Genomic DNA, 57,671 nt, shown 5'->3' with positions numbered 1-57,671 from the left:
CTATTTGAGGAACCTTAAACGCTTTAAAAATATAAGCATTGATTTTATTATTAAAACATGTTTTCAATTCGTCAATAGGTTGTGCTTCGCACTCAGGAAATATTGGTGATTTCTCAAAACTTGAAGCTTCTTGCGCCGTTATAAAACCAAAAACAAATAAAAACACAAGTAAGAAACGATTCTTCATAAAGTAAATACAACATTAGTTGCCGAAAGATACTATTTTTTTCAAAATAGAGATTAAATAAAAACGGTCTTAAACTATGAATAGTCCTTGACCGCTTTCTGTTTTTACTTCGGAAATGTAACGATTTAATTCACTCTAAATACAATTGGTAAATTATACAGAACCGAAACTGGCTTTTCTCTTTGAAGACCAGGTTTCATTTGAGGGATTTTATTAGTCACACGTTCTGCTTCTTTTTCTAAGCCTGGATGCGGAGCTCTGGTTAAAATATCTGTAACATTACCATTTTGATCAATTTTAAATTGCACATTAATACGTTGCGTTCCAGACAATCCAAGTTCACCAGCCAAATCAGTATCAAATTTACGTTGCACCAATTTTGTAATCTTTTCATTCATGCATTTGACTCGTTCATCGTTCGTTATCATTTGTTCACATCCTGGATATACTGGCACGATTTCAACGCCATTCATATTAAAAATGTCTGGGTTAATATCCTCTGGCTTCTCATTCTTTACTAAAGAATTAGGATCTATAGGCTTTGAGAGAACAACAGGTGTGGTCACAATATCTACCAACGGAGCATTCACATTATTCTTAACAATTTTAATTTTGTTAGTGATAATTTGTTGCTTCTTCCTTTTAACAGGTTTTTGTACTGGAGCATTTGGCTCTACAACATAAGCAGGCATAATAAATGTAGAGTTGTCGAGGCTAAGAGGTTCTAGAGTAGCTTGGTCACTATTTCTAGTCTCAAACTTCATCTCAAACATCCCATAAGTCCCTAAAAGACAAAGAATGAGTCCGATTTGAAAATACAACGATGAATTCTTTTGTAAATTCGCATCGTGCTTTTGTGATTTTTGCACTTTTCCATTGCTCTGACCAGCAATAACGTGCATTTTTTTAAAATCTTTCATAATATTTAATTTATAATGTTAATATTATGATGAAATCTCAATAAGCATACCAAAGTAAAAATCCCATCTAACTAATTAGATGGGATTTTGAAATTTTATGATATGTTTGATTATATCTAGTCTTGTACTTGGAATAAAATTGGTAACGAGTAAGGAACATTTACCGGCTTCCCTCTTTGCCTACCTGGCTTCATTTTTGGTAATAACCTAATAACTCTCTTAGCCTCTTTCTCAAGACCTGGATGTGGAGCTCTTGCTTGAACACCTACAATATTACCAGCTTTATCAATTTTAAAGATGACGTTGATTCGTTGTCTTCCAGATAAACCCAAATCAGCAGCTAAATCTGTATTAAATTTTCTATTTACAAATTTTGCAATCTTATCAGACATACATTGCTTTTTAGCATTATTTCCTTTTTCGTTTTCACAGCCTGGAAAAACGGGTACGTTTTCAATAACGTTAAAAGGGACGTCTATATCTTCCTCTACCTCTTCAACCTCTATATCCTCAACCTCAACAATTTCTTCTTGTTGATCTGTTTCAGTAGATTCGATTACTGTTTCTTCAATTTCCTTTTCATCTTCCACAATTTCGATTTCCTCTGGCACGACTGGTGGTGGTGGTGGTGGTGGTGGTGGAACTATTTTTTGATCTGTAATTGGAATATCCTCTTCTTCAAGAGCATCTAAATCTAACTGTCCAATATCAATAGCCTCTTTCTCAAAAGTCTTATAATTGATAGTTATATAGGTTAGCGCCATCATAAGGGTCATACCCACCGCAAAATACAGCGAACTGTTTCTACTTACATCTGATTTAATATTCTTTTTGGGTTCCATGTGCTTAAAAGGTTTTCTGATTGCTAAATTAACCAAATATTTGTTAAAAAAGCAAGCTATTAATTCATTTTAACTTTAGTTTATTTTTAAGTCCTATGATTAGGGCTGCAAAGGCAACTCCTAAAGCATTTGCCATAACATCGTATATATCCAAAGTTCGATACGATGTCAATACCTGTTGCAATACTTCAATAACAATGCCATAAAGGATAACACATATTGCTGAAATAAGTATTGCATAGACTACTGTTCTTCTTTTACAAGAATTATAAACTAAAACAGTAAAAAAAAAATAAGCTATTACGTGGTAAATTTTATCATCAAAGGAAGACCCTAAACTTGGAATATCGCCTATCTGAGCTAAACTACCAATGGTTAATGCAAGCGCATACAAAACTAAAATCGGCAGAGCCCATTTTTTAAGCGCCAATAAGAGCTTTGTAATCATCGGCAGATAATAGATTATCAATTTCTGAAGCATCAGAGAATTTAATTTTAATCATCCAACCGTCACCATAAGGATCTGTATTTACTTTTTCTGGATCGTCTTCTAAACTCTCATTGAACTCAGAAATCTCACCAGACAATGGTAAAAATAAATCTGATACTGTTTTAACCGCCTCAACAGTACCAAAAACTTCTTCAACCTTTAAAGTTTCATCCAGAGTTTCTACTTCTACATATACGATATCACCAAGTTCTCCTTGAGCAAAATCTGTTATACCTACTGTAGCTGTATCACCTTCAATTTTGATCCATTCATGGTCTTTGGTGTATTTTAAATCTGATGGTATATTCATGTTATTTTGTGCTATTTTATATTATTACAAATGTAATTTTTTTTAATATTATTTACTACTTAATTTCCAAAATTGTAACGTAAAGTAAATCCTGATCTAATCGTCGTTTGCGGAAATGCAGTAGATATTTCGTATTCAGAGAATGTGTAATCAAAGTAGAAAATCGCAGTCAAGTTTTTAGAGAACGCATAATCTGCAGTATATTTTACACCATATACTGTTTGTCCTTGGGTAATTTGGTTATTCAAGATATCCAAGTATCTAATAATCGTTTTATTATTTCTTACCGAAACATCAGCTCTCATATTCAAATCACTCTTAATAATCTGTTTGGGTCCAGCTAATTTAGAACGAATACGAAGATCTTTGATACGATAGCCTAAACCTAAGATGTATTCTTTACCTTGTATTTCTGTAAGTAAGTTATTATCAAATGACATCGATAAAATTCTATCTTTTCTCATCTCTGCCAAAATCTTAACTGAATTTTTCATCTCAAAATCAAGTCTAAATAGCGGACTAAATTGCTCTTCTAAATTGACATTACTAAAAATGGTTTGATTTTTAAAATTCCCAGATTGATCCACAACATCACTTAAATTAGCCTGATCTTCATAGGCCACTCCTGGTTGTAAATCGCCGGGTTTTAAATCTAAGTTTGTTCTAAATTGATTAATCGTGTAACTAGAACGATAACCATGGGTAATAGAGAAACGCTTAAAGTTCTTTTTAAACCATTTCATTTTCATGAAACCCGTATATTTTAATTGCCAATTTGGAATTGGAATATCTCTAAAAGCAGATAAGCTAATTTTATCTGGATTTGTCCCTTTGTATGCTGCTAAAAATGAAGGCAGTAATACCGCTTGACTATTTTTACCAAAACCTAAAGGATAGCCTTCACTATCCAAAGCAAAGTTATCATTACCATAAAACTCTCTTGCCAAACGTCTAGCGACTACCAATCTATTTGTTCTAAAATCATCAAATGCTGCAGATTGATTTTCATCGCTCTTATCGAAGGATGTTTTAATTAAAGCGGTTGATATATTAAAGTTTCCGAAGGAATTAGTGATTAGCGGATTATAATCTAATACACCATCTGAACCTGGATTACCATTGGCATCTATAAAATCTTCAACTCTAAAGTTTTGCGTCATACTTTCTGAGTATGTACGGCCACCTGTTAAATCTATATTTAAATCTTTAATCAATTCTATATCTGCAGAGATATCTAAAATACGATTTGTAGTCTCGCTATATTGCTGATTAAAATCTGGGAATACGGTTAACCAACCATTTCTAGCAGCTAAATCCCTAATATCACTTTGACTACCAAACGTGTAACCCAAAGTAGGTTTAAAAGTACCAATGATACCGGGAGTTCTTAAATACCCTGGTAAGAATGAACCATTATTCTCAGTGTAATTGATTTGAATCCGTTTTACAGCCGTTACTGCATCTATAAATCCATCTAATATTTTTGAGCCTACACCTTTTTTACTAGGACCATTTTGTGCAACTGGTGTTTCAACCTTATTACCGTCTTTATCTAAAGCACCAGGAGTGGCACGTTGACCTGTTCTAGAGCCTCTCTTTTTCTTTTTGGTAAGGCCTATATGCTTATATAAAGTCTCCATGTTAAACGTCGAATTGATATTATGTGTGTTCGCGTTTTGAATAGAGTTACCTAAATTGTAGGTCGTAAATGAGTCATCTTCATTTTGAATAGGTAGATTATTATTTAAATCTGATCCTTTCTGCCATTGAAAATCTCCCGTATAAGAATATGTTGCACGCATAAAACTCAGCGTAGGAATCTTATATAAAGGAATCTCGTAATTAATCTGTAATTGCTGATTTTGAATATTTGGATCACCTAAATCGAAGAAGCCATCCCACACATCTAAGTTTGGGTTTTGTCTCCCGTTTATAACGTCGTCAACAAAATAATTTCTAACAATATTTGTATTTGCTGCCGTAAAGTTTAGACTCAATGCTTTTGTCAAGTTATAGTTGATCGCATATTGCGTATTGAAATTGTAATTTCTTCGGAATAATTCTTCTAAACCAATATTTTCTCCTGCTAAATCAACCTCCCTAAATTTTTGCTTATTAAACTGGCGAATAATATCAGTATTTACTGAGAAATTTGTTGGTATTGGATTAAAATTAAAGTCTTTTAAGATTTTCCAGTATTTATTTCTAAACAAAGAATCGTTTTTCTTGAAGGGTTCAATAGGTTTGGAATCAAAACTATAAGTATAGTTAGCTCCAGCCCTTATTTGTTGACTTAAAGAACTTTCAATTTCAAAATCACGACGCTCTTCTTTATTATAGGAGTAATTAAGCGTTAAGTTTTCTACATCGTAAAAACGTGGTTTAGCATCTCCCGTTCTATTTTTTCTAACCCCTATAAAGTTAATGCTTTTACGTTTTGTGTAGTTCTCATTAACCTTTAAGATTGAATCACGATTCGTGGTATTATCTAATTGAGCCTGTAATTTTATATCTCTATAAAACTCGTCATACTCTGGTGTGATAATTTGCTCACCTACAGCATAATTAAAGGGTAATTGGATCCCCCATTTTTTAGGTAATAACTGTCCTAAATTTAAATTAGTTACAACATCATATTGCTCAACATCTTCTCTACTTCGTTCATTTGGTCTTTGCTCTACAGAGCCAAAACCAATTGTACTTATACGTCCTGTTGCACTTACATTTGCAAAGTCTGCGAAATTAGCATCCAATCCAGCTACTGCAGCCCATCCACCTTCATTATCTAAATCGGACAAGCGCAGTTCATTAAACCAAATCTCACCGCAGGTATCCATCCCACTTTGACCAGAGTTTTTAACACCTACCATTAAGACTCTTACATCTCCAAAATTAGGATTTCCTATAATAGCGACTCTTTGCTGACCAATAATAGGAGGATCAAACTCTAATGTTTCTGTGACTTCACCTCCAATAACGTTATAAAAGTTTGGTTCTAAATCTGCTAGAGAACCATTTGCAATACCTATAGATTTTATTTGTTCTAATATATCTAAATCAATATTAATCTCATTTACCTCGGGCCAAATAGATTCTTGTGAGGACATGCCTGACGAAATTTGTAGAGGCACTTCAATTTGATAGTAATTTTGAGTAAAGTCATTACCCATACGAATAAAACCAACCAAATCACCATCACTGACCATGGTGGTTGATTCTCCTGCATCGGCATGAATAAACATACGTAATTTGTTATACTGTCGCATGTCTACATTAATATTTTTAAACACACCACGAGAATCTTGTGGCTCTAAATCACAAACCTCCAATTGCAAGGACTGCTCATTTTGTCTAATAATATTGTTGTTGTTATTTAATTGTTCTAAGACTACTCCTGGTGGCAAATCATAATTACCTTCATTTTGCTGAAGACCAACAACACCTACGGTAAAATCTGTATCGTCATTGTCATTATTAGGTTCTTCATCTAATGTCAAATTGTATCGTCTCCAATCACTACGCACTAAATCAAGAGTCGCAAAGCGTAATACCGTTGTTTCATCAAAATCTGTTAAAAATAAACGTGCAAAACGTACCGATCTAATATCTGAAATACCTCCAACAGCCGTTCTACTGGGACCGTCTCCTATTGGAACTCTAAATTGATACCATGTAACATTTTCAGTTGAACCATTTGGTAAAGTTACTGTACGAGGCTTAATATCATTAATTAAAGGATTACCCTCGTTTAATAAACCAGGACTAATCTCTATCTCATATTGAAAATAGCTATCAATCGTATTCATGGTATTATCTCTATTGATATCTTCAACATCTGGTTGTGGCGTAGACCCTCTATTAGTGTCTGTGAACACATCTGGAGAATTCCCTTGTTGACCATTATAATTTTTATAACGATCAAAAATATTTCCTTCAGTATTTAAATAATAAGAATAATTATCTTTTGAAGGATCGTCACCAAATGCACCACCAAATTGTGCTAGTTCTTCGGCATCATCATAACCATCATAGCCTACATCCTGATTATTACGCTCCTCTCCACCTGTAGAAAACGTGTAAATTAATGATTGATTTCGAGGCACAACCGTTTGAAAAGAGGTTGCCGGTAATATTGGAGTGATATCACCATCTTCTGGCAATCCATTTTCATATTGTTTCTTTCCATCTTTTAATACATCTTCAGAAATATTACCTAAATTGATAAACAACTTTCCAGATTGACCAGCATTTGGATTATTTAAGAATGGATCTTGAACCCAAAATTCAATATATTCTACATTGGCTTGCTCAAAATCTGTAGAGGTAATTTGTCTCGTGATTCCTGCCCAACTATCATCTGTATTTAAATTATCTCCAACGGCGTCTTGGTCAAAGTTGTAAGGTCCTCTTTCCGAAGGATAATACACTAAATCTAAAGTATTGATTACTGTACTTTGTCCTTGAGCAATATCTAATTGTGGAAAGACTTCATCAATAAATACACGTCTTGTGTATAGATCTGAAACGTCATCATCACTAATTTCATCTGGACGTTGGTTGCTGTAAAAAATAGGATCAATAGTGTACCAATTTAATAGTGCTCTATCAAAACCATTTTGAATACCATTTTCATCTTCACCGCCAAAACCTACATACACTTTACCCAGACCTCTTGGTCTACTTGCCAAGAACCAAGACTGAGGTGATAACAAATCTATGGCTCCTTGAGTGCCTTCAAAATCATCTATGTAAGCAGTCGCTTCATTATTAAAGTCTGTTCCCTTTGGAGCTCCTGGTGCGAGATAAGCAAACTCACCTCTAACGGATAGATTTGAAGGTGCATCTGTATCTATATTTGGTAATTTATTAACCAATCTTGTAAAGAAAGGTACTTCAGTTGAGAAATTACCATTAAAACCAAATATTGTATTATTAATTGGCTCTGTATTAAAGTTAGCTTTTTGTGTAATTGGACGTTCATTTAAATTTAAAAGCGTCGCTCCCAATACAAAGTTTTCATTAAACTGATGTTCTACATTAACCCCTGTAAAACGTCTTGTCTGTTGTCCAAATACGGCATTGTTTTCTACAGCAACATTGATAGGAATGTTAGAGGACTTTAAAGCTTCATCAATAATATAAACACGACCAATTTGATAATTCACGGTATAGTCTTGGCCCTCAACTAAGGTTCGTCCTCCAGCAGTAACAATCACTGATCCTCTAGGAACATTAAATGCTCCTAACGGAATCCCATCTCCTCCCGAAGATTTGTAACGTCCTTTTATTTGAAATTTATTTTTCTCTGCTTCATCTAAAGCAGCCGTTTTGGTTTGCTTATAGAGAATATCATAAACATACTTTTCTTGATTAGGATTATATGGATTACCCATTATTGGACCATCATAATTATAATCTGCTTCATTATCAATCCCATTACCATCATCATCAAGAATATCAAAGAGGTAACGACCAAAAGGTTCTGTTTTTGTGAATATAATTTTTCCGTTTTGAGTCAAAACAGTCGTGCCTTGAACAAAATCAAAGAACCCGTCACCACCAGCCTGCGGGTCATTGTTAAAATTTAATCTATCTAAATGAAATAGTCTAATTAATGGTGTATCTATAATTTCTCCATCATCTGATGTATCAAAAGGAGTATTATTTCCAAACACAGGAAATGGAGTACCATCAACAGGTGAAATATAGTTTAAAGGCGACGCTTCCGTATAAAAAATATTAAGCCTAAAATCTTCTCTATCTAGCTGAAAAGCGCCTGTATCATAAATGTTTTTCATCATTAAATCCCAAATAGGTTGATTCACATCTGTGATTGGACTTTTAAGCATTTTAACTATTAAACTTTGTGTGGAACCTTCTTGAACAGTTATAAAATTATCATTAACACCATCAAAATTAATATCAGGACCATTGTCTATTGTTCCGTCGCCGTTAATATCAGCATCACCAGTATCGTTTATTCCGTCATTATCAGTATCAGGTCCATTATCTACTGTACCATCGCCATTGACATCGGCATCAATAGAATCTGGAATATTATCACTATCCGTATCATTTCCTGAGGCTGTAGAATTCACACCGTCATTAGCAAATTCACCCACTTGAAACACTTCCCCACCAATAGTGTATTGAAATGCAACGGCTAGAATCTCGTCATTGAGTAATCTTTGATTTAAGGAAATATAACCTAATTGCTGACTTAACGCGTAATCTCTCCCTTGTTCTAATTTTCTTGCATTCTCTAGTTTACCAAAGTCAAAACCTTCATTCGCAGGAACTAATATGCCTTGCTCTGCAGTTGTAATATCTCTCACTGCTGTTGATAATAATGAACCGGCTCCCCCTATATTTGTTGGGTCGAAATCATTATTCCCATTATCTGGAAACGACCCTGTTGGAGCATTGATAAATCCAGCTGGTGGATTATCTAAACCAATATTATCATTTGCGGTGTCAGCAGGGTTGTAATCTGATTCCCCTAAATCTTGCAGTGCGACGACGTTTCTTACGTTGTCGGTCTGATTACTCCTATTGGTAACCCACACCTCTACTCTAGTAATCTGAACATTATTAGCAATAAAGGGATATCGCAACATCGATTCGTCATAAGTATCTCTAAAATAGTGTGCTAAAAAATAGTGTCTGTTTTCATCATAGTCTCTTGCAAAAAACTCAAATTCTTCTACAGTTCCTCCTCCTTGTGCAACTACAGACTGCGACTGTGATTGTTGTTCTGAAAAAATAGCTGTGACTCTCGTCTTTCCAAATTGTAACTCGGTTTTAACACCAAATAAACTCTGTGCACCAGTTATTAAAGAACTGTTAAGAGGCATGTTCACATTACCTACTTCAATCTTTCTAATGATATCATCTTCTGTTGGTGTGTATTCTAATTTAGTCAATTGCTGAAAATCAAATGTAGACTCCGTATCGTAATTAACAGTGACTTGCAAACGTGTCCCTACCTTACCCAATAAACTTAAACTGATACGCTGATCAAAATCAAAGGTGAAATTACTTCGGTTTCTAGGCGAGAATGTTGGATTATCTTGTTTAGTAAATAAGATCCCTAAATCTACTTCTGCAGAACCTTGAGGAATCACTTCAATCGTATTTCCTCCGAAAATAGTTTCAAAAAACCCTGAGTTGATATAAAATTCTGGCAATAAGTTTTTTTGCTCTTCCTCCGAACCTTCTTTTTGTCCAGCAGCAGCATCAATTTTTTGCTTATAATATTTTTGTTGTTGCTCGAGTAATACGAGTCTTTGAAATTCTGCTGGTGTTAAAATTATGGGATAATTAATGTTAAACTTCCCTACGGTTTCTGTGTAAATATATCTGTCTGTAATAGGATCGTAAGTATATTTTGAAACTATACTTTGCGGGTTTGGGATACTTAATCGTCCTAATGAAAAACCTGTTCTTGTAGAATCTTGATCTATAGGATTAGTTTGAGCATAAGCTAAACCACTAAACAATACTAAAGCAATAATAAATAGTAGTCGATATAATTTCGAAAAAGTAAAGTTAGTTGTACTCAAATTTCTATAAATTTTTTAAAGCGTCTTTAATTATATTTTCTACAGTTGCGTCTGGGTGTTGCGATACAATTTTGTCTACAACGCGCTCAGATTGCTTTTTAGTAAATCCTAAAACTTCTAAAGCAGATAACGCTTCATCTTTATTGGTATTGCTCATATTAACAGAAACTTCGTCAATATCATAAACTTTAAGCACTTTATCCTTTAAATCTAATATCACACGTGCTGCAGTCTTTGCTCCAATACCTTTAATAGACTGAATTAACGCAACATCACCAAGTGCAATACCCTCTTTAACCTGTTGTGGCGTTAATGACGACAGCATCATACGAGCAGTATTAGCTCCAATACCACTTACCGATAATAGAAGCTTAAAAATTTCACGTTCAGAAACAGATGAAAAACCAAACAGTGTATGAGAATCCTCACGTACAATTAAATGTGTATATAACTTAAGAGCCTCTTGGTCTGGAATTTGAGAAAATGTATGTAATGAAATATTCAAAAGATAACCAACACCATTACAATCGATAACGACATCTGTTGGGTTTTTTTCTACCAATTTACCTTGTATGTGTGTAATCATTTTTCACTTGGGTTACCTCCAAATTAAAAAATAGAAAATCTATTACATTTTAAAAACTACTTCCAACAACTATAGTACACCTAGATATTTAAGCATAAAAATCATGTGCTTAAACTTAAAATAAGTTATAATCCTTCGCCGGTTTAACCTTCATAATGAAGTTCTATTTCTTAATTCGGATTTAAAAATCAAATGTAATAAAATTATTTACATTTCAAAGTGGATTAGTTGGGTAAAGCACTCTGTAGTCGTGCTGCTTGTTTTTCCTTTTGTTGCGCATCGATCACAGCAATAGCAGTCATGTTTACTATTTCGTCAACACTTGCATCTAACTGCAGAATATGAACAGGCTTTCTCATTCCCATCATTATTGGACCAATCGAATCTGCTTTATTCAATTCTTTAAGTAATTTATACGTGATATTTGCAGATTCTAAATTTGGAAAAATCAGCGTGTTTACTTTTTTACCCGCTAACTTAGAAAATGGAAATGTATCCTGAAGCATCTCTTTGTTTAATGCAAAATCGGTTTGTAACTCACCATCTACAACTAAATCTGGGTGTCTTTTATGCAAATACTCAACAGCTTCTCTAACTTTTACAGCCGTTTGATTTTTTGAAGACCCAAAATTAGAATAAGATATCATCGCCATAACAGGTTCCATCCCAAACATTTTGACAACTCCGGCTGTCATTTGAGCAATTCTTGTTAAATCATTTGCTGACGGATTAATATTTATTGAGGTATCGCTCAAAAACATCGGTCCGCGTTGTGTCATCATGACATTAGTGGTCGCTATCCTTGTAGAACCTGGAGCTAAACCAATTAATTCTAACATAGGTTTAACAACCACTGGGTAACTTCTAGAATACCCAGAAATTAAAGCATCTGTATCGCCTTCATTCACCATCATAGCAGCAAAATAATTACGCTCTCGCATTAATTTTTCTGCGGAAAACAACGTCACACCTTTACGTTTGCGCTGTTCCCAATAGACTTTAGCATACTTGTTTTTCCGTTCTTCTTCTTCGTCAGATTTTGGATCAATAATTTCTATATCAGCGTCAAACTCAATCTCCTCCATGAGTTTTAAAATGGTCTCTTTTCTTCCCAAAAGTATTGGTGTTGCAATCCCTTCATCATAAACAATTTGTGCAGCTTTTAAAACATCTAAATGATCTGCCTCTGCAAAAACAACACGTTTTGGATTGAGTTTAGCTCTATTTATTAATAATCTAACCACTTTATTATCAGAGCCTAATCGTTCTAATAACTCATCTTTATACTTTTCCCAATCTTCAATTGGCTCTGTAGCAACACCACTTTCCATGGCGGCCCTAGCAACCGCTGGAGGAACTTCTGCAATAAGTCTAGGATCAAACGGTTTAGGGATTATATAATCTCTACCAAATGTTAAACGCGTTTCACCGTAGGCTATATTTACTTGCTCTGGCACTGGCTCTTTCGCTAATTTTGCCAACGCAAAAACTGCAGCCATTTTCATAGCTTCATTAATTTTTGTCGCTCGCACGTCTAAAGCGCCTCTAAATATAAAAGGAAAACCCAGTACGTTATTTACTTGATTTGGATTATCACTTCGTCCTGTCGCCATGATAATATCATCACGAGCATCTATCGCCAATTGGTATTTTATTTCTGGATTTGGATTTGCCATAGCAAACACAATTGGATTGCTCGCCATTGTTTTTAACATTGCTTGATCTACAATATCTGCCATTGATAACCCAATAAAAACATCTGCATCTTGCATGGCTTCCCTTAGTGTGTCAATTTTACGATGGGTTGCAAATTCTGCCTTTTCTTTAGATAAGGTATCGCGATCATCTCTAATCACACCTTTACTATCACACATTACCATGTTTTCACGCTTGGCTCCACATGCTTGATATAATCGAGAACAAGAAATAGCTGCTGCACCTGCTCCACTAATGACAATTTGCACGTCTTCAATTTTCTTTTCTGCAATTTCTAAAGCATTTAATAATGCAGCCGCAGAAATAATAGCAGTACCGTGTTGGTCATCATGCATCACAGGAATATCTAACTCCTCTTTTAAACGACGCTCAATTTCAAAAGCTTCAGGAGCTTTAATATCCTCTAGATTAATACCTCCAAAAGTTGGAGCAATCATCTTTACTGTTTGAATGAATTCCTCAACATTTTCTGTATCAACTTCAATATCAAACACGTCGATATCTGCGAATATTTTAAATAGTAAGCCCTTCCCTTCCATTACAGGTTTAGACGCTTCCGGGCCAATATTCCCTAAACCTAAAACAGCTGTACCATTAGAGATAACCGCCACTAAATTACCTTTAGCAGTATATTTATATACGTTTTTTTTATCTTTTTCAATTTCTAAACAAGGCTCTGCCACTCCTGGTGAATATGCAAGGGACAAATCTCTTTGTGTTGCATATTTTTTTGTAGGAACTACTTGGATTTTTCCTGGTCTTGGTTTTGCGTGATACACTAAAGCTTCTCTGCGTTTACTTTCCTTGCTCATAAATGTGTGGATTAATCAATTTGTAATTATAGTTGATGACAAACCGAATTACAAATGTACATGTTTTACGAGGAACTTAAATGAGGAAGTGTTTGGTTTTCTTCGGAAATTTACTCTTTCAAAAACTTAATATTCCGTTCTAACCCGTCAAACTTAGTGCGCTTAACCGCACTCTTTTTAAAGACTTTATTAAAGGTGTCTTTTGTAATCTCTTCCCAGTCTTTTTTCGTCATATCTAATAACTCAGGATGTGGATTAAACAGCGGCTCACTATGTGCTTTTGAAAATTTATTCCAAGGGCACACATCTTGACATATATCACAACCAAACATCCAATCGTCAAATTGGCCTTTAAAGTCTAAAGGAATATTCTCTTTGAGTTCTATCGTAAAATAAGAAATACATTTACTGCCATCTACAACGTAAGGCTCTGTGATGGCCTCTGTTGGACAGGCCTCGATACATGCTGTGCATGTTCCACAATGATCGGTAGTAGCGTAGTCGTATTCTAAGTCTAAATCGATAATAAGCTCTGCAATGAAATAAAAGGAGCCTATTTGTTGGGTCAATAAATTACTGTGTTTACCAATCCATCCCAAACCAGATTTTGCAGCCCAAGCTTTATCTAATACAGGTGCAGAATCGACAAACGCTCGTCCATGGACATCTCCAATTTCATCTTGGATGGATTGTAATAGTTCTTTCAGTTTATCTTTAATGACAAAGTGATAATCGGTCCCATAAGCGTATTTAGAAAGTTGATAGCTTTCCGGGTTTTGAATTTCCGAAGGATAATAATTTAAGAGTAGTGATACCACACTTTTAGAACCTTCAACCAATTTTGTAGGATCGAGGCGTTTATCAAAATGATTTTCCATGTAACGCATTTCGCCATGCGCATTGTTCTTCAACCATTTTTCTAGTCTAGGCGCTTCTTCTTCTAAAAATCCAGCTTTACTGATTCCACAAGACAAAAAGCCAAGACGTTTGGCTTCTGTTTTAATAAATTGAGAGTGTTTCGTTTTATTCACCTCCAAATTTAAACATCTAAAGTAGATTTAAGTGTTTTATGATCCTCTAAAATGTAATAAATTAATCACAACCCATATCCTGAGCAGACATTGGATCTGCATTAGGGAAACAATTACCCGTTGGTAATTCTTCTGGCACATAGCGCTGTAAGTTACTATCATAAAGTGCGTTTTCTAGAAAAGCAGTAATCGCCTCAATATCCTCATCTGTTAGATTAAGGGGTGTAAATAGAGGTGAAATTTGACCTGATGGCACTTCTTGGTTTTCTGAAACAGCATTATTTTTATAACGAATAATGGCTTCTATAGATTGAAAACTGCCTCCATGACCAAAGAATGTGACATCTTTTAAATTGTATAGCTGAGGTGTTTTAAATTTATAATCATCTTCTGGATTATTAGTAAAACCGCCTCTACCTCTCTTTGTTCCAGCGTCTATTAACGTTAATACATCATCTCCTGCTAAATCTTTCATGCCTAAACCATAAAAATCCATTCCATTTAAAGCTGGTCCAGAGTGACATGAGTAGCATTTAGCATCATCAAAAAACAAAAGTGCTCCATCTATTTCTTGCTCATTTAAGGCATTCTCGTTTCCGTTTAACCATTGTTGAAAAGGCGCTTGATTAGGCAATAATATACGCTCGTAAGCGGCAACAGCTAACGCTGCATTTAATTTGGAATAACGCTGTGGTACAGCAATATTTGGAAATGCTTCGTCAAACATATCCTTGTACGCCGAGTTCTGTATAAAATCTTGATCTATAGTCATTCTGTGAACATCTAAACCTGCAATAGCTTGAGTTTCTACACCTTCAAAACCAAGATTATTATGTTCTTTAGGTGTGCCAACCGTCCAATTAGCCTCAGTGCCTTGATTTGTTCCCGTACCACCAAATTGACCATTCCATAGCATTACATCTTGATAAGCAACATTTAATGTCGTAGGTGTTCTAATGGGTTGAACATCTAGGTCTGATTCTGCGTATAAAGGGTTTTTAAATCGACCTTCACCGTTGATCCCAAAACCGTTTCCACCTTCTCCAATACCTTGTAAAATACCACTTTGAAAACCTGCTTTAGCATGATGACAACTTGCGCAAGAGTACATTTGCATACTTTCATCAATATTTGGATTCATAGCGATTCCTGTTTCGTGAAAAAGCATTTGACCTAACGCCACTTTTGCCTCAGTAATTGGATTATTAGGGTCGTTAGGGATTAAGTTAAAATCTGTAGATAATGGTTGAATTAAAGCCTCCTTAGAGCCATAAAGTTCAATTATTCTGCTCTCTAAGATTCCTTGAGAAGGAATTGGTTCATAGTTATCATTATCTGATGCACATGACATTAATACTGTCATAACTCCCGTAATGACGAAAACTCGGTTTCGTAATCTTTTCATTTTAATTGATTTAATAGCGAGGGAAAAGTAAATCAATTTAAAATCGCAGATAAATAAAATAGATAAAAGCCGTATTTATTAGGTCATATCATTTAATCTAAGCTAAAGTACTACCTTTATTAGAGGAAATAAACCTTAAAAACTATACTCTCTCTTCAAATCTTAAAAAAGCATTTTTTGGTTTCAATGTAATTAAAGGAGTAATATCAATCTCGTCAAACTCTGCATGTATCTTAAATTTTGAAATTAACTCAGTCACAGCAATAATCATTTCAAACATCGCAAAATTATTACCAATACACTTCCTTGGTCCTGCACCAAAAGGAAAATATTGAGACGAAAATGGTCGAGAGCCTTCAGCGAAGCGCTCAGGCATAAAAACACTTGGTTGCTCCCATAATTTTGGATGCCTATGTATTTCATAAACCGAAAACAACAAATTACAACCCGGCTCAAAATCCATACCATTAAATTGATCTGCCTCTATATTGACACGGTCAATAAAGTAAGCTGGTGGATACAGTCGCATAGACTCTTCCAATACTTGTTGACAAACTTTAGATGTTGAAACTCGAGTCATTAAATCTGTATCGTCTCCACCTAATTTTAACCATTCTTCGCGAATTTTATCTTGCCATTCAGGATGTTTAGCCAATAATTGAAACGTAAAAGTTAATGCATTAGATGTTGTTTCGTGTCCAGCAGTAAAAATAATTAAGATTTCATCGATAAGCTGTTCTTCGCTCATTCCCTTACCATCGTCATACTTCGTCTCTAAAAGCATATCCAATAAATCATCGTAACGTTTACCTGAGGCTTTTCTTTGTTCAACGATGCCTTTTAGAATAGTTCTTGCTTCTTTTGATAGCTCAACATATTGGTCTAGCGTTCCTCTCATTTTGAACCACCACGCTAAATAAGGCTGGCGCAGTTCTTTGACTAACATTCTTTGATTGGCCTCGGTTATAAACTGAAGCCTTTCCATATCTTTTGCTATTGCTGCTTTAGTAAATAAAGACTTCACGACCGTTTGGAATGCCAAGTCGTTAAGGATAGGAAACACATCGATAACCTTATTTGTATCAATATTTTTAAATTCTGAAACTATAGTATCTTGCATTCCACTTAACAAGTTCTCGAGTTGCTTTTTATGAAAAGCAGGTTGCATCATTTTACGTTGCTTCTTCCATTTTTCTCCTTCGGAAGTCAATAAACCTTCACCTACATATTTGACTAAGTCTACGGTTTGAATTTTAGATTTCTTATAGTTCTTTTGATTCTTCTGAAGCACATATACGGCAAAAGCAGCATCTCTGCAAAAAACGACACTATTATTGAACCCAATTTTCAATCTAAAAACATCGCCTTGTTCTTTGAAATTAGTATTGTGAAATGGTAATGGGTTTTTAAGAATTTCTAAAGAATGCCTAATAAATTTTAAAAGGGGAACTTCTGGGATTCGTTTATTTATGCTCACAATTAAGATTTGTCTTTTAATAAACTACGACTATGCTCAAATAACAAGCTAAGCGTGATCTTTTGATTAGTTACTAAAATAGTCCGCCTTGGGCTGGACCTTTGATTTTACCTAAATGTTTATAGGCCTGCTCAGTCACTTCACGACCACGAGGAGTGCGCATTAAAAAGCCTTGTTGAATTAAAAATGGCTCATAAACTTCTTCGATAGTTTCGGCACTTTCACTTACAGCAGTCGCAATTGTTGTAATTCCAACAGGTCCGCCTTTAAATTTATCAATTATAGTTGACAAAATTTTATTATCCATTTCATCCAAACCGTGTGCGTCAACATTAAGGGCCTCTAACGCAAACTTTGCAATTTTAATATCAATACTACCGTTACCTTTAATTTGAGCAAAATCTCGAACACGCCTTAACAACGCATTTGCAATTCTTGGAGTACCACGACTTCTCCCTGCAATTTCTACAGCCGCTTCCATTGAAGTTGGCACGCCCAAAATAGAGGAACTACGCTGAACGATTGTGGTTAATAATTCTGTATTGTAATACTGAAGTCTACTTTGAATCCCAAAACGTGCTCGCATTGGAGACGTTAATAATCCTGAACGCGTAGTTGCTCCAATTAACGTGAACGGATTTAAATTGATTTGAACAGTTCTTGCATTAGGCCCTGACTCAATCATGATATCAATTTTATAGTCTTCCATTGCCGAATATAAATACTCTTCTACAATAGGGCTCAATCGATGAATTTCATCAATAAACAACACATCACGTTCATCAAGGTTAGTAAGCAGCCCTGCTAAGTCCCCTGGCTTATCCAATACAGGACCAGAAGTCACTTTAATACTCACATTAAGTTCACTAGCTAAAATATGTGCCAAGGTCGTTTTACCTAATCCTGGAGGTCCATGAAATAAGGTGTGATCTAAAGCTTCCTCTCTGCCATTAGCAGCCTGAACAAAAATTTTAAGATTTTCTAAGACTTGATCCTGGCCCGTAAAATCATCAAAAGATAAGGGTCTTAACTTTTTTTCAACATCCAATTCTTCGGGTGTAAAATTCTCGTCTGTTGGGTCTAGGTTTTCGTTCATAGCGTTTCCCACGAAAGCGGGAATCTTTAGTAATTATATAATTCAAAGTTAACGATTAGAAATTACATTATTGATATTTTTTAAATGGAAACATCTTCGTAAACTCCAAAAGAGACTCCTTTTAAATCCACCTTAGGCATTTAATTCCCTAAGCTCCGCTTCTTTATCTTTTAATGAATACCCAAAATATTCAGAAATCACTACTGGTCTCAATTACAATAAGAACATCTATTCATGAATTCATTTATAGGCAACTAGAATACTACTCTTAACAAACAATAGAATGAATAACGAAGGCAAATTCCGAATTATAAATTTATACAAATTGATTACTCAAATCATACATCAATCTATTTAGGTGTTTCCAATCAACCTCCAAATATAAAATTAAAATTTTTGAATGCGTATATGTCATCATAGACCTAATTAAGCTCTATTCGTCATATAGTTTTATAGTACTACAGAAGAACAGAATAACTAACAAGATTTTAGATTTCAGTCTAAATAAAAAAACCTTTAGAATGATTGCTCAATCTAAAGGTCTTTGATAATTTATAATAAGATTCCTTTTAAAAGGAATTTACCTAATGTTGTAGTTCTTCTTCACCATCATATAATGGCACATTTTGAGGCACAAAATCCTCCTCATGACCGGGTTTACTATAGTCATAAGACCAACGGTGTACGTGAGGTAATTCTCCTGGCCAATTACCATGAATATGCTCAACTGGGGTAGTCCATTCCAGTGTGTTTGATCTCCATGGATTCTGCTCTGCCTTCTTTCCGAAGAAAATAGAAGCAAAGAAATTGTACAAGAAGACGAATTGGAAAATAGCTCCTACGATTGCGAACATCGTAATAATAACATTTGTGTTTGCTAAATCATCAAACAAAGGAAAATTAGTATTTGTATAATATCGTCTAGGAAGACCTGCCATTCCTATAAAGTGCATTGGGAAAAACACCCCATAAGCACAGATTGCAGTCACCCAGAAATGTAAATAACCTAAGTTTTTGTTCATCATGCGACCAAACATTTTTGGGAACCAATGGTAGACCCCTGCAAAAAAGCCATACAATGCTGAAATACCCATTACTAAATGGAAATGAGCTACAACAAAATAGGTATCATGCACGTTAATATCTAGTGCACTATCGCCCAAAATTATTCCAGTTAAACCACCAGTAATAAAAGTAGACACTAAACCAATTGAGAACAGCATTGCCGGGTTCATTTGGAGGTTACCTTTCCATAATGTGGTTATATAATTGAATGCTTTTACCGCTGAAGGAATAGCAATTAATAAAGTCGTAAACGTAAATACCGACCCTAAGAATGGGTTCATTCCTGAAACAAACATATGGTGACCCCAAACAATGGTTGATAGAAAAGCAATTGCCAAAATTGACATAACCATTGCTCGATAGCCGAAAATAGGTTTACGTGAATTGGTTGCAATAACTTCTGAAGATATACCCAATGCCGGCAAAAGCACGATATAAACCTCTGGATGTCCAAGAAACCAAAATAAATGCTCAAATAACACAGGAGAACCACCTTGATAGTGTAACACCTCACCTTGTATAAATATATCTGAAAGGAAAAATGAAGTTCCAAAACTTCTATCCATTATTAATAATAATGCCGCAGCTAATAGTACTGGAAAAGATACCACACCAATAATAGCTGTTACGAAAAACGCCCAAATTGTTAAAGGCAATCTTGTCATAGACATCCCTTTTGTACGCAAGTTCAATACGGTTACTACATAATTTAAAGAGCCCAACAATGAAGAAGCAATAAATATTGCCATAGACACCAACCATAAAGTCATACCCATACCAGAGCCACCTTGGGCCATTGGTAAAGCACTTAGAGGAGGATAAATTGTCCAACCTGCTGCCGCTGGTCCAAACTCAACAAAGAATGATGAAATCATAATCACACTTGACGTGAAAAACAACCAATATGAAACCATGTTTAAGAAACCTGATGCCATATCACGTGCACCAATTTGCAACGGAATTAAAAGATTACTAAACGTACCACTTAAACCAGCGGTTAACACAAAGAATACCATAATGGTACCATGTATGGTTACCAATGCTAAATAAATATCCGCATCCATAACACCATCTGGCGCCCACTTACCTAGTAATGCCTCAAAAAGTGCATTAGGTTGCTCTGGCCATGCAATTTGCATACGCATCAATATAGACATTAAAACCCCGACAACTCCCATAAGAATACCTGTTATTAGGTATTGCTTGGCAATCATCTTATGGTCTTGACTAAATATATATTTAGTTACAAATGTCTCCTTGTGATGATGCCCGTGATCGTCGTGTGAGTGAGTATCTGCGTTTGCTGACATAATATAATTTCTTTTTTTCTTAGTTGTTTATTAAAGAATTCTTGAATATTTTTTGCTCTTTCATCCAAGCATCATATTCCTCTTGAGTTTCCACTATAATCTTCATTTGCATGTTGTAATGTGATTTTCCACAAATCTTATTACATAATAATAAATAGTCAAACTCGTAAAGTAATTCTTGCCCTTTAGCTTCTATTTCAACACTTTTCGAGAGCCTTATATTGTTAATATTCTCTACTTTTTCCTGAATGTCTGGGTTTTGACGCATATCTGCCGTAGTCACAGAAGGTGTAAATCCAAACTGAGTAATCATACCAGGGACGCAATTCATTTGCGCTCTAAAGTGTGGCATATATGCTGAGTGCAATACGTCTTGCGAACGCATTTTAAATAGTACAGGCCTGCCAACAGGTAAGTGAAGCTCTTGAGTGATAACATCGTCTTGTGCGTATGGGTCAGATTCATCTACACCTAAAATATTAGCACGATTAATATCAATCAATCTTACATTTGCTAGTCCTAGAGTATTATCTTCACCTCCATAGCGAGCTTTCCAGTTAAATTGCTGCGCATATAACTCCACAATTAAAGGATCATCCGTTTCATCCACGTTCATGATACTTGTCCAAGTAAATAAACCATAGATAATTAAACCTGCCAAAACAATCACAGGTATAAACGTCCAAATAGCTTCCAATGTATTATTGTCCGCATAGAATAAAGCCTTACGGCCTTTTTCCCCTTTATACTTAAAGGCAAAATAATGTAATAAAAATTGTGTGATAGTCTGAACAATAAAGATAACAACCATTGATATAATCATCAACTTATCTATTTCTGTTCCGTGTTCGGAAGCTGCATTAGATGTTAAAGGCAAATCTCCTAAATACCAAAAACTAAGTATGGTAATGGCATAAATGAAGACCAAAAATCCCATCATCATGTAACCATTAATTTTATTGTCTTTATCTGTAGCTACTTGGCTATCCGAGGAACCCACTTGAGCAAGATCAAAAATTTTGACCATTTGCCAAATTGCAACTAGTATAAAAAGTACTATTATAAGTGTTAAAAAAGCAGTCATTGTCGTTTCTGTTCTTTAGGTAATTTATTAATAATGAAAATGTTCACTTTCTTTGATGAAAGGGTTACGTTTTGGCTCTAAAGGATGTTTTGTTAATGCATTAAAGACGATATAAATAAACAATCCGGTAAAGAATAACATTGACGATATTTCTGGAATTCCTATATACCATTGATCACCAACTGTTGCCGGCATAATCATTACATAAACATCAATGTAGTGACCACATAAAATTACAACACCTGCCATAACAACAAACCAAGGAATACGTTTATAGTCACTATTCATTAAGACCAATAGTGGAAATACAAAATTCATTGCAACCATTCCTAAAAACGGAACTAAATAGTCTTGAAAGCGTGTTACGAAATATGTTACTTCCTCAGGGATGTTTGAATACCAGATTAACATAAATTGTGAGAACCATAAATACGTCCAAAATATACTAAACCCAAACATGAATTTAGCTAAATCATGGATGTGACTATCATTCACTTTTGGCAAAAAGCCCCTGGACTTTAAGTATATCGTAACCATAGAAATAACTGTAATTCCACAAACCATCATCCCTGCTAATACATACCATCCAAACAATGTTGAAAACCAGTGAGGATCTACACTCATAATCCAATCCCAAGACATCATAGATTCTGTATACAAAAAGAATACTAAGAATGCCGCTGAAATACGAAATGTCTTTATAAAATTCTTATTATCATCTGCTTCGTCTTGAGCTATAGAATATTTGCGTGAGAAAAATCTATATAAATACCATCCAGCTATAAATATAAATCCTCTTATTCCAAACCAAGTGATATTCAACCAATCTGTCTTGCCTTGAATTAACTTATCGTGAGCTACCACCTCTGGATCCATCCAAATAAATAATCCGTAATGACCAATTAACCCGGATGCCAGAGCGATACACAAAACGATTATAGCTCCAGGCATCATATAAGCCGTTATACCTTCCATTACTCTTAACAATAAAGGAGACCAGCCAGCTTGTGATGCGAACTGAACAGCATAAAATGCTAAAACACCTAATGCAATCATAAAAAAGAAAAACGCTGCAACATATAATGCTGCCCAGGGTCTTTTATGCATAGCATGCATTACATGATTAACATGTTTAGTGTGCTCATCAACTTCCGCGTGTTCATGTACTTCTTCAGAATCATTACCAGCAGTTTTCGCGTGAGTACCAGTAGCGTGAGAATCGTCAGCTTTTACCTCATGTTCATCCACTGACGCAGACTCATGACCTTCACCATGATGAGTTTCGCTCGCCAACATTGTTTCTACTTCCGTAAAATCTTTGTTAGATGAGAAAAAACCATACGCAACACCCATTAATCCAATGATCATTAGGCCAAAAGCAACTGATTTTAATTTACTTGAAAATGTATACATAATTATATATAATCTTTATCTATCTTATTTTTTATCGAGCTCTGCCTTTAAAGTCAGTACGTAATTAACAACTTGCCAACGTTCTTCCTCATCTAGCTGATTTAAATAACCACCCATTGCGTTTTTTCCGTAGTAAATAGTATGATAAATGCTACCTTCTGTAATTGCTCTACCTACATCTCCATAACTAGGTACCCCTAAAATCTTTTCCATTTTAACCAGTTTACCCTGACCTGCTCCTTTACTACCATGGCAAATACCACAATAAATATCGTATAACTCACCACCTCTATTAGCATCAACTTGCGTTGAATCTAATGGACTTAGCAAGTTTGCTTTAGCAAATAAATACCCATCATTAGAGTTTTCAATTTCAAAAGGCATGTGATCTCCTCTAGGAATTGACCCTTCCGCAGGCAACTGAGCCTCTACGCCTCCCGAAAAAGCATCAGATTCCTGATAAGCTTCGTAACCGATAGACTCATACATATTTGGCATATATTGATAATTACGTCTTGAATTCTTTTTACAGGAAACAACACTTGCAAATACCATTAATACTACTACTATTTTAAAAACACTTTTCATCTGTATCAATTAATGCGTTTTATCAATTAAATTAATTTCTACTGCCCCAGTTTCTTTCAATAAATTTGTCAATTCATTTTCGTCTCCATGAACAGCAATTTCCATTAAAAAATGGTCATCTGTAGTCCTTGGATCAGGATTCTCAGCTTTTTTAAATGGCCACATTCTACTTCTTAAATAGAACGTAATAACCATCAAATGGGCTGCAAAAAAGACCGTTAATTCGAACATGATAGGCACGAATGCAGGCATATTCTCGATATAGCTAAAACTTGGTTTACCACCAATATCTTGGGGCCAATCTTCTATCATAATGAAATTCATCATGACAATAGAAACAGTTAAACCAACACAACCATACAAAAATGATGTTATAGCTAATCTTGTCGGCGCAAGTCCCATAGCTTTGTCTAGTCCATGAACAGGAAAAGGCGTGTATATTTCTTCAATATGATGTCTTGCTGCCTTAACTTTTTTGACAGCATTCATTAAGACGTCATCATCCGTATAAATAGCGTGAATTACTTTCGAAGCTTCCATGTACTATTTTAGTTTATTAATTTTTTAGCTTGTCCAGACCAATCGTCACGCTCTGCTCTCCCAGGGAAGGACTCTGTGATTTGATCTAGTAAGTCATATTCTACTTTTGTCATTTTACTTACTTGAGCGTAAGTGAATATTCCAATACTATTAAGTAACTCCTCCATTTTTGGACCAATACCATTGATCACTTTTAAATCATCTGCAGTTTCACTCGTAGCATCAAATGTTCCAACACCTTTTAATAAGTTATCTAACTTTTCAGTCTTATCTTGCCTAGACTTAATAACAATAGCCTCTTCTTCAACTTTTAACATTGAAGTTCTTTTATCAGCACCAGTTCCTACTAAACTATCTCCTCGTTCTCTTATTGTTTTATATCGATCCCCTGAAGATTTCAAAATCGTCTTAACCTCCGCTTGTGCAATAACAGGGAATGTTCTCGCATACAGTAAAAATAACACGAAGAAAAATCCAATGGTTCCTATAAAAATTCCGATATCCACAAAAGTTGGTGAAAACATAGTCCATGACGATGGTAAATAATCTCTATGTAATGATGTAACAATTATTACAAAACGCTCAAACCACATTCCGATATTTACAACAATCGAGATTGCGAATGAAAACATGATACTCGTTCTTAGTTTCTTAAACCACATAAATTGTGGTGAAAACACATTACAAGTCATCATTGACCAATACGCCCACCAATATGGTCCTGTTGCTCTGTTTAAGAACGCATATTGTTCGTACTCCACTCCAGAATACCAAGCGATAAACAATTCAGTTATATAAGCCACTCCAACTATTGAACCCGTAATCATGATTACAATATTCATTAATTCAATATGTTGCACAGTAATATAATCTTCAAGGCTACATACTTTTCTCATGATAATAAGCAGTGTGTTTACCATAGCAAAACCTGAGAATACCGCACCTGCCACAAAATAAGGAGGGAAAATGGTTGTATGCCAGCCAGGAATCACAGAGGTTGCAAAATCAAATGATACAATAGTATGCACAGAGAGTACTAATGGTGTAGCTAATCCTGCAAGAACTAAAGACACTTCTTCAAAACGTTGCCAATCTTTAGCGCGTCCTGACCATCCAAAACTTAATAATGCATATATTTTCTTCTGAAAAGGTTTAACCGCACGATCACGTAACATCGCAAAATCAGGCAATAAGCCAGTCCACCAAAAAACTAACGATACTGATAAATAAGTAGAGATTGCAAATACATCCCAAAGTAATGGTGAATTAAAGTTTACCCATAGTGAACCAAATTGATTCGGAATAGGCAATACCCAATATGCCAACCAAGGACGACCCATGTGAATAATTGGAAATAAACCCGCTTGGATTACTGAGAATATTGTCATTGCTTCTGCAGAACGGTTAATTGCCATTCTCCATTTTTGACGGAATAATAATAGTACAGCAGAGATTAATGTCCCTGCATGGCCAATACCAACCCACCACACAAAGTTAGTAATATCCCAAGCCCATCCTACGGTCTTGTTTAATCCCCAGGTACCTATACCTGTTGATACTGTATAGATAATACACCCAATTCCCCAAAGGAATGCGACAAGTGCGATTGAAAAGACAATCCACCAAGCTTTGTTTGCTTTTCCTTCAACAGGTCTAGCCACATCCACCGATACATCGTGATATGATTTTCCTCCTGTAACTAAGGGCCTTCTAATAGGTGCTTCGTAATGAGACGCCATAATCTATTATAATTGTTTCTTAATTAATTTCTATGCTTCTGTAATATTTCTCACCTTAGTATGATACTGCACATTAGGCTTAGTACCAACACTTTCTAACAAGTGATACATGCGATCATCTTTATAAAGTTTTGCAACTTCACTTTCTTCATCATTAATGTCACCAAACTTAATTGAACCACTGCCACATGCTGACGAACAAGCTGTTTGGAATTCACCATCTTTGATAACACGACCGTCACGTTTAGCATCTAGAATTGTTTTCTGTGTCATTTGAATACACATAGAACACTTCTCCATCACTCCACGAGAACGAACGGTCACATCTGGATTTAATACCATACGGCCTAAATCATCATTCATATGATAATCAAACTCATCATTCTTATTATATAGGAACCAGTTGAAACGACGTACTTTATAAGGGCAGTTGTTTGCACAGTATCGTGTCCCTACACAACGGTTGTACGCCATGTGATTTTGACCTTGACGACCATGTGAAGATGCGGCAACAGGACAAACTGTTTCGCAAGGCGCGTGATTACAATGCTGACACATTACTGGTTGGAAAGCGACTTGTGGATTATCAGCAGGATCTTCTAATTCTCCAAATCCACTTAATGATCCTTTATCTCCCCAAAGTCCAGAAAATTCTTCTTTTTTAGTATCATCTTCAGCAAACGTATCTTCAGAAGAATAATACCTATCAATACGTAACCAGTGCATATCACGACTACGTCTAATTTCTTCTTTACCAACGACAGGTACATTATTTTCTGCGTGACATGCAATTACACACGCCCCACAACCTGTACAAGAATTTAAATCAATGGACAAATTAAAGTGATGTCCAATGGAACGATCAAACTCATCCCATAAATCAACTTCTGGAGAAGTTACTTCAACTTCCTCGTGATTTAAAGATACTGTTGGAATTTTATTCCAAACCGTTCTATCCTTGGTATTAAAAATTTCTAAAGTTGTTTCCTTTATAATATCTCCACGACCCATTAACGTATTCTGCAACTGTACACATGCAAATTCATGGATTCCCGCTGCTTTCTTAACAGTAACGTTTTGAGATGTATTAAAATTTTGGTATAACGGGTAAGCGTTAACCCCAGTCATCATTTCTTCTTTTAAGCCTGCAGTTCTGCCGTATCCTAAAGATAAACCTATAGCTCCTTTAGCCTGTCCTGGCTGAATAATTACAGGGACATTTTTAACAGTGACTCCATTTACAGTCACATCTGCATAGCTACCATCTAAAGCTCCAGTTGCGACATGATTATTTTCTAATCCTAATCCTTTTGCATCCGTAGCCGAAATCGTTAAGTAATTATCCCAAGATGTTCTTGTAATAGGATCTGGAAATTCTTGCAACCACGGGTTATTAGCATCTTGACCATCACCCATGCCAACTTTGGTATATAATGACAGCTCCATTCCTTCCGACTTAGCAGAAGACGCCAAACTTCTTGCCGCACTTCCTGCTGAACCTATTGTTGATTCAACATTTTCTGATAAACCAGCAATAGCTGAATCAGAACCCGAAATTGAATCTGTCGTTATCGTAGATGATCCATCTGGCGCGCTAGAAAGCACTCCTGACACATAAACACCGTCTTGCAATGCCTCATTGAAAGAACCACCAGACCACCCTGACTTTATATATTCTCTATACGTTTGATCACTTCCTGTCCAAATTAATAGTGCTTGTTGGAATTGACGTGTATCAAACAACGGACGAATAGTTGGTTGCATTAAGCTGAAATGTCCTTTCTTTATTTCTACGTCTCCCCAAGACTCTAAGTAATGAGGTGTAGCAGCAATATACTGAGCATTTATAGCCGTTTCATCAGCTTTCATAGAGAAAGCGATAGATAATTCTGTTTTTGCAAGACCTTCAGCAAATTCTGATGCATTTGGCAATGTGTACATTGGATTGACACCACTCATGATAATCCCACCAACACTGCCAGCTTTCATATCTGCTACCAATTTAGTAACGGCTGCATTATTACCTTGTCTTGTTAAAATAGGCGTAGAAGTATCAAAAGCTTTGCTGTTTAGTTTTTCGTTGATTGCTAATGCCAAAATTTGAGCATTGACATCTTGAATTCCAGTAACCAAAACCGCATTACTTCCCGCTCTCTTTAATTCTGAAGCAGCACTTTGAACTGCTCTATTTATGTTTTCTGGTAAATCTGTAGAAACAGAACCACCCACTACTAAACTATATAATTTAGATAATACTTGCTTTTGTTGACTTGGCGTTAATGGCACACGTTTGTCTGCATTAGCTCCCGATAAGGACATATTTGATTCAAATTGAATATGTCTTGACATTTTTCCATTCTTAGGAACACGCCCTTTAGCATATCCTGAATCAAATCCACCACCTTGCCAATCCCCTAAGAAATCTGCTCCAACTGAAACAATAGTCATTGCTTTAGAAAAATCATAACTCGCTAATCCACGAGTTCCGTAACTTCCTTCAAAAGCATCTAAAGCATCAGATTCTGAAACCGCATCATAAACAACGTGACGTACGTTTTCATATTTAGACTTAAATTCTGAAATCAACCTTGACGTTGACGGACTAGCATAAGTTTGTGTCAATAACACAATCTCTTTTCCAGCAGTCCTTAACTCTGTTAGCTTCTGATTAGTTTCAGAATCAAAAGCAGACCATAAGATCTCTTGACCATCTTTCATGGCACTTTTAACTCTCATACTATCATATAAACCTAAAACAGAAGCGTTAACTCTTGCATTGGCACTGTTGTGTGTTTTTGCTAAGTCATTGTTTTTAATTTGGATAGGACGCCCTTCACGTGTTTTTACTAAAACACTTGCAAAATCAAAACCATTAGCGATTGTAGTTGCATAATAATTAGCAACACCAGGAATTATAGATTCTGGCTGAATAACGTAAGGAATTGATTTAATTACTGGTCCTTCACAGGCAGCGAGTGACGCTGCTGCAGTACTAAAACCAACATACTTTAAAAAGTCACGACGCGTAGTAGATGAAGACTCTAAAGTCTCTTTGTCTCCTAAAAACTCACTCGTAGGGATATCACTTACAAATTCGTTTTGTTTAAGCGTCTCAACAATAGGGCTATTATCTTTTAGCTCTTCAACACTTTTCCAGTATTTCTTGTTTGATGACATATTATATAATTGAATTACTTCTTATTTATTATTATCGTTTTAAATCCCCTTTTTGAGATTTCCATTTTCATGGAAAATACTAAGCACTGTTTTTAGTAGTGACACTTACCACATTCTAATCCGCCCATTTGAGCAGCCGTCAATTTATCTACACCATACTTTTTAGATAACTCGTCGTGTATTTTTGTATAGTACTCATTGCCTTCCACATTAACATTAGTTTCTCGGTGACAGTTAATACACCATCCCATAGTTAAGGGTGAATGCTGATACATCACTTCCATTTCCTCAACAGGACCATGACATGTTTGACAGTCTATACCTGCTACTGTAACGTGTTGCGAATGATTAAAATAAGCAAAATCAGGAAGATTATGTATTCTAATCCATTTTACTGGTTCGGTAACTCCCGTATACGATTGCTCAGCTTCATCCCATCCAACTGCCTTGTATAACTTTTGAATTTCAGCATTGTAATCAACACCGTACTCCTTAATCCCTTCTTGCTGCGTTGTCTCTGCAACTTGGTATATTGATTTATGACAATTCATACAGATGTTTAGCGAAGGAATACCCGAATGCTTACTAACTCTTGCAGAAGAGTGACAGTACTTACAATCAATACCACTTTCACCTGCATGAATTCTATGCGAGTAATGAATTGGCTGAACTGGCATGTAACCCTGATCAACTCCAACTTGCGACAAATAACCGTAAACAAAGTATGCACTTGCTAATAAAAAGAATACAACAGTGACCAATACTAAAAATTGATTCTGAACAAATGCTTTCCAAATTGGTAATCTCTTATCTTTCTTAACCGCTTCAATACCTTTTTCCTCAGCAAAACGATTCAATGTTTTTCTTACGAGAACAAGAGCGATAGCCAATAACGCGAATAAAATTGCTAAAGCACCAAGAATCAATTTATTTGGAACACTCCCCGATGCCTCTCCACCGCCAGAACTGCCAACAGGCTGATCTACAATCACCACTTTTGCAGGCTGAGCAGTATACGCTAGAATATCGGTAATATCTTGCTCTGACAATTGAGGGAATGCAGTCATTGCTGTCCCATTGTATTCGTTATAAATCTTGTTTGCGTAAGCATCCCCAGATTTAATCATCCCTGCACTGTTACGAATCCATGTGTTTAACCACTCACGGTCCAAACCTTCTTCTTCCGCTAAACGCGTCTCAACATTACGCAGCATTGGCCCAGTCATCTTTCTATCTAAAGCATGACATGAAGCACAGTTAACGTTGAATATAGTTTTCCCCTTGTCAGGATCACCCTCTTGAGCATTAAGTGACGTAGAAAACGTAAGTAAAATAACCAATCCTAAGTAAGGAATCTTTGAGGCTAAATGTCGGTAAATCACTTGTTTCATATTATTAGTTGAATTTTCTTCTAAACTTTGGTCCGGTTTTTTCATTAATACTCTTGAAAATCCGATCGTAAAATCTCCTGCAAATTTAATACTTATAGTCCATTTTTTATATGTTACAGAAGTGATAGTTGCCAATTTATAAGGATTCTAAATAACATTTCGAGGTGCTATTATATTAATATTTCGATTCATTAAAACATCTCATAAAAAAAAACGTTTTCTTTGTACTACATTTTAAAAAAATATGAAACTAATTTTTCTCAAATCACCTATATCTCTAATACTCTTAGTCGTGTTTTCAACTCACCTCAGTGCACAAGAAGGTGTCGTTACAATCGAACAAGACAATGACATCACTAAACTATTAGAATACAAAAAAGATGTAAAAACAGTGGATTTATATAAAATTCAATTAGATTTTGGATCACGATCTGAAGCAGAATCACTTAAGATAAAATTTCAAAACACATTTGCCGAGTGGCCTGCAGAAATGGTCTATGAAACACCTAATTACAAAGTTTGGGTGGGCAATTTTAGCACACGCCTAGAAGCCGACATTGCTTTATTAGAAATCAAAAAGAAATTCTCTAAAGCCATGGTTTTTGAACCTAAAAAAGAGGATTAGTCCTTTTAAATTAATTTTGCACAACATAAAAAAATGCGACTCTATGGAGTCGCATTTTTTTATGTAAATATCTACAAAATTCTGAAAAAATCAGAACCCAGTGATATCCTATTTACTTTTAAGTTTCTTCTTAACTTCTACTTCCTGGAATGCTTCTATCACATCATCAATTTGAATATCGTTATAATTCTTTAATTGAATACCGCAGTCATAACCTTTAGCTACTTCTTTTGCATCATCCTTAAATCGTTTTAACGATGTTAATTCTCCTGTATGAATAACAACTCCATCTCTAATTAAACGAATACCAGAGCTTCTATATATTTTTCCACTTAAAACCATACAACCCGCAATCGTACCAATTTTAGAAATTTTAAATGATTCTCTAATCTCGGCAGTACCCGTAATCTCCTCTTTAATTTCTGGAGACAACATGCCTTCCATTGCATCTTTAAGATCATTAATGGCATCGTAAATGATCGAGTACATGCGGATATCGATTTCTTCCTTATCAGCAATTTGACGTGCATTACCCATTGGCCTTACATTAAAACCGATTATAATAGCATCTGAAGCTGTTGCTAATAACACATCACTTTCTGTAATCGCACCGACACCTTTATGTATAATGTTAACTTGTATTTCTTCAGTAGATAACTTCTGAAAAGAATCTGTTAATGCTTCAACAGAACCATCTACATCACCCTTAATAATGATGTTCAATTCTTTAAATGTACCTAAAGCAATACGACGTCCAATTTCTGCAAGAGTTAATGTTTTAGTTGTACGAACATCTTGCTCACGTTGCAACTGCATACGTTTGGTTGCAATTTGTTTTGCCTCACGCTCATCCTCGTATACATTAAATTTATCTCCAGCTTGAGGCGCTCCATCTAATCCTAATATAGATACCGGAATTGAGGGTCCTGCAGCTTTCACTTCGTGTCCACGTTCATCATGCATGGCTTTAACTTTTCCACTGTTTTTACCAGCTAAAACATAATCTCCAACTTTTAAAGTTCCAGCTTGCACCAAAATAGTAGATACGTAACCACGACCTTTATCTAAGAATGCTTCTACAACAGTTCCGCTTGCGCGCTTATTTGGGTTTGCTTTGAGGTCTAATAATTCAGCTTCTAATAATACTTTTTCTAAAAGCTCTTTGACTCCTGTTCCATTTTTAGCCGAGATATCATGAGACTGAATTTTCCCACCCCAATCTTCAACTAATAAGTTCATTTGTGCTAATCCTTCTTTTACTTTTTCAGGGTTGGCGCCAACCTTATCAATCTTATTTATTGCAAAAACAATTGGCACTCCCGCTGCTTGCGCATGAGCAATTGCTTCTTTAGTTTGTGGCATTATTGAATCATCTGCAGCAACTACAATGATCGCTAAATCTGTTACTTGAGCACCACGAGCACGCATGGCCGTAAAAGCTTCGTGACCTGGTGTATCGAGGAATGCTATTTTTTGTCCATTATCTAAGGTCACTCCGTAAGCACCAATGTGCTGAGTAATTCCACCAGATTCTCCTGCAATTACATTCTCTTTACGTATATAATCTAATAATGACGTTTTACCGTGATCCACATGACCCATTACCGTAATAATTGGGGCACGAGGCTCTAAATCTTCTGGATTATCTTGAACTATTTCTTTTGTTTCTTCTGTATCTGCTGTAACAAAATCAACCTTATAGCCAAATTCCTCTGCAACAACAGATAAAGTTTCAGCATCTAAACGTTGATTCATTGTCACCATCATACCCAGAGACATACATGCCGATATAATTTCGGTTACGGGAACATTCATCATCGTAGCAACTTCTGTAGACGTCACAAACTCAGTAACTTTAAGAATTTTGCTTTCAGCAGCTTCAATTTGTTGGTCAATTTCTGACTGCTCTCTGTGTTGCTCTCTTTTTTCTCTTCTGTATTTAGCACCTTTTCCTTTACTAGATTTACCTTGAAGTTTCTCTAGTGTTTCACGTACTTGTTTTTGTACATCTTCTGCACTTGGTTCAGCTTTAACCGTAGTTGTTCTTTTACCAGGTTGGATTTTACCTTTGTAACCGCCTCTCTGATTAGGGCCTCTGTTATTAGATCTATCACCACCAGCACTAGCATTAGTAGTAGTTGACGGTCCTTTACTTATTCTTCGTCTCTTCTTTTTATCTGTATCAGACGCTTTTTTCTCTTCTTTCTTTTTAGGCTTTTTAAATTGAGATAAATCAATTTTTTCACCCGCAATCTTAGGCCCCGAAAGTTTCTTGTATTGTGTTTTTAAAGTTTCTTCTGCGGGACTCTCTGGTGCTGCTGGCTCTGCAACTACCTTATTATCAATTTTCTCAATAGCTTTTGGTGGAGTCGCTTTTTTGAAATCCTTTATTATAGGTATTTCTTCTTTTTCAGTTGTTTTCTCTACAACTGGAGACGCGTCTTTTATAATTTCTTTTGAAGTTTCTTCTTTTGGAGCCTCTACTTCAGAAGAGACTGCCTTTGGAGACTCTGCTTCTAAAGCCTCTTTCTTAGAAGTTTCCTCTTTTGATACATCCGTCTTAGAAACATTCGTTTTAAGAGCATCAGTTATAAGTGCTTCTTGTTTTGGTGCTTCAACTTTAGGAGCTTCAACTTTAGGAGCGTCAACTTTAGGGGCTTCAACTTGAGATGTTTTATCCTTATTTAAGTCTATTTTACCAACTTGTTTTGGACCACTAAGCTCTGTTCTGGCTTTAACAACCTCGCGACTCTTAGCTTCTCTAGCAGCTTTTTCTTCCAACTCACGCTCACGCTGCTCACGTAATTCCTCTTTTTCTTTTAGCTTTGCTTCGCTAACCTCTAAAGAAGCCACTTTTTTATTAGCATCAGTTTGGAATTCACCTGAAAGAATTCCATAAACCTCTTCTGATATTTTCGTATTAGGGCTTTTCTCTATTTCCACACCTTTTGATTCTAAAAAATCAACAGCACGATCTATAGAGATATTCAATTCCCTTAATACTTTATTTAATCTAACTTGAGCCATAAATTGCTTGTAATATAACTTAAAAATCTGTTCTACCAAAACCACCTAACTAAGGTGACCTAGCATTAATCCTCGAATTCTTCTTTCAGAATTCTTATAACATCAATAATTGTTTCCTCTTCTAAATCAGTTCTTTTTACAAGATCAATAACGTCTTGTTCTAAAATACTTTTCGCTGTATCTAAACCTGCTTTACTAAATTCTGCAATCACCCATCCTTCGATTTCATCTGAGAATTCTGATAATTCTACATCTTCCTCTGCGCCTTCTCTAAATACATCTATTTCATAACCAGTTAATTTACCAGCTAACCTAATATTGTGACCTCCTCTACCTATAGCTTTAGAAACCTCTTCAGGTTTTAGGAGCACCTCAGCACGTTTATTTTCTTCATCAATTTTCACAGACGTGACTCTAGCAGGACTTAAGGCCCTTGTAATAAAAAGTTGAATGTTACTCGTGTAATTTATAACATCAATATTCTCGTTACCTAACTCACGAACAATCCCGTGAATTCTTGATCCCTTCATACCTACACAAGCACCAACAGGATCAATTCTATCATCGTAAGAATCTACCGCTACTTTTGCTTTTTCTCCTGGTATTCTTACCACGTGTTTGATCGTAATTAAGCCGTCAAATACTTCAGGGATTTCTTGTTCAAACAATTTCTCTAAAAACGCTGGTGAGGTTCTAGACATTATAATAGCAGGCTTGTTCCCTTTTAATTCAACGCTTTCAATAATCCCCCTTACATTCTCTCCTTTTCTAAAAAAGTCTGATGGTATTTGTTTATCCTTTGGAAGGATGATTTCATTACCATCATCATCTAATAGAATTATAGCTCTATGACGAATATGATGAACTTCAGCAGAATAAATCTCTCCTTCAAGTTCCTTAAACTGCTTATATATATTTGTATTATCGTGTTCGTGAATTTTAGAAATCAAGTTTTGACGTAATGCTAAAATTGAACGACGCCCTAAATCTATAAGCTTCACCTCTTCTGCTACATCTTCACCAACTTCAAAATCTGGTTCAATTTTTTGAGCTTCAGAAAGTGCAATTTCTTGATTTGGTTCCTCAACTTCGTCATCTGCAACCACAATCCTATTTCTCCAAATCTCTAAATCTCCTTTATCTGGATTTATAATAATATCAAAATTATCGTCATCACCATATTTTTTCTTCAACGCATTTCTCAATACATCTTCCAAGATGGCCATTAGCGTTACACGATCAATTAATTTATCGTCCTTAAATTCTGAAAACGAGTCAATTAACGCAATATTTTCCATAATTATGAATTAAAATTTTATTACCACTTGAGCTTTTAAAATAGCATCGTACGCCATTTCAACTTGCTTTTTTACTGTTACTTTACCTTTACCAACGGGCTTAGGCTCTCTTGATTTCCACTCTAAAAGAATCGCATCCTCGTTTGCCTGAGTTAATACCCCTTCTATCATTTCATTTTCTTTGGTTTTCACACTTAGTGTTCTACCAATATTTTTTTTATACTGTCTTATATTTACTAAAGGCTCTGTAGCCCCAGAGGACAAGACTTCTAGAGAAAAGTCTTGCTCTTCTCTATCCAAATTGTTTTCAATGGCGCGACTGATAAAGATACAATCTTCAACTAGAACTCCGTTATCTCCATCAATAATAATTTTTATTGTATCGTCTGACAATACATCAAAACTGATTAAAAACAGGTCTTCTCGTTGGCTTAATCCTTCGTCTAATAATTTTTTTACAGTATCTCTGAACATTTTTAGTATAAAAAGAGCGGACTTCACGTCCGCTCATTATTTTTTTTTCTTAAAACAACGCTGCAAATATACAATATTTTTATTGACTTTCACAAGTGATTAAGTCTCGTTTTTTATTCTTAAATTTATGTAATCATAATCAGCTCACCAAGATGAAAAAAATATTAGTTCCTACCGATTTTTCCACAGCAGCAGAAAATGCTTTAAAAGTTGCTGCACAAATAGCAAAAAAACACAATAGCGAGATATATTTATTGCATATGCTAAAAATCCCAATGCAAGAAATTGATGTTGTAAACACTTATGTAGATGTTCCTGAAGTTATGTTTTTTATGAAAATGGCTCATAAAAAATTTGAAGACATTATGAACAGCAGCTATTTAGACGGCCTTACCGTGCACGAAATCGTTAAACCTGATGGTTCATTTAACGGCATTTCAGATATCTGTAAAGAACATGGCATCACTATGATTACTATGGGTTCTCACGGCGCAAGTGGCATTAAAGAAATGTTTGTAGGTTCTAATGCTGAAAAAGCAGTTAGACATTCTAATGTTCCTGTTCTTGTAATTAAAAATGAACATGATGACTTTAGTATCGATGATATTGTTTTTGCTTCAGATTTTAAAAATGACAATAAAGAAACCTATCGACAGGCCACAGAGTTCGCTACTAATTTTGACGCTAAATTGCATTTACTAATGGTAAATACCGCTAGTAATTTTACAACAACAAAAAAAGCTAATGATAGAATTAATGAATTTATAAGTGATTACAGCTTTAAAAACTTTACTCTAAATATCTATAATGACGAATCTGTAGAGCAGGGAATTCTTAACTTTTCTAGGCATATTGATGCCGATCTCATTGGGATTAGCACCCATGGCAGGCAAGGTATTTCGCATTTCCTCAATGGTAGCATTAGTGAAGATCTTGTAAATCACGCGAATAGACCTGTGATTACTTTCAAAATATGATTACTGAAATTTAGAATAATAAAAAAAGCCCTTACATAAATAGTAAGGACTTTTCCGTTTTCAGTTGGCCCACTAGGGATCGAACCTAGACTCTTTGGTACCAAAAACCAATGTGTTTCCAGTTACACCATAGGCCAATATCTTAACGAGGGTGCAAATTTAATACAAAGTTTCATTTGTACAAACAATTTTTTATAAAAAATCAAAAAATGGTAACGTTTACTTAAAATGAGTAGTGCTTTTGATATTTATTGTTAATTTCGCTCGCATCAAAAAGACTTGTTTTATGACACATTTCAACTTCAAGAAATGGAATACCATTTTAGGATGGTTTGCTTTTACCGTGGCGCTAATAACCTTCGGACTAACAATAGAGCCTACAGTTAGCTTCTGGGATGCAGGAGAATATATCCTCACCTCATCAAAATTACAGGTAGGTCACCCACCTGGAGCGCCTCTATTTCAAATGCTAGGAGCATTCTTTTCTATGTTTGCCTTAGAACCTGCTCAAATTGGTGCCATGCTAAATATGATGAGTGCAGTATCAAGTGCATTTACCATATTATTTATGTTTTGGACTATGACTATTTTATTGACAAAATTAGCCAGAGTAACAACCCCAAAACAAGAAGACACAAAAAACACATCTTATGCAAGCTTATCAAAAAACCAATACATTGCAATCTTAGGGAGTGCCTTAGTTGGAAGTTTAGCATTCACATTCACCGATTCGTTTTGGTTTAATGCAGTAGAGACTGAAGTTTATGCCATGGCCACTTTAATTATGGCCATCTTATTCTATTTAGGATTGCGATGGGAAGACGATATGCACAAGCCTAGAGGTCACAGATGGTTAATTCTAATAGCGTTCGTGATTGGATTATCCTTTGGAGTTCACTTTATGGGATTATTAACTATTCCTGCATTAGGTCTTATCTATTATTTCAAAAATTACAAAAAAATTACTGTAGTAAATTTCATTATTGCTAATGTCGCAGCGGCAGCCATACTATTATTCATATTTAAATTATTACTTCCAAATGCCCTCTTGCTTTTTAGTGCTTCGGAAATTTTCTTCGTCAACACCATAGGCTTACCTTTTAATTCTGGATCTATAATTACTGGAATACTATTAGTTACCGCATTCTATTTCGGATTAAAATACACACGTGATAAAGGATATAAATATGCAAATACCTTAACCTTATGCTTAATTTTTATTTTTATTGGTTTCTCATCTTGGGTCATGTTACCAATTCGCGCGAATGCTAATGTGGTTATAAATGAGAATAATCCGTCAAGCGCTCGGGAATTATTAGCCTATTATAATTTAGAGCAATATCCTGAAACACATTTGTTTTACGGACCACTATTTACAGATCAATATTCTGGTTTAGATGAAAACAATCCATATAAAGATGCTAAACCTAAATATGAAAAAGATTATGACAAAGGCGAGTATGTCATTGTTAATGAGTGGAAAAATGCCGAACAACGCTACAACTCAAAACATGCCTCCGTTCTACCTAGAATGTGGAGCACAGAGCATGCTGAAAATTATATGATGTTTACTGGGTTATTAGATTTTAGAATCAAACCCGAATATCAAATGGAAAATCAGGTTCGACAATTGGTTAATGAATTTAAAAATGAAGTCGCTCAAGGCAAAGTCGATTATGAAGACTATCATAATTTCTTAAAACAATTTGGTAGAGACTTTTTAGTCATAGAAAAGCCCTCAATTGCTGACAATCTCTACTATATGGTAGATTATCAATTAGGTTACATGTATTGGCGTTATTTCATGTGGAATTTTTCTGGGCGACAAGATGATATTCAAGGTAAATACGATGATTTACACGGTAATTGGATAAGCGGAATTGACTTTATTGATGAAACACGATTAGGCATGTCTCAAGACAATCTCCCTAGTGATGTAGCCGATAATAAAGCAAGAAACACCTATTATATGCTACCGCTAATTTTAGGCATCATTGGATTTTTATTCTTATTAGGACGAGATCCAAAACGCTTCTGGGTATTACTTGTTTTCTTTCTATTTACAGGACTAGCTATTCAGTTCTATACCAATGTGAGACCTTTTGAACCTCGAGAAAGAGATTACTCTGTGGTAGGTTCCTTCTATGTATTTGCGATATGGATTGGTTTTGGTGTCTATGCTATTTTTGATAGACTTCGGAAATTCTCCAACTCTAAATTTTTAGCTCCTATAATAACGGTAGTCTGCTTAATTCTAGTCCCTGGAATATTAGCTGCTGAGAATTGGGACGATCATGACCGATCAGAAAAATATACTGCACAAGCCATGGCTCGAAAATATCTCGAATCCTGTGCGCCAAACGCTATACTGTTTACCATTGGAGATAATGATAGTTTTCCGTTGTGGTATTTACAAGAAATTGAAGGTGTGAGAACAGATGTACGTGTCGTTAACACCAGTTTGTTTCAAACCGATTGGTACATCGACCAAATGAAGCGTAAAGCTTATGACAGTGACCCCATCCCCTCGCAGTTAACTCATGATCAATACAAATACGGTACGCGTGATTATATCATGAAATATGAAATCACTAAAGACACTATGGGTATTAAAGAGTACATGGATTTCATATCTAATGACGACCCAAAATACAATCTTAAATATGCGATGCAACGCAAAGGAGAAGACCCTAATGGCTATCCTGTTCAATTACAAAACTCAAACTATTTACCGACCTCTCATGTCAGAGTTCCTGTCGATAAAGCTAATGTTTTAAAATATGGTATTGTCAAAGACAAAGATGCCGATAAAATAGAACCTTACATTGATATTACTATTTCTGGAAGCGCCTTGTATAAAAACAGATTGCTAATGCTGGATATCATCGCTAATAATGATTGGAAACGTCCAATTTATTTTACAGGTGGCGCGTTTAGTGATGACGATTATATCTGGATGAAAGATTATTTACAACTCGACGGATTGTGTTATAAACTAGTCCCAATAAAAACAGAAGTTAACAGAGCTAATCCTTTTGATATGGGTCGTGTTGACTCCGAGCTTATGTATGACAAAGTCATGTCTTGGGATTGGGGGAATAGCGGTAGCGACAAAATTTATCACGATGTTGAAACCCGTAAAAACGGTATCACTTACAGAGGTAATCTTGCTAGGCTTTTAGAACAATTAATTAACGAAGACAAGTTAGATAAAGCAGAGAATATTGCTGATTTAGCGATGGAAAAAATGCCTGTAGACAAGTTTGGCTTTTATACGCTTTTAGAACCTTATATTAGTGGTTATTATGAAATTGATAAAACGGATAAAGCTAGAAAAGTATATATTGATGTCTCTAGAAAATATCAGGAAAACTTAACCTATTGGAGTGGATTGACAATAGAAAACCAAACACGTTACTTAGATGAAATTGTAACAGATATTGAACGCTACAGAAGCCTTGTGGATATTCTAGTCATTTATAATGATAAAGATTTCGCCATGAAAGAAACAGAGAAGTTTAATAATTATCTTAAACGTTTTAAGCACTTCACCAACGAAGACGAGGAGGAAGCAAAACCTCCAGTAAGAGAAGAACGAGATTTCCCAAAAGACACTATAGACAAAATTCTAGGTATTCAAGACTAAGAAGACTGTGAAAATAGCTCCAGTAAAAACACCAGTAGTTGCAAAAAAAATGTTCCCAAATTATGTTTGGGACATAGCAACTACTAATAAGGAGTTATATTTAACTTTTGATGATGGTCCAACTCCAGAAATCACAAACTGGACATTAGACATTCTAAAGCACTACAACGCAAAAGCCACTTTTTTTTGTATTGGAAATAATGTTGAGAAGCATCCAAATATTTTTAAGAGCATCGTTAAAGAAGGTCATGCTATTGGCAACCATACCCAAAATCACATCAAAGGTTGGAAAACAAAAACTAAAGATTATTTGAAGGAGGTTATCGAGGCTCAAACCACCATTAATTCTAATTTAGAAAGTTTTAAGGCTTCAAGTGTTACTTTCTTCCGTCCTCCTTACGGACAGATAACACCTAAACAAGGCAGAAAACTAATGGAGGCAGGTTATCAAATCGTTATGTGGGATGTACTGTCTTTTGATTGGGAGCACAATATTTCCGAAGAAAAATGTTTAGAAAATGTCATCTCAAAAAGTAAAGCAGGAAGTATTATCGTTTTTCACGATAGTCTAAAGGCATCAAGGAATATGATGTACGCGCTTCCGAAAGTATTAGACACCTTTAGCAAAAAAGGATATGTATTTAAATCTCTCTCTTAAGTATTAGATATATTCTTGTACGATAGCAATCAGTGTATTAGCATCTTGCTCTCCACTATGACGCCATTTCATCTCACCATTCTTATAAATGATAAGTGTTGGCAGGCCTTTAACACGAAGTGCCTCAGCTAATTCTTTGTTTTTATCGACGTCAATTTTAATGACTTTTGCTTTATCACCAAGAGCTGCCGCTACATCTCTCATTACAGGATGCATTGCGGTAGATTGTTCATTCCATTCTGTAAAGAAATCTAACAAGACAGGAATATCTACATCTATAAGTTCCCCAAATTTTGACATACATTTAAACTTTTAAATCAGACATGCATATATAAACCTACTTACATTTTAGATAATACTTTAGGTTCTAAAAATCAATAGGTTCACTCTTAAATATTTATAAAAATAAACAATTAAAGAGTAAATATAACATTTCTACAATATTATGCGTCATTAGTACCTTTTTTAAGTGTAATGACTGAGACTTCGGGCCAAATCCCAACACGACCAGGATATGCCAAAAACCCAAAACCTCTATTGACATTTATATATTGGCCTAGTTCTTTATATATTCCTGCCCAATGTTTATAGCGCCATTTTACTGGACTCCACTTAATCCAACCAGGAATTTCAATCCCAAATTGCATCCCATGTGTATGACCACTTAATGTCAAATGGTAATGATAGTCATCATGAATAACTTGCTCTTCCCAATGACTAGGATCGTGACTCATTAAAATCTTAAAATCATTTAAATCTATATGCTCACTAGCCTTTCTTAAATCACCAGATTTTTTGAATCCACCTTTTCCCCAATTCTCAACACCAACTAATGCAATACGTTGACCGTCTCTTTCAATAAATCGACTTTCATTAAGCAATAAATCGTAGCCCATCTCCTTTTGCATCTGTTTGAGATCATCAAGGTTTTTTTCTTTAGCAGCGGGTGAATCCCAATCCACGTAGTCACCGTAATCATGATTTCCTAAAACAGAAAACACACCATCTTTCGCCTTCAAAGTACCAAAGAGATCTTTCCAAGGTGTCATCTCAGAGGCTTTATTATTGACCAAATCTCCTGTAAACAAAATCACATCAGATTTTTGCTCATTTACTAGGTCCACGCCATATTTAATCTTTTCAAAATTATCAAAACTACCAGAGTGAATGTCGCTTATCTGAGTAATGCGGTAGCCATCAAACGCCTCTGGTAAGTCTTCAAAATAAAGCACATATTCTAAAACTCTAAATTTGTATTTTCCTTTATACATCCCGTAGAGCAATGAGGTAAATGGAATAGCTGCCAAACCTAAAGCTATTTGGCTAATGAATTTACGCCTAGAAGACATATCAAACGCTTCTTTGCTTGTGAACTTATCGTATACCCCTACAAAAGCTCTAATAACATCTTCTCCAAGTAAGATAGGAACAATCACAAGATTTAATGACATAAAAGCCAATAGACATCCAAAAGCATAACTCTTTGCTGGGTTTAAAACTCTACCGTCTGATCCTAAAGAAAATTGATATATAAAATTTCCTGCAATAACCAGTGCCACTACAATAAACAAATAATGAAACCAACTCGCTTTGGTCACTGTTTTAATAGCCTGATATCCGTAAACTGAAAAAATACTATAGATTAAAATAAATATAATCCAACGTAACATATAAAGAAGTTTTTTCAAAGGTAAACGATTCCAAAAATAAATTAACCTTTCAAAATATTTTTAACGATACGTTAAGAATTAGTATCTTTTCATTCGATTTAAACACCCTTCTATGAAATCTATTTCCTCTATTGTTTTAACAGCCCTAATTCTAACAAGTTGCACAACAGAACCACCAATAGACATCGCAAAAAACGACAAACCACTTATTGAATATGTGAATCCGTTCATTGGAACTGGTGGACATGGTCACACCTATCCAGGTGCAACAATGCCTTTTGGTATGATGCAACTAAGTCCAGACACAAGACTCGATGGTTGGGATGGTTGTTCTGGTTATCATTACAGTGATGCATATATCTACGGATTCTCACACACGCACCTCAGCGGAACAGGTGTTAGCGATTATGGCGATATTCTTTTAATGCCAACAAATGCAATTAACTTTAATAATGGTTCAAACAAAAAAGAAGGCTATCGTGCTCATTTTTCTCATGATAATGAAATAGCACAACCTGGATATTACAAAGTACATTTAGATTCAACAGGAATTGATGTAGAATTAACGGTTTCAAAACGTAGCGGAATTCATAAATATCAATTCCCTTCGGAACAAAATCAGTTCCTCATCTTAGATTTAGAACATCGCGATCAGGTTTTAGATTATAAGATTCAAAAAGTCAACGACTCGACTATTTCTGGTTTTAGACATTCTAAAGCTTGGGCAACAGACCAACGTTTGTTTTATACCATTCAATTTTCTCTACCCATAAAAAATATCACCTACGAAGAAAATGGTACTCCTATTTCTAAAAATTATAAATACCAAAGTAAAAAAGCAGCTATTGAATTTGACAACCCTAACAACAAACCAGTTTACATTAAAATTGGTATTTCTGCCGTTGATGAAGCTGGTGCAGCAAAAAACTTACAAGAAGAAATAGGTAATAAATCATTTGATCAAATCAAAAAAGAAGCACAAGACGTTTGGGAAACTCAACTCAATAAAATCGTTGTGGAATCGCCAAATGACGATTACAAAACAAATTTCTACACGGCATTATTTCACACCATGTTAGCCCCTAATTTGTATCAAGATGTTGACGGTCGATATCGAGGCATGGACTTAGAAATACACAACACTAAAGATTTTGAATATTATACGGTGTTCTCACTGTGGGATACGTACCGCGCTGCTCACCCATTATATACTATTATTGAGCAAGACAGAACGAATGATTTTATCAATACATTTTTAGCAAAATATGATGAAGGTGGCATCATGCCAATTTGGGATTTAAGTGCCAACTACACTGGATGTATGATTGGATATCATGCGGTTCCCGTAATTTCAGATGCCTACATGAAGGGCATTAGAGGTTATGACTCAGAAAAAGCACTCAACGCCATGACACATTCAGCGACGAGAGATAAATTGGGTTTAGAGTCTTATAAAGAGTTTGGATTTATTCCTGTGGAAGAAGAAAGTGAATCAGTTTCCAAAACTTTAGAATATGCCTATGACGATTGGACGATTGCACAAATGGCAAAAGCGATGGGGAAGGATGATGACTATAGATTATATACCCAAAGAGCGCAGTACTATAAGAATATTTATGATCCTGAAACAAAATTTATGAGAGGACGTTTTAGAAATACATGGTTTGCACCTTTTGATCCTTATGAAGTGAATTTCAATTATACAGAAGCCAACGCCTGGCAATACAGTTTTTATGTGCCTCAAGATGTTTCTGGATTTATGACTCTTCTCGGCGGAAAAGATCAACTAGAAGCCCAGTTAGATGAATTATTTACTGCGGAAGACCAAACTTCAGGTCGCCAACAAGTAGATATTACGGGTTTGATTGGACAATATGCTCACGGAAATGAACCAAGTCATCACATGGCGTACCTCTACAATTTCGTTAACAAACCTCATAAAACACAAGAAAGAGTGCATCAAATTTTAACAGAGCTATACACCAACACACCTGATGGTATTTCCGGAAATGAAGACTGCGGACAAATGAGCGCATGGTTCGTATTCTCATCTATGGGTTTCTATCCTGTAACTCCAGGAAGTAATCAATACATTATAGGAACGCCTTTATTTGATAAAGCGACCATTAATTTAGAAAGCGGAAAACAATTTACAATCGCTACCAATAACTTAAGTGATACTAACATTTATGTAGAATATGTGTCCCTCAACGGGAAAGCCCTAGACCAATCATTTATATCACATGAAGATCTCATGGCTGGTGGAACATTAGAATTTAAAATGACTGATAATCCTGCCCTTTGGGGAAGTCGTGACGGACAAGAACCAATAACGGAAATTACAGACCATGTCATTATTCCGGTGCCTTTTATAGCAGCAGGAGACGTTGCTTTTAAAGGAGAGACGGAAGTCAGTCTTGGAATTGTAAACTCTGAAACAGAAATTTTTTACAGTCTAAATGATTCAAAATTCAAGCTATATACTGTGCCTTTTAAAATTTCCGAAGCCATAACCCTAAAGGTGTATGCTGCAGATAATGATGGGAATACAAGCGCAACCGTAAACACTAAATTCTATAAAATAGATCCAAACCTCTCCATAACATTAGATACAAAATACGCCAACCAATACAATGCTGGAGGCGACGATGCGTTGATAGATGGTATTATGGGTACACAAGATTATAGAACTGGAACTTGGCAAGGGTATTGGGATGAAGATGTTGTTGCAACCGTTGATTTAGGAAACATGAAGCCCGTTAGTGCTGTTGGGATTAATTTTTTACAAGATCAAGGGGCTTGGATTTTTTATCCAACCGAAGTAGAATGTCTCGTTTCAAAAGATGGCAAAACATTTACGTCTATTAAAACCATCAGCATAGACGCAGCACTTAAAAATGAGAATGTGCTTCTTAATACGACCTCTTTTAGTATTCCTCTAGGGAGTTATCGCTACGTCAAAATTGTAGCTAAAAAAATGGGCAAATTACCTAAATGGCATTTAGGATATCCTCACGATGGCAGAAGTTGGATTTTTGCTGATGAAATATCAATCAAATAGAGGATTATACTATATTTAGACACTAATACCAAATATCACTTAGAATGAACCTAATAATTGGATAACTAACACATGGCAAATCAAAACAACAAATCGGCATTAACAACTTTAGTGACGGTCTTCTTTTTCTGGGGATTTATAGCAGCCTCTAATAGTGTATTTATCCCATTTTGTAAAACCTACTTTGAAATCGATCAATTTCAATCTCAGCTCGTAGAATTTGCATTTTATGGTGCTTATTTTATTGGTGCATTGTCACTTTTTATCATATCAAGTTCTATTAAAAAGGATATAATTAATTCTTGGGGCTACAAAAAAGGTATCATATATGGGTTACTCTTGTCGGCTGTTGGTGCTTTTATAATGTATCCTGCAACAGCTGGAGCAGTACAAGGAGACACTAATGTGTTCTACTTTGTATTAGTCGCCTTATTTATTGTTGGTTTAGGTTTTTCATTACAGCAAACTACAGCAAACCCTTTTGCTATTGCACTTGGCGACCCAGAAACTGGTTCACACCGTTTAAACTTAGCTGGAGGTGTTAATTCTTTAGGAACTACAATTGGACCAATTGTAGTCGCATTAGTCATTTTTGGAACATCTTCTGTTAGTCCGGAAGAATTAGTGAGAATGATTAAAAACAATGAAATCACGCTAAGCACTGTACAATTCTTGTATTTGGGTGTTGGTGTGTTATTTTTATTAGCTGCAGCTTTATTCCATTTCTCTAAAAAATTACCAGCATTAAAATCTGAAACGATTTTTGAACCCGCTAATAAAGCAAGAAATTTACTCATTGTTTTAACTGTTGTTATTTTAGGATGCTTTGGTTACATTTTTAGCACCTATTCTGGAGATGCAGTCGCAACCGATAGTCTAGAAAAAACCCGATTAATATTATTGTTTATCGCATTACTTGCAGTAGTATCGACAATAGTTATAGCTAATACTAGTGCGTCTAAAAAAGCGGAAGGTTGGGGAGCTATGAAATATCCACAATTGGTTTTAGGGATGTTGGCCATATTCACCTACGTTGGTGTAGAGGTCACCATTGGTAGTAATTTAGGTGAACTATTAAAGCAAGTTGCAGATAAAGCCGCAAATTTAAATCCGTTGGGATTGCCTGTGCTTAACGATGCAGGAATTGCACCGTTTATCTCCTTATATTGGGGCGGACTTATGATTGGTCGTTGGGTTGGTGCCATTACCGTTTTTAATCCAAGTAAAGGTTTAAAAAAATGGTTACTTATCCTTGTGCCTTATGTTGCTTTTGGAGTTGTTCTATTGCTTAATGGTATAGCTGGAAAAACATTTTCTACAAATGAAATATTGTTTTTCGGTATTTGTGTTGCTGTTCAAATTGGCGGTTTCTTTTTAGCTAAGGATAACCCGGTAAAGACATTAAAAATATTTGCTTTCTTAGGTATTTTAGCTATGTTAGTAGGTCTATTTACGACTGGAAATGTAGCCTTATTTGCCTTCCTATCTGGCGGATTATTCTGCTCTATAATGTGGCCTTGTATTTTTACTTTAAGTATTGCCGGTTTAGGGAAATACACATCTCAAGGGTCCGCATTTTTAGTCATGATGATTCTAGGTGGCGCGATTATTCCACCATTACAAGGAAAATTAGCAGATGTATTTAGCATTCAATCCTCTTATTGGATGGCCGTTGCTTGTTTTGGGTATTTATTGTTTTATGCTTTTAGAACAAAGACTGTTTTAGATAAGCAAGGTGTCACGTATTAATATAGGCTTCCGTTTTTCTGGAGGCAAAAACTAACAGGTATCCACTTTCGTGGACAATACATATGAAAAGAAGACAATTTATTAAAAACGCATCGATTACTAGTGTTGGACTAGCTGTTGGAGGTTCGGTTTTGAGTTGTGTGGGAGAGACTTCAGAAAAAACAAAAAAAGAATCTATGATGACTATTGAAAACAAACTACCTATTGCCATTTGCACATGGGCTTTTGCTGGCGCTACTGCTAAATCTGGTGAACAACTGAATAAAGGAGTTAAAGCTCTAGACGCTGCCATTTCAGGAGTAGAAGTTGAAGAGGAAAACTTAAAAAATACGACAGTAGGCAAAGGAGGCGCTCCTGATAGACAAGGAAACGTGACTCTTGATGCTTGCGTTATGGATAGCAATGGAGATTGTGGCTCTGTGTTATGCGTGGAGAATATCACCAATGTTGCTGAACTAGCAAAACGTGTTATGACAGAGACACCTCATGTCATTTTAGCTGCAAAAGGGGCTGAAGAATTTGCATATATACAAGGATTTAAAAAAGAGAACCTCTTAACCGAAGACTCTAAAAAAGCATGGGAAGAATGGTTAAAATCTCCTGAGTACAAACCCTTAATTAATATTGAAAACCACGACACCATTGGCATGCTTTGCATGGACAAAGATGGTGATATTGCTGGTGCTTGCACCACTTCTGGACTCTCCTACAAAATGAAAGGTCGTGTTGGAGATTCTCCAATTATTGGTTCTGGTTTATTTATAGATAATACCGTTGGAGGTGCCGTAGCAACAGGCATGGGTGAAGAAGTACTAAAAACTGTAGGGAGTTTTCTAATTGTAGAATTAATGCGAAATGGCATGTCTCCTCAGAAAGCATGTGAAGAGGCTGTGCGTCGTATTACCAGTAAAAACGATCGCTATAAAGATTTTCAAATCGCTTACATAGCCATAAACAAAGCAGGGGAAACTGGATCCTATTGTATCCATGAAGGGTTTACATACATGAAGTATCAAAATAAGGTTAATGAAAACATACATTCTGATTATTTTAATAAAGCTTAAAACCACTTCATAGTTACATCTACCAGCTTCTGCTTAAAGTCAGTATAAGGCGGTGTTAATAAATCAATAGCTCCAAGAGTATGCTGTTTTAGAACCGAGCGTTGATTGGTAAATTCCAAGAATCCAAAATAGCCGTGAGACTTTCCAATACCGCTATTATTAGAACCTCCAAAAGGTAAGTTATGGTTTTGAAATTGAAGTAAATTATGATTAATACAAGTACCTCCTGCCCTCGTATTATTAATAATGTCATTGATACGTTTTTTGTTTTTACTAAAAATATAAAGCGCTAAAGGTTTTTCTTTTGAGTTGATATACTCTAGCACTTCAGACATAGAGGTGTATGTTTTCACTGGAAGAATTGGTCCGAATATTTCATATTGCATCAGTTCACTGTCTTCGGGAAGATCAAATACTACTGTAGGTTCTATATAATTTTCTTTTTCTTTGGAAGCTCCGCCAATAGCAATACTTGCGTTTCTAGAGATAGCGTCTTCCAAATACCCTTTTAATCTCTCAAAATGTTTTTGATTCACAATCCTTCCGTAGGAATCTGAATGCGAAGGATCTTCAGTGAAAAAAATTTTAAGGTGCTTTTTAAAGCTTTCAATAAACGCTGATTTTAGCGATTCGTTAATGAATACATAATCTGGAGCAATACATGTTTGACCTACGTTTAAGAACTTTCCAAAGACAATTTTCTTAACCGCTTTATCAAGATTTGAGGAATCATCGATAATAACTGGAGACTTACCTCCTAATTCTAAGGTTACAGAAGTCAAATGCTCTGAAGCTGCCTTCATGACAATCTTGCCAACTTGTGGTGAACCTGTAAAAAATATATGATTAAATGGAAGCTTGAGTAACTCAGTTGATACCTCAACTTCACCTTCTATAAGTGCCACTTCATGTTCTTCAAACAGATCATTAACGATATCGCACATTACTTTAGACGTGTGCGGTGTCATCTCACTAGGTTTCAAAATAACGGTGTTACCTGCTGCAATTGCAGACACTAAAGGACCGAATGTGAGATTGATTGGATAATTCCATGGCGAAATAATCAAACAAACACCTTTAGATTCATTTTTAATCCATGACGTACTTCCCAGCAAAGTTATTGGAGTATCTACTTTTTGTTTACCGAGCCAAGATTTCAAATGTTTACTCACAAACTTAATTTCATCTACCACAGGATAAATCTCAGAAAGATCAACTTCTAATTGTGGTTTGTTAAAGTCCTTATATAAGGCATCCCGTAACGCTTGCTTATAAGTGTCCTCTAAAGCAGTTTGTAACGCTTTCAATTTTTTGATGCGTTCCTTGTAGGGCGTTCTACCAATGGCTAATTGTTGCGACTTTTGCTTATCAAAAAGTTTTGAATACCTGTTATCTGAATAATCTATCATCTAATCCTGAAGGTGTTTATTGGCCTTCCAGCCATTTTTATGTATTTCATCGGTGTTTTTTACGAGCACATTCATCTCAACTAGAAATCGGCGATGTTCAACTAATATATTAATGACCTGACGTAAGGTTGTGTTTCTTTGACATGAGTTTAATAATAAAATTACTCAGCGATTATGAAAAAAGTATTAACAATTTTAGCTTTTACATTATTACCTTTCCTTTCAATAGGGCAGGAAGTTAATGAAGATATCAAAAATAACGATACTATAGAAACTGTAATCGAAAAAACATTAGAAACCAACGGGATCAATCAAGAGACTGTTTCTAGTTCTACAATGAAAGCTAAAGTTTTAAAACTAAACAGAAAGAAAAGTTCTGAAATCATTAGTATTAAAGCTTATAGAAAAAGTTTACAAATAAAAGTAAAGACTATTAAGCTTTGCTAGTCAAATCATAAAACATAAAAAAAGCCGAAACTAAAGTTTCGGCTTTTTTTATATCATTATTTAGGAGGTTAAACTTATTAATCAAAAGTTAATTCTCCTCTACTTTCTTGTTCTTTAAATTCTTGAACCAATTCTAAAGCATCAGGAATAACATCACTACATAATATTATTAAAGATCCTTTAACTGCATTTTTCACTGCAAAAGTAATTGCTTCTTTCTCTGAAGGAATGATCGTGGTTTTCTTATTTTGGTCTTTGCTTTTAATACCATCATTAAGCATATTAATAAGTTGCTCTTCTGTTTTACCTCTTAATCGTTTATCCTGACGAATGATAATCTCATCAAACATCTCAGCAGCAATAGCTCCCATTTCTTTATTATCTTCTTCACGTCTATCACCTATTCCTGCAATAATTCCAACTTTAACTGTCGCATCTAATTCATCTGTAAATTTTTGAAGTGCTCTCATTCCTGCTGGATTATGAGCATAGTCTAAAAGAATCGTAAAATCTTTAAACTCAAACATATTTAACCGTCCTGGCGTTTGTGACGCTGAAGGAATAAAAGTTTCTAAAGCAGCTTTCATATCTTCAATACTAATGCCTTGTACGTGTCCAGCAAGAACAGCACCCAATACATTTTGAATCATAAATTTAGCTTTCCCTCCATACGTTAATGGAATGTGTTCGGCCTTCATTAAGCGCATTTTCCATTCCCCTCTACAAATAGTAACATATCCATTTTCATAAACTGCGGTAACACCGTTAAGTCTCTGTAATGCCTTTATTCTTGGATTGTTTTCGTCCATGGAGAATAAGGCAACATTACACTCTACGTTGCGTCGCATTTCATAAACCAAATCATCATCTGCATTTAAAATTGCATAACCGCTTGGCAAGACCGTTTCTGGAACCACTGCCTTAACTTTGGCGAGCTGTTCTATCGTGTGAATTCCTTTTAAACCTAAATGATCTGCTTCTACATTAGTAACGACAGCAACATCACATTTTTTAAAACCTAATCCAGCTCGTAATAATCCACCTCTTGCACATTCTAATACCGCAAAATTTACCGTTGGATCTTTAAGAACAAATTCTGTACTTGCAGGACCTGTACAATCACCTGTCATGAGTAATCTGTTTTGTATATAAACACCATCACTAGTGGTGTAACCAACACGATGGCCTTTCATTTTTGCAATATGAGCAATCAATCTTGTCGTGGTTGTTTTCCCGTTAGTTCCTGAAATTGCAATAATAGGAATACGTCCTGTTTCTCCTTTTGTTGGAAATAATTTATCAATTACTGGTGCAGCAACATTACGAGGTAATCCGCTTGTTGGTGCTAAGTGCATTCTAAATCCTGGTCCAGCATTCACTTCAAGAACTGCACCTCCAGTTTCAGACAATGGTTTAGAGATATCTGTGGTCATAATATCAATGCCGCAAATATCTAAATCGATAATTTTTGAAATACGCTCTGCCATACTCACGTTTGCAGGGTGTATAATATCTGTAATATCTGCAGCTGTACCGCCAGTACTTAAATTGGCTGTGTCCTTTAAAATGAGTCTTTCACCTGCTGGAATAACAGACTCTAGAGTATAGCCAGCATCTTTAATAATGGTTAGAGTTAGTTCATTCGTAGTAATTTTTGTCAACACGTTTTCATGTCCAAAACCACGTCGTGGATCACTATTTACTATATCTATAAGTTCTTGAACAGTAGATTTTCCGTCGCCAATAACATGAGCAGGCGTTCTAACAGCCCCAGCGACTAACACATTATTAATTACTAATAATCTATAATCTTCTCCAGTGATAAACTTTTCTACAATTATAGAACCACATCGTGAGCTATCTTTGGCATGATTAAACGCTACTAATGCTTCGTCATAATTTTGGATATCTACTGTAATACCTCTTCCGTGATTTCCATCTACAGGCTTAATAACCAAAGGGTAGCCAACATAACGACAGGCTTCTGCAAGACTGCGTTCTCGTTTAATAATATCGCCTTTGGGAACCTGAATTTCAGCCTGCTCTAAAAGGTATTTTGTATCTTCTTTATCGCATGCTAGTTCTACACCAATACTACTCGTTTCACTGGTAACAGTAGCTTGAATACGTTTTTGATTAGCGCCATACCCTAATTGACATAAAGAATATTTATTTAATCTAATCCAAGGAATTCCTCGAGCCTCAGCCTCTTCAACTATTGATCCTGTACTTGGACCCAATCTATCAGCTTCACGCAACTCACGCATTTCTTGAATGTCATCAGTCAAATCATATTTTTCTCCACTTATGAGTGCTTCGCAAATTCTAACTGCTGATTCTGCTGCATAACGTCCAACACTTTCTTCCATATAAGAGAAGACCACGTTGTAAACGCCCTCTTCTCCATAACCACGTGTTCTCCCAAAACCTGTATCCATTCCAGCTAAGGTTTGAGTCTCGAGTGCGATATGTTCTATAACATGTCCCATCCAAGTCCCATCATCGACACGCATAAAAAAACCACCTTCACAACCTTCAGAACAACGGTGAGAAAACATGGTCGGAAACATGGCCTTTAAACGTTCAGAAAAACCCTCAACTTTATTCGTTGGTTTTTCCTCCATATCTTCTAAATCCAAAACCATCACAATAAGTTTATGTCTTCTTATTGACCAATAGTTTGGACCTCTCATGGCATTTATTTCGCGTATTTTCATGTATGATTATTTTTCAGTTAGTTAATGAGAAAGATTATAAATATAACATTTTTCAACAGAAAATTTAGTTATTTTTGCTCAATATTCAAACTACAGAAAGATTTTATGCTGACGAATAAAGGAACCCTAATTCCTATTGGTGGAAATGAAGACAAAGGAATAGAAGATAATGAACAATACACTTTAGAGTTTATTGATGACGGTATTTTATTTCATGTTGTAAGAGAAGCTGGAGGAACAGACGCAAACATTGTTGTCATCCCAACAGCGTCAAGTATCCCTGTAGAAGTTGGAGAAAATTATCTAGAAGCATTTTCTACTCTAGGTTGCAAAAATGTTACAGTTTTAGATATTAGAAGTCAAGAGGACTCTGAAAAGCAAGAATCTATAGATTTAATAAAAGCGGCTAATTGCATCATGTTTTCTGGAGGTGATCAATCTAAAATTACCGACAAGATTGGTGGCACGGAGATTCACGAGATTATAAAATACCGTTATAAAAATGAAAAAGGCTTTGTTGTTGCTGGCACGAGTGCTGGAGCAATGATGATGTCTCAAGAAATGATTGCTGGTGGAAGTGCCACAGAATCCTTTATTAAGGGCGCTGTAAAAATGTATAAAGGCCTAGGTTTAGTTCCTGGACTAATCATCGATACACACTTTATTAAACGCGGTCGTTTTGGTAGAATTTCTGAGGCTGTCGCCCAATTTCCTAAATTAATTGGGATTGGTTTAGCTGAAGATACGGGCATGATTATTAAAAACAAGAGGTGTAGAGTCATTGGCTCTGGAATGGTTATCATTTTTGATGGTAGACGTCTAAAACACAATAAGCATAAAATTCTCACAGAAGGTACACCAATGTCTTTAACTGGTATGCGCACACATATTTTATCAAATAGTGATAGTTTTCATATAGAAAAGAAAAAGGTGAAAATTCTACCTATAGAAGCGCCTTTTATATAAAATCACCTTGGTAATAAAAATCTCACTTTTTGAGAACGATATCCTTTTAAAACGACTCGATTTCTGCACTGAAGGCAATAACAACAACATTCTTTTTTACTATTCGCAAAACAGACCTGACTGACGTAAGGAAAGCATCGTAAATAGTTACAGACCCAGTAATTGTTATCGTCATAGACGTCAGTCGTTCAGCCCCCAAAACACGTCCTAAAAGCACTTCAATATCTCTAATAAATTTGTGTGCATATTTGCATTCTAATAGTGACCGTTTCCTTAGACATAAGACTAAAGTTGAGTTTGCACTAATAGAACAACCGTTTAACCGATTTTATTGCTATCAATTATAATTAGTTATAGGTTTAAACCTATGAAAATAAGGTTTGCAATAGGGTTTTTATTTATTTTACTCCAAGTGGGCTCAATTCTATACGCTCGTTTTAATCCTGAGCGCTTTTTTTGTTGGGCTCCATACGATACGCATGTAAAATTTGAAGTATTTGTAACTATCGATAGAAAAGTCTTAACACAACAAGAAGCCGAAGCACGCTACAAATACAAAATGAGAGGCTGGGAACAACGCTCAATCGATAATATTTTCTCCCTCATTTCTCAATATGAAGATACCTATGGCAAAACAGATAATGCTAAAGTCTTGATGAAATATTCTACCAATGGTCACGAAGAAAAAGAATGGCGCTATAAGCAATAACTAACATGACAGCATTTATTTTACGACCATTTCAGTTTGAAGGCACAAAAATGCATCCCAATGTGCTATTGATGTGTAAACTGTTTATATTGTTATTAATTGCGCATCACATTTTTTTTAAAATAACAGATCCGTTTATTCCTTTTATTCCTGCAATGGATATTTTCAATAGATATCCAAACGTTTTTAATTATACGCTAAAAACACTATTTGTCATCAGTGCATTTGCAGTGTTATTTAATATTAAAGTTAGAACCGCCAGTATCGTAGCTGGAGTCACAGTTCTCCTAAGCATTCTAGCTTCAAAACCCTTATTTTTCAATCATGTTTTTATTTGCGCTTGCGCGCTTTTTTTAGCTGGATTAACTAATGACAAGGAACCACCATATCTTTTAATTTTACAGTTGAGTCTGGTCTATTTTGGCGCCTCCATTAATAAATTTTTAGACGATGATTGGTGGTCTGGAGTCTTTATGGATACTTGGTTAGGAAGCGCTAGGGAGAATCCTGTATACGTATATGTATCGTCATTATTACCCGATTTAGTATTAGCTAGGCTCTTATCATACGTAGCCATGTTTACTGAATTTACTATCGCTATTCTAATTTTATTCAAAAAATCAAGACGCCTCACCATTTGGTTCATTATTATTTTTCACACCTCATTATTTACGCTAACATCTTTTAGATTTGGACATTTTTTAGAATCCTTAGCCATTGTTTTGATAGCATTCATAAGCATTCCGAAATCACAATTGATAATTAATTACAAATCGAAATCTGTAGATACATTAAAACGTCTATTTACCTGGCTAGATCAAGATAAAAAACAAGTCTGGTCTCCTTTATCCTCTGAAGACTCACATTGGCTGAAACTTAAAATTAATGACAAAACACTATACAACCATAATGCTTTGAGAGACCTTATGTTGTATACCCCAAACTTTTTTGTGATGCTATTATACCTTGATATGGCAACGTGTGTCATATTAACCAATCACAAGACACTTTTATTCATTTTGAATAGTCTGTTTGTGTGGTCTATAATCCTCTACTTTCTCCCTATAACTCGGCTCCAAAAAAAAACATTAGACTATTTATAAATAGAAATTTCTTCCTCCCCTTGTGATGTTTTGCTTGCACGATACATGCCTTCGGTATTAAAGGGCATTGAAATATTACCCGAAGTGTCTACCGCAATCAAACCACCATCACCACCAATCTCTAGAATACGTTTATGAATGACTTCTTCGGAAGCCTCTTTTAAGCTCATGTTTTTGTGTTCCATTAAGCAAGCCACATCATAGGCTACAACACCACGAATAAAAAACTCACCACTTCCTGTACATGAAATAGCACAAGTTTTATTATTGGCATAATTTCCTGCGCCAATCATCGGAGAATCACCAACACGTCCCCATTTTTTATTGGTCATACCACCAGTAGAAGTGGCTGCTGCAATATTTCCGTTTTGGTCACAAGCTACGGCGCCAACCGTTCCAAATTTAGAATCTTTCTTTGTGGCGTGATCTAATTGAAAACTATCGGTATCCTTAATTTCTAACCATTGTTTGTATCGCAATTCATCATAAAAATAACTAGCATCTTCGAGTTTATAATCCAATTCTTTAGCAAACTGCATCGCACCTTCTCCTGCAAGAAACACATGCTCACTTTTTTCCATAATAGCTTTTGCAAGACTAACCGGGTTTTTAACCCCTGTGATTAAACTCACACCACCTGCATTTAACGTTTTCCCATCCATGATGCTCGCATCCATTTCATGAGATCCTGTCGCCGTAAATACAGCGCCTTTTCCTGCATTAAATAACGGAGAATCTTCTAAGACCTGAACCGCTTTTTCTACAGCATCAACCGCTGTTCCTCCATTTTCAAGGAGTGCGTAACCTTGATCTAAAGCGTTTTTTAAATGGGCTCGATATGCCGCTTCTAATGCTGAAGTCATCATCCCTTTTACGAGTGTTCCTGCGCCTCCATGGATGGCTATTGAAAATGTATTCATTGCTATTTTTTTTACTTCGGAAAATTACAAATTGTAGATTAATTTGTTCCATATAAACGCATAAGTTTTCGTAATTTGCATGCTGTTCATTGTAGTAAATCATAAACAGTGTTATGCTAACATTTTGAGCCTAGTCGAGACGTTTCAAATATCAAGAGACCATTTATTTCGACTGCGCTCCAAGTGACATACCGCTTCACATTTTAAACCTTTCAAATGTCAGATCAAAAACGTCTATTTCTCGTTGATGCTTACGCTTTAATATTCCGTGGGTATTACGCTTTTATAAAAAACCCAAGAATCAACTCTAAAGGCGAAGACACCTCTGCAATAATGGGTTTTATGAACTCTTTATTAGATGTCATCAAACGCGAGCGACCAGATCACCTAGCCGTATGTTTTGATAAAGG

General features: G+C 35.5%; 40 protein-coding genes and 1 tRNA gene (1 of these 41 running past the window's edge). 12 read left to right on the top strand and 29 right to left on the bottom strand.

The features are described from left to right. The 20 genes from ACJAZK_RS07405 to ACJAZK_RS07310 form a co-directional block, all read right to left on the bottom strand. A protein-coding gene (locus ACJAZK_RS07405; RefSeq protein WP_415223358.1) for a gliding motility protein RemB crosses the window boundary here: on the bottom strand, positions 1–187 show its 5' end (the start). 1,925 nt of this gene lie to the left of the window's left edge; 187 of the gene's 2,112 nt are visible here — the first part of the coding sequence; it begins with the start codon at positions 185–187; the stop codon falls past the left edge of the window. 125 nt (positions 188–312) lie between these two features. Then, positions 313–1,107 (bottom strand): energy transducer TonB, encoded by a 795-nt coding sequence (locus ACJAZK_RS07400; RefSeq protein WP_415223357.1) that lies wholly within the window; start codon positions 1,105–1,107, stop codon positions 313–315. A gap of 116 nt (positions 1,108–1,223) precedes the next feature. After that, positions 1,224–1,949, bottom strand: coding sequence for an energy transducer TonB (locus ACJAZK_RS07395; RefSeq protein WP_415223356.1), 726 nt, complete (start codon positions 1,947–1,949; stop codon positions 1,224–1,226). A 64-nt stretch (positions 1,950–2,013) separates the two neighbouring features. Beyond that, positions 2,014–2,397: a VanZ family protein gene (locus tag ACJAZK_RS07390; RefSeq protein WP_415223355.1), complete on the bottom strand. Its 384-nt coding sequence runs from the start codon at positions 2,395–2,397 to the stop codon at positions 2,014–2,016. After that, positions 2,369–2,749, bottom strand: a complete 381-nt coding sequence (gene gcvH, locus ACJAZK_RS07385; RefSeq protein ID WP_415223354.1) for a glycine cleavage system protein GcvH — start codon at positions 2,747–2,749, stop codon at positions 2,369–2,371. Before gcvH ends, ACJAZK_RS07390 begins: the two co-directional genes overlap by 29 nt. Positions 2,750–2,808: 59 nt before the next feature. Continuing rightward, positions 2,809–10,311 (bottom strand): cell surface protein SprA, encoded by a 7,503-nt coding sequence (gene sprA, locus ACJAZK_RS07380; RefSeq protein WP_415223353.1) that lies wholly within the window; start codon positions 10,309–10,311, stop codon positions 2,809–2,811. A gap of 4 nt (positions 10,312–10,315) precedes the next feature. Further along, positions 10,316–10,897, bottom strand: a complete 582-nt coding sequence (gene ruvA / locus ACJAZK_RS07375) for a Holliday junction branch migration protein RuvA (RefSeq protein ID WP_415223352.1) — start codon at positions 10,895–10,897, stop codon at positions 10,316–10,318. Between the two features lie 224 nt (positions 10,898–11,121). Beyond that, positions 11,122–13,425, bottom strand: coding sequence for an NADP-dependent malic enzyme (locus ACJAZK_RS07370; RefSeq protein ID WP_415223351.1), 2,304 nt, complete (start codon positions 13,423–13,425; stop codon positions 11,122–11,124). Between the two features lie 110 nt (positions 13,426–13,535). Beyond that, the gene (gene queG / locus ACJAZK_RS07365; protein WP_415223350.1) at positions 13,536–14,462 is read right to left on the bottom strand and encodes a tRNA epoxyqueuosine(34) reductase QueG; all 927 of its coding nucleotides are present in this window, start codon (positions 14,460–14,462) and stop codon (positions 13,536–13,538) included. A 55-nt stretch (positions 14,463–14,517) separates the two neighbouring features. Next, a complete protein-coding gene (locus ACJAZK_RS07360) occupies positions 14,518–15,861 on the bottom strand; it encodes a cytochrome-c peroxidase (RefSeq protein ID WP_415223349.1) in 1,344 nt (447 codons plus the stop codon). 142 nt (positions 15,862–16,003) lie between these two features. Continuing rightward, positions 16,004–17,338, bottom strand: a complete 1,335-nt coding sequence (locus ACJAZK_RS07355; protein ID WP_415223348.1) for a cytochrome P450 — start codon at positions 17,336–17,338, stop codon at positions 16,004–16,006. 73 nt (positions 17,339–17,411) lie between these two features. Then, a complete protein-coding gene (gene ruvB, locus ACJAZK_RS07350) occupies positions 17,412–18,434 on the bottom strand; it encodes a Holliday junction branch migration DNA helicase RuvB (RefSeq protein WP_415223347.1) in 1,023 nt (340 codons plus the stop codon). 584 nt (positions 18,435–19,018) lie between these two features. After that, complete coding sequence (locus ACJAZK_RS07345) at positions 19,019–20,809, bottom strand: cytochrome c oxidase subunit I (protein ID WP_415223346.1); 1,791 nt, start codon at positions 20,807–20,809, stop codon at positions 19,019–19,021. A 19-nt stretch (positions 20,810–20,828) separates the two neighbouring features. Further along, on the bottom strand, positions 20,829–21,893 hold the full coding sequence (locus ACJAZK_RS07340; protein WP_415223345.1) for a cytochrome c oxidase subunit II: 1,065 nt from the start codon (positions 21,891–21,893) through the stop codon (positions 20,829–20,831). A gap of 27 nt (positions 21,894–21,920) precedes the next feature. Further along, a complete protein-coding gene (locus tag ACJAZK_RS07335; RefSeq protein ID WP_415223344.1) occupies positions 21,921–23,306 on the bottom strand; it encodes a quinol:cytochrome C oxidoreductase in 1,386 nt (461 codons plus the stop codon). Between the two features lie 24 nt (positions 23,307–23,330). Then, complete coding sequence (locus tag ACJAZK_RS07330) at positions 23,331–23,894, bottom strand: c-type cytochrome (RefSeq protein ID WP_415223343.1); 564 nt, start codon at positions 23,892–23,894, stop codon at positions 23,331–23,333. Positions 23,895–23,903: 9 nt separating this feature from the next. Then, positions 23,904–24,434 (bottom strand): DUF3341 domain-containing protein, encoded by a 531-nt coding sequence (locus ACJAZK_RS07325; RefSeq protein ID WP_028871712.1) that lies wholly within the window; start codon positions 24,432–24,434, stop codon positions 23,904–23,906. An 8-nt stretch (positions 24,435–24,442) separates the two neighbouring features. Next, positions 24,443–26,173 (bottom strand): NrfD/PsrC family molybdoenzyme membrane anchor subunit, encoded by a 1,731-nt coding sequence (gene nrfD, locus ACJAZK_RS07320; protein WP_415223342.1) that lies wholly within the window; start codon positions 26,171–26,173, stop codon positions 24,443–24,445. Positions 26,174–26,203: 30 nt separating this feature from the next. After that, positions 26,204–29,350: a TAT-variant-translocated molybdopterin oxidoreductase gene (locus ACJAZK_RS07315; protein ID WP_415223341.1), complete on the bottom strand. Its 3,147-nt coding sequence runs from the start codon at positions 29,348–29,350 to the stop codon at positions 26,204–26,206. A gap of 92 nt (positions 29,351–29,442) precedes the next feature. Continuing rightward, entirely contained in the window at positions 29,443–30,741 is a 1,299-nt protein-coding gene (locus ACJAZK_RS07310; RefSeq protein ID WP_415223371.1) for a c-type cytochrome, read from the bottom strand. Between the two features lie 244 nt (positions 30,742–30,985). Here ACJAZK_RS07310 and ACJAZK_RS07305 point away from each other — a divergent pair, with 244 nt between their 5' ends. Continuing rightward, entirely contained in the window at positions 30,986–31,366 is a 381-nt protein-coding gene (locus ACJAZK_RS07305) for an SPOR domain-containing protein (RefSeq protein ID WP_415223340.1), read from the top strand. Positions 31,367–31,474: 108 nt separating this feature from the next. Here the strand turns inward: ACJAZK_RS07305 and infB are convergent, their stop codons facing one another. From infB to rimP, 3 genes are all read right to left on the bottom strand, one after another. Next, positions 31,475–34,393, bottom strand: coding sequence for a translation initiation factor IF-2 (gene infB / locus ACJAZK_RS07300; RefSeq protein ID WP_415223339.1), 2,919 nt, complete (start codon positions 34,391–34,393; stop codon positions 31,475–31,477). A gap of 65 nt (positions 34,394–34,458) precedes the next feature. Then, positions 34,459–35,691 carry a transcription termination factor NusA gene (nusA, locus tag ACJAZK_RS07295; RefSeq protein WP_415223338.1) on the bottom strand — a complete coding sequence of 411 codons (1,233 nt, stop codon included), beginning with the start codon at positions 35,689–35,691 and terminating at the stop codon, positions 34,459–34,461. 9 nt (positions 35,692–35,700) lie between these two features. After that, positions 35,701–36,165, bottom strand: a complete 465-nt coding sequence (rimP, locus tag ACJAZK_RS07290) for a ribosome assembly cofactor RimP (RefSeq protein ID WP_415223337.1) — start codon at positions 36,163–36,165, stop codon at positions 35,701–35,703. A 152-nt stretch (positions 36,166–36,317) separates the two neighbouring features. Between rimP and ACJAZK_RS07285 the strand changes: the two genes are divergently transcribed. Then, positions 36,318–37,142, top strand: a complete 825-nt coding sequence (locus tag ACJAZK_RS07285) for a universal stress protein (protein WP_415223336.1) — start codon at positions 36,318–36,320, stop codon at positions 37,140–37,142. Between the two features lie 64 nt (positions 37,143–37,206). Here the strand turns inward: ACJAZK_RS07285 and ACJAZK_RS07280 are convergent. Continuing rightward, a tRNA-Gln gene (locus ACJAZK_RS07280) sits at positions 37,207–37,279 on the bottom strand. Between the two features lie 149 nt (positions 37,280–37,428). On the opposite strand from ACJAZK_RS07280, the gene ACJAZK_RS07275 reads away from it, so the two are divergent. Continuing rightward, entirely contained in the window at positions 37,429–40,788 is a 3,360-nt protein-coding gene (locus tag ACJAZK_RS07275) for a DUF2723 domain-containing protein (RefSeq protein ID WP_415223335.1), read from the top strand. A gap of 7 nt (positions 40,789–40,795) precedes the next feature. After that, the gene (locus ACJAZK_RS07270) at positions 40,796–41,446 is read left to right on the top strand and encodes a polysaccharide deacetylase family protein (protein WP_415223334.1); all 651 of its coding nucleotides are present in this window, start codon (positions 40,796–40,798) and stop codon (positions 41,444–41,446) included. A 3-nt stretch (positions 41,447–41,449) separates the two neighbouring features. On the opposite strand, the gene ACJAZK_RS07265 is transcribed toward ACJAZK_RS07270, so the two are convergent. Both ACJAZK_RS07265 and ACJAZK_RS07260 read right to left on the bottom strand, forming a co-directional pair. Beyond that, positions 41,450–41,746 carry a thioredoxin family protein gene (locus ACJAZK_RS07265; protein ID WP_415223333.1) on the bottom strand — a complete coding sequence of 99 codons (297 nt, stop codon included), beginning with the start codon at positions 41,744–41,746 and terminating at the stop codon, positions 41,450–41,452. A 143-nt stretch (positions 41,747–41,889) separates the two neighbouring features. Beyond that, complete coding sequence (locus ACJAZK_RS07260) at positions 41,890–43,116, bottom strand: metallophosphoesterase (protein ID WP_415223332.1); 1,227 nt, start codon at positions 43,114–43,116, stop codon at positions 41,890–41,892. A gap of 112 nt (positions 43,117–43,228) precedes the next feature. On the opposite strand from ACJAZK_RS07260, the gene ACJAZK_RS07255 reads away from it, so the two are divergent. From ACJAZK_RS07255 to ACJAZK_RS07245, 3 genes are all read left to right on the top strand, one after another. After that, a complete protein-coding gene (locus ACJAZK_RS07255; protein WP_415223331.1) occupies positions 43,229–46,177 on the top strand; it encodes a GH92 family glycosyl hydrolase in 2,949 nt (982 codons plus the stop codon). Positions 46,178–46,249: 72 nt separating this feature from the next. Next, positions 46,250–47,926, top strand: coding sequence for an MFS transporter (locus ACJAZK_RS07250; RefSeq protein WP_415223330.1), 1,677 nt, complete (start codon positions 46,250–46,252; stop codon positions 47,924–47,926). Positions 47,927–47,988: 62 nt separating this feature from the next. Then, positions 47,989–48,990: an isoaspartyl peptidase/L-asparaginase family protein gene (locus ACJAZK_RS07245; protein ID WP_415223329.1), complete on the top strand. Its 1,002-nt coding sequence runs from the start codon at positions 47,989–47,991 to the stop codon at positions 48,988–48,990. Here the strand turns inward: ACJAZK_RS07245 and ACJAZK_RS07240 are convergent. Continuing rightward, a complete protein-coding gene (locus tag ACJAZK_RS07240; RefSeq protein ID WP_415223328.1) occupies positions 48,987–50,399 on the bottom strand; it encodes an aldehyde dehydrogenase family protein in 1,413 nt (470 codons plus the stop codon). The genes ACJAZK_RS07245 and ACJAZK_RS07240 overlap by 4 nt on opposite strands. 174 nt (positions 50,400–50,573) lie before the next feature. Between ACJAZK_RS07240 and ACJAZK_RS07235 the strand changes: the two genes are divergently transcribed. After that, positions 50,574–50,846, top strand: coding sequence for a hypothetical protein (locus ACJAZK_RS07235; RefSeq protein ID WP_415223327.1), 273 nt, complete (start codon positions 50,574–50,576; stop codon positions 50,844–50,846). Positions 50,847–50,923: 77 nt separating this feature from the next. On the opposite strand, the gene cphA is transcribed toward ACJAZK_RS07235, so the two are convergent. After that, complete coding sequence (cphA, locus tag ACJAZK_RS07230; RefSeq protein WP_415223326.1) at positions 50,924–53,563, bottom strand: cyanophycin synthetase; 2,640 nt, start codon at positions 53,561–53,563, stop codon at positions 50,924–50,926. A 105-nt stretch (positions 53,564–53,668) separates the two neighbouring features. On the opposite strand from cphA, the gene ACJAZK_RS07225 reads away from it, so the two are divergent. The 3 genes from ACJAZK_RS07225 to ACJAZK_RS07215 all read left to right on the top strand — a co-directional run bounded on the left by ACJAZK_RS07225 (position 53,669) and on the right by ACJAZK_RS07215 (position 56,341). Beyond that, positions 53,669–54,529 carry a cyanophycinase gene (locus ACJAZK_RS07225; RefSeq protein ID WP_415223325.1) on the top strand — a complete coding sequence of 287 codons (861 nt, stop codon included), beginning with the start codon at positions 53,669–53,671 and terminating at the stop codon, positions 54,527–54,529. A gap of 367 nt (positions 54,530–54,896) precedes the next feature. After that, positions 54,897–55,238, top strand: coding sequence for a hypothetical protein (locus ACJAZK_RS07220; protein WP_415223324.1), 342 nt, complete (start codon positions 54,897–54,899; stop codon positions 55,236–55,238). Between the two features lie 5 nt (positions 55,239–55,243). Then, complete coding sequence (locus ACJAZK_RS07215; RefSeq protein ID WP_415223323.1) at positions 55,244–56,341, top strand: hypothetical protein; 1,098 nt, start codon at positions 55,244–55,246, stop codon at positions 56,339–56,341. Here ACJAZK_RS07215 and ACJAZK_RS07210 read toward each other — a convergent pair. Next, positions 56,332–57,261 carry an isoaspartyl peptidase/L-asparaginase family protein gene (locus tag ACJAZK_RS07210; RefSeq protein WP_415223322.1) on the bottom strand — a complete coding sequence of 310 codons (930 nt, stop codon included), beginning with the start codon at positions 57,259–57,261 and terminating at the stop codon, positions 56,332–56,334. The genes ACJAZK_RS07215 and ACJAZK_RS07210 overlap by 10 nt on opposite strands. A gap of 216 nt (positions 57,262–57,477) precedes the next feature. Between ACJAZK_RS07210 and ACJAZK_RS07205 the strand changes: the two genes are divergently transcribed. Further along, on the top strand, positions 57,478–57,671 hold a 194-nt coding region (locus ACJAZK_RS07205), incomplete at its 3' end, for a hypothetical protein (RefSeq protein ID WP_415223321.1).

The organism is Psychroserpens sp. (genome assembly GCF_047633235.1).
Classification (GTDB): Bacteria; Bacteroidota; Bacteroidia; order Flavobacteriales; family Flavobacteriaceae; genus Psychroserpens.
This window is presented reverse-complemented; position numbering and strand designations above follow the sequence as displayed.

What these genes read in the sequence shown, in the direction of transcription:
- ACJAZK_RS07285 (WP_415223336.1), top strand. Translation starts at nt 36,318, where the DNA reads ATGAAAAAAATATTAGTTCCTACCGATTTTTCCACAGCAGCAGAAAAT.
- ACJAZK_RS07235 (WP_415223327.1), top strand. Translation starts at nt 50,574, where the DNA reads ATGAAAAAAGTATTAACAATTTTAGCTTTTACATTATTACCTTTCCTT.
- ruvA (WP_415223352.1), bottom strand. Translation starts at nt 10,897, where the DNA reads ATGATTACACACATACAAGGTAAATTGGTAGAAAAAAACCCAACAGAT.
- ACJAZK_RS07310 (WP_415223371.1), bottom strand. Translation starts at nt 30,741, where the DNA reads ATGAAACAAGTGATTTACCGACATTTAGCCTCAAAGATTCCTTACTTA.
- ACJAZK_RS07400 (WP_415223357.1), bottom strand. Translation starts at nt 1,107, where the DNA reads ATGAAAGATTTTAAAAAAATGCACGTTATTGCTGGTCAGAGCAATGGA.
- ACJAZK_RS07370 (WP_415223351.1), bottom strand. Translation starts at nt 13,425, where the DNA reads ATGAGCAAGGAAAGTAAACGCAGAGAAGCTTTAGTGTATCACGCAAAA.
- ACJAZK_RS07315 (WP_415223341.1), bottom strand. Translation starts at nt 29,350, where the DNA reads ATGTCATCAAACAAGAAATACTGGAAAAGTGTTGAAGAGCTAAAAGAT.
- ACJAZK_RS07245 (WP_415223329.1), top strand. Translation starts at nt 47,989, where the DNA reads ATGAAAAGAAGACAATTTATTAAAAACGCATCGATTACTAGTGTTGGA.
- ACJAZK_RS07305 (WP_415223340.1), top strand. Translation starts at nt 30,986, where the DNA reads ATGAAACTAATTTTTCTCAAATCACCTATATCTCTAATACTCTTAGTC.
- ACJAZK_RS07240 (WP_415223328.1), bottom strand. Translation starts at nt 50,399, where the DNA reads ATGATAGATTATTCAGATAACAGGTATTCAAAACTTTTTGATAAGCAA.
- ACJAZK_RS07325 (WP_028871712.1), bottom strand. Translation starts at nt 24,434, where the DNA reads ATGGAAGCTTCGAAAGTAATTCACGCTATTTATACGGATGATGACGTC.
- nrfD (WP_415223342.1), bottom strand. Translation starts at nt 26,173, where the DNA reads ATGGCGTCTCATTACGAAGCACCTATTAGAAGGCCCTTAGTTACAGGA.
- ACJAZK_RS07265 (WP_415223333.1), bottom strand. Translation starts at nt 41,746, where the DNA reads ATGTCAAAATTTGGGGAACTTATAGATGTAGATATTCCTGTCTTGTTA.
- ACJAZK_RS07360 (WP_415223349.1), bottom strand. Translation starts at nt 15,861, where the DNA reads ATGAAAAGATTACGAAACCGAGTTTTCGTCATTACGGGAGTTATGACA.
- ACJAZK_RS07340 (WP_415223345.1), bottom strand. Translation starts at nt 21,893, where the DNA reads ATGACTGCTTTTTTAACACTTATAATAGTACTTTTTATACTAGTTGCA.
- ACJAZK_RS07255 (WP_415223331.1), top strand. Translation starts at nt 43,229, where the DNA reads ATGAAATCTATTTCCTCTATTGTTTTAACAGCCCTAATTCTAACAAGT.
- ACJAZK_RS07250 (WP_415223330.1), top strand. Translation starts at nt 46,250, where the DNA reads ATGGCAAATCAAAACAACAAATCGGCATTAACAACTTTAGTGACGGTC.
- ACJAZK_RS07260 (WP_415223332.1), bottom strand. Translation starts at nt 43,116, where the DNA reads ATGTTACGTTGGATTATATTTATTTTAATCTATAGTATTTTTTCAGTT.
- infB (WP_415223339.1), bottom strand. Translation starts at nt 34,393, where the DNA reads ATGGCTCAAGTTAGATTAAATAAAGTATTAAGGGAATTGAATATCTCT.
- ACJAZK_RS07220 (WP_415223324.1), top strand. Translation starts at nt 54,897, where the DNA reads ATGAAAATAAGGTTTGCAATAGGGTTTTTATTTATTTTACTCCAAGTG.
- ACJAZK_RS07275 (WP_415223335.1), top strand. Translation starts at nt 37,429, where the DNA reads ATGACACATTTCAACTTCAAGAAATGGAATACCATTTTAGGATGGTTT.
- rimP (WP_415223337.1), bottom strand. Translation starts at nt 36,165, where the DNA reads ATGTTCAGAGATACTGTAAAAAAATTATTAGACGAAGGATTAAGCCAA.
- ACJAZK_RS07390 (WP_415223355.1), bottom strand. Translation starts at nt 2,397, where the DNA reads ATGATTACAAAGCTCTTATTGGCGCTTAAAAAATGGGCTCTGCCGATT.
- ACJAZK_RS07215 (WP_415223323.1), top strand. Translation starts at nt 55,244, where the DNA reads ATGACAGCATTTATTTTACGACCATTTCAGTTTGAAGGCACAAAAATG.
- ACJAZK_RS07330 (WP_415223343.1), bottom strand. Translation starts at nt 23,894, where the DNA reads ATGAAAAGTGTTTTTAAAATAGTAGTAGTATTAATGGTATTTGCAAGT.
- cphA (WP_415223326.1), bottom strand. Translation starts at nt 53,563, where the DNA reads ATGAAAATACGCGAAATAAATGCCATGAGAGGTCCAAACTATTGGTCA.
- ACJAZK_RS07335 (WP_415223344.1), bottom strand. Translation starts at nt 23,306, where the DNA reads ATGTATACATTTTCAAGTAAATTAAAATCAGTTGCTTTTGGCCTAATG.
- ACJAZK_RS07395 (WP_415223356.1), bottom strand. Translation starts at nt 1,949, where the DNA reads ATGGAACCCAAAAAGAATATTAAATCAGATGTAAGTAGAAACAGTTCG.
- ACJAZK_RS07345 (WP_415223346.1), bottom strand. Translation starts at nt 20,809, where the DNA reads ATGTCAGCAAACGCAGATACTCACTCACACGACGATCACGGGCATCAT.
- ruvB (WP_415223347.1), bottom strand. Translation starts at nt 18,434, where the DNA reads ATGAACGAAAACCTAGACCCAACAGACGAGAATTTTACACCCGAAGAA.
- gcvH (WP_415223354.1), bottom strand. Translation starts at nt 2,749, where the DNA reads ATGAATATACCATCAGATTTAAAATACACCAAAGACCATGAATGGATC.
- ACJAZK_RS07225 (WP_415223325.1), top strand. Translation starts at nt 53,669, where the DNA reads ATGCTGACGAATAAAGGAACCCTAATTCCTATTGGTGGAAATGAAGAC.
- nusA (WP_415223338.1), bottom strand. Translation starts at nt 35,691, where the DNA reads ATGGAAAATATTGCGTTAATTGACTCGTTTTCAGAATTTAAGGACGAT.
- ACJAZK_RS07210 (WP_415223322.1), bottom strand. Translation starts at nt 57,261, where the DNA reads ATGAATACATTTTCAATAGCCATCCATGGAGGCGCAGGAACACTCGTA.